Raw genomic sequence first — 56,551 nt, forward strand, 5'->3', positions numbered from 1 at the left:
GCTAGAGCCCGCAACAGCAAAAGCGCCGCAGCCGGCCCAGCCCAGTCAGCCGTTAACGGCGGCTGAACACTCAGAAACAAGCGCAGCGGCGAGCGCTGTCGATTCAGCCAAGAGTTCAGGGGCAAATACAGCGGCAGAATTTGACGATAGTCGGCAGGTTTCAACCTCTGCGGATGGCGGCGTCAGTATGATTGGCAAGGCCTATAGCGACGCGGCCCCAGCGCTTGAGCGGGTGACTGATACCCCGGAGCCCGAGTCTCCCAACCCGCCGACCACCGCGCCTGCATCAGAAGATGCCGAAGTGTTGGCACTTTATCAAAGGGCTGCAGAACCGCAGGGGACCAGTAGCCAAAAAGATAGCGCCGGGCAAAGTAATAAGACGACTCAAACAAGCGAGCCACCCAGCCCCTACGCCGAGCTCGGTGGGGTCAGGTCACTGCCTTTAGCTGCGCAAAATGCCGTACCCACCTTAATGTACGCCACGCACAGCTACGACCCGGCAGGGGATAGTTCGGTGGTGATTAATGGCCGAATCCGGCGCGCGGGCGATACTCTGACTGCGGGCATAGAGTTGGAGAGTATTGAGGCCGAGGGCATTATTGTGCGCATGGGCGAGCACCGCTTTACCCTGAAAGCGCTGTCGAGCTGGGTCAATATGTAGCGACCGACCTTGGAGGTTATGCTTCGCGTTGGTCAATGGGGCGGGCGGGGTTACCGGCCACAATGGTATAAGGTGCCACGTCGCGCGTGACGACACAGCTCATGCCGGCCACCGCGCCTTCATGCAGGGTGACACCATCGGTGACCCCGCAGTGGCTGCCCAGCCAGACATCCCGCTCTAACCGAATACCCTGCGAGGTGACCGGCTGTTCGCAAATAGGACGCCCCGCTGCCAGTCCGTGATTAAAAGCGTACAGATGGCTGTAGGCGGCCAGGCGGCAGTGGTCGGCAATATCGATCCCCGCGCTGCCGCCATCTAAGGTGGCGTGATGATTGATTGAGACATGGCTGCCAATGCGAATGGGCCCGTGCAGGGTCGCATCGCCGGCAATATAGCTGTTGTCGCCAATAATAATATCGCGGCCGGGCTCGGCAAATATTTGTGCGCTCGGGGCGATAAACACATTTTTGCCGATGGTCACTGTCTCGAGCGCCATCAGTGTTTGCTGAATGTCCTCTTGCCAGGGACGCGCCCAAGTTAAGTGTTTGGGTTTTAAGCGGTAGTAGAGCCAGGGCATAGCGCTCAGGCGTTTTTTATGCTGTTCGGTATAATCCATAAAACATCGGTGCGGTAGAGGCAAACGCGTATTGTACGCCACTGTTAATCGGGCGTGTGATCGGGCGTGTTGAACTGACTGAGTGCGGCGGCGCGGCTCGCAATGAGACAATCATTATTGATGCAGGAAAATGAAAGGTGCCCGCCGCCGAGCGCAGTTTGATTGAGCAGATTCACCGTGTCACGCGGAACAAGGGCGTGTGTTGAAGCTTTCGGTGGAGCATCGAGTGGACGCTCTCAGGTTGCTTGTAGGCAAGGCCGGCGCGATCCCTGTGCGCTTCTCCTAGCCTGTTGCGTTTCCCGTTGTAGTGTTCCGGTATTGTGTACACTCTCGTGCACATCTGCATTGGTGATTGCAAGCAACCCCTGGCCGGGATGATGCAAATCACCGAGGGCGCTAGCGGCGTGCGGACACCCAACTAAAGTGTAACACTTGCCTCGATTGTCACCAGTGGCTACTTAGTTTTTCTCGTACTTAACGAATATTTTGATACCAGTTAGAGTAATAAGATGTTTGACGTCATTTGGCAAAACGCAGACGCGCTGGTCGTGCATAAACACGCCGGGGTGGATTTTCATACCGATGCAGGCGCCCCCGGCTTATTTCAGCAGGTTAAGCGTCAGCTCAACCTTACCGAGCTCTACCCGGTACACCGCCTGGACAAAGTCACCTCGGGCTTGGTACTGATGGCAAAAACTCAAACAGCCAACCGCGAACTGTGCCAGCAGTTTGCCGCGGGCGAGGTGGAAAAGTTTTATTTGGCATTGAGTGCGAAAAAGCCCGCCAAAAAACAGGGGCGTGTTGTGGGCGACATGGCCCCGGCGCGGCGCAGCGCCTGGAAATTATTGCGCAGCCAAGAGAATCCCGCGCGCACAGCGTTTATTTCTCAGGCCGTATCGCCCGGGGTGCGCTTGCAACTGGTTAAGCCCAAAACCGGCAAAACTCACCAAATACGGGTGGCACTAAAAAGTGTCGGCGCGCCTATTCTGGGCGATACACTCTATGGCGGCGCCCCGGCCGATCGGGTCTACCTTCATGCCTATCAACTGGCAATAGTGCTTAAGGGGCAGCACTACCGCTGGCAATCATTGCCACAAACCGGAGAGCTTTTCCTGCAGGCGGAATTTTTGCAATGCATGCAAGCTTTGGGCTCGCTGGACGGTTTATCCTGGCCGGGTGTATGAGTTTTTGTCGCGCAGGCTGCATTCGCATTGTCGGTTTGATTGTGCTGTTAACCGGCATCGCGTGCAGCGATAACCGCACCGACGCCAATCCCCCGAATGCCGATAACTATCAACTGCACTGGCGCACTTGCGACAGCGCCCCCGAGTCTGTGCGCTGCGGCGAGCTGATACTGCCTGGCGCTTTAGATGTATTGTCGTTTCGTGTGCTGCGCTATCAAGGTGACAACAAGCAACCCGAGCCGCTTATGTATTTACAGGGTGGCCCCGGCTACCGTTTGGATTTTAGCGCGCGCGGTTTGCAAGCTTGGCTAAGTTTTGCCGAGCACGCCGGGCTTAAACGCGATTTAATTTTACTCAACCGGCGCGGCAGTAACGATCAGTGCCGCGAGTACCGGCAGGCCAGACGGCGGACGTTGTTATTAGCGCCCGAGCGTATCAACACCGGCCTCAGTGCCGATGAAGCGCTGATACAATGTTTAAATCGCAGCGATACTCTGGCTGTTACTGATTATGGTACCCGGCAAAACGCGGCGGATGTACGGGCTTTAATGCGGTTGTTGGCCGTGCCCGGTTGGCACGGCTTGGGGGTGTCTTACGGTACGCGTCTGGCTATTGAATTGGCAGGCACTGCCGGGCTGCAATCACTGGTGTTGGACTCGGTTTACCCGCCGGGGATGGGCGGTGTTTTGCAATCACCGCAGTTGCTCGGCCAAAGCCTCGACAATATGGCCGCCGCATGTCGTACCGATGCCCAGTGCCTACGTGCCTGGCAAACCCACTTTGCCGACATAAGCCTTTCCTCCGAGGCTTTTATGCACCAGCTGCGCATCAGCCTTGCGCGGCTGCAGGAAAACCCCGTAGATGTCACGGTCACGCTCGACGGCTGGTCCGAGACAGTATGGGTAACCGCGCCGCGCTTTCTTTCGGCCGCATTTAGCGCCGCTTATAACCGCCACCGCTGGCCCCGTCTGGTGGCCGCCATGGCTGCCACCGAGCACAGTGGGCGCAAAGCTCTAAGTCAGCTGATGCAATTGAATGTGGGGCCGGCAACGCCAGGCCAGAGCACGGCCGATACGGTCGCGCGCCTGGCTCATACCGCCGTGGACTGTCGCGACAATCGCCTAGGCAGTGAGCAAGAGTATCAACAGGGGCTGAGTAAAGTCGGCTGGCTTAAGCCCTATATGGCCGGCACCTGGCAGGGGCAAATTTGTCAGCACTGGCTCAATGCCATTGATCCGGTCATCTGGCCCGCGCCGAGTGCGCTTGCCAAGGTGCCTCAAGTGACACTACTTGCCGGCGAGTTTGACCCCATCACCCCGGTCAGCTGGGCCGAAATGGTCAGCCATGACTGGCCCCAGGTACAGCTGTCGGTATTCCCCGCCAGCGGCCATTCCGTGCTCAACAATAGGCCCTGCGCACTCGGGCAGTTGGAGCGGGTTTTAAATCGCGAACAAAAAACAATTGAGGTGTGCGAGTGAGGGCTTAACCTGCGTATTGCCTCAATGGCAATGTCGCAGGTTAAGGGGGTGAAGCGTTAAAGAGAGGTTAAAGTTTTTAATCGCTCACCTACGAGTCTCGTTTACTCGTAAAGGCATAAATAAGCGGTGTCTTGCGCAACTTTAACACCAAATTTTTGGTTGGCTTCTACCTCAAAGCTCTCGCCTGATGTGTAAGTAACCCACTCATCACTGCCTGGCAGTTTTACGGTCAGCGCGCCGCTGATAACACTCATATACTCTTTTTGGCTGGTGCCAAATTCGTAGTCGCCGGGGGCCATAACGCCGACGGTAGCGGGCAGTTTTTCGCCTTTAAAAGCGATGGAGGCAACGTTGCCTTCGAAGTAGTTGTTTACATCAAACATGGTTAATCCTCGCAAAATGGGACGGCAAGGCTAGCGGAATTTGACGGGTTTGGCTAGCCGGTGTCAAAAAAACGGACATATCGACCTATGCCACCGCTGCTGTCTGACTAAAATATATTCAACTCGGTGGCAGGTTTGTCAGCGCGGAATCTCTGGAGTCCTGTCGCGACGAATGCAGTACAATCTTTGCCATCAATGCGCGTTGTGGAGCGCGTTCACGCACAATTAAGGGTGTAGATTTGATGACTTTACTGATTCGTTGGTTAATCCGCTCGATAACGGGCCTAACGCTTATCGCTGTTTGTTTACCTGTATTCGCCGGCCAATCGCTTGTGTTGATGGATAAGGCCGCGCTGGATAAGGTCAAAGCTCGTGTCAATGCCGGCCAGTTAAACGACTCGCAAACTGCCGTGTACGATTATTTGTTGGCGCGGGCCGATCATATTCTGCAGCAACCAAACCCCACCGTGGTAAACAAAACTTTGCTGCCACCCACCCAAAATAAGCACGACTACTTAAGTATTTCTCGTTACTGGTGGCCGGACCCGGCCAAAGAAGACGGCTTGCCCTGGATTCGCAAGGACGGTATCACCAACCCCGACACGCAAACCGATGCCGTTGACCGGCCTCGTATCGGCCGTATGGCAACGGGGGTAAAAACACTGGCGCTGGGTTATTACCTGAGTGGCAAGGCTGAGTACGCTGATAAAGCGGCGGGTATGTTGCGCACTTGGTTTTTAGACGAAGCCACCAAAATGAATCCGCACCTAAAATTCGCGCAAAGCGTGCCGGGCAACCCTAATAGTCGCCGCTCAGGGATTTTGGATGGTCGACTTATACCTGAACAGGTGTTGGATTCTATTACGTTACTTTCAGATTCCGAGTATTGGAGCGAAAAAGACGATGCGGCCATGAATCAGTGGCTAAGAGAGTACCTGGATTGGCTGACGCAAAGTAAAGTGGGTAAGCAAGGTGCCCAGCAAACCAACAATCACGGTTCCTGGTATCGCTTTCAGGTTGCAGCTTTGGCGTATTATTTAGACGATAAAGCGCTACTGAGCGAGGCGGTAGAGGCGACTAAAGCCAGTTTAGCGAGCCAGCTGGATAAGAGCGGCGGGCAAAGTCATGAGCTAAGTCGTACGCGCAGCTTCTTTTACAGCTGTTTTAACCTAAAAGCGCTGACCTCCGTGGCCGTGGTGGCAGAGAGGGCGGGTACGCCATTTTGGGATTACACCACCTCAAACAACCGCAGCCTAGAGTTGGCACTGGATTATCTAATGCCCGCGCTGACCGACCCCGAGGCCTGGCCACACCCGACGGCCGGCATTAAACAGTCAGACATATTGGCCGCGCTCATTGAAGCGAAGCACAAATACCCCGACACTCAATATGCCACTACCTTTGATCAGGTATTACAATCGCTGACTATATCCGCTGAACACAGCAATATCCTGCAGCTGATCCTATCGCGCCACCCGGAATATTTACTGTTGGAGTGAGAAACGAGCAGTGCCCAAAGGCCACCAGGTGACTAGTGGCCTTTGTTGTTTAGCTCCGCTTGCTGGGCTCGAACTAGGTGGATTCAATTGAATCCACCAATGATTAACGGCGCGGAGCGCAATCATTGGGCATAAAAAAACCGCCCAAGATGGACGGTTTTTTTAGTGTTTGGCTCCGCTTGCTGGGCTCGAACCAGCGACCCAATGATTAACAGTCATTTGCTCTACCAACTGAGCTAAAGCGGATTGGGTGACTTCCTCTGTGGAAGTGGTGCGCATATTATAGTTCGATCCTAAGTTGGTCAACCCCCAAGGGCGAAAAAACCTAAGTTTTTTAACGCTTTGTCCGAAATCCCCACAAATTGTATTAAGTGTAATCAATTCAAAGAGATAGCATAGTGGGTATGGGGTATTAGCAGACGAGTGCGGCGCCAATGTATACTGCAAGAATGGCAACTTTATTAACCCAAAACTGCGCTCATAGGCCCAATCCGCTGCTGGAAATGCTGCGACAGTTATTGTTTGAGAGTGGGCAGCAATACACCGAGCACGCGCTGTTAAAAATTGCCGTGGCTCGTGGTCTGGTGCCTGAAAACTATGGCACCTGCCCCAAACAGCTGTTTCAGGCACATTTTGCCCTGTTTAATGGCTTGTACCGATTGCAGGAGGAGCTGGCCGGGCAGCGCTTGTTTCTTGACATCGGCTTGATGCAGGTGGATGTTCGCCCCTGGCAGGGGCCATCGGATTCAACCCAGCTGGATGGCGGGCGTGAAGGCAAGCTGCGCGATTACTACTTTGATTGGCGTCATTTCGATGAGGCGACCGTAGCCAGTGTTAACGAGTTACTGGATGATTTTTGGCAAAATCTGGGGCGTCAGCCAGTGGCGACGGCCGAACGCAGCCGGGCGCTGCACATTATGGGGCTGGCGGAGCCGGTGAGCTGGAGTGCTATCAAGCAGCGCTATCGCCGCCTGGCGATGCAACACCACCCCGATCGCGGTGGCGATGCCGATCAGCTGCAGGAGGTTCACTGGGCCATGTCGGTGTTGGAGAGAGTGCACTTGTGCTGATTTATCAATCATTGGATGAGTTTGGTCAGCGCTGTGAGGTGCGCCGGGCGGGGCAGAGTTTGCGCCTGTACACCGATGGTACCTTTCACAGCCAGTTTAACCCGGCCAGGTTGATCGAAAATAACCTTTGGGATTTGCTCTGGCTGCCGGCCTTGTTGCCAGCAGTTCCCCCGCGCCGGGTCTTGGTGTTAGGGGTGGGCGGCGGTGCGGTAATGCGCAAATTACAAAAGATATTGCCCAATGCGCTGCTGGTCGGGGTGGACATCAGTGCCGAGCACTTGCGTATCGCACGCAAAGTGTTTGGTGTTAAGGGGCGCAATGTGTTGTTACTTGAAGCGGATGCCTTGGCCTTTGTAAGGCACTATCGTGGTCCCGCGTTTGATTTGATCATTGATGATTTGTTTGCCACCAACGGTGGCGAGCCACAGAGGGTGGTGGCCATGGATTCTTCCTGGTTGGGCGCGCTCAACCCACTTTTGAGTGCGCGCGGCCAGCTTACGGTTAACTTTGCCGCTTGTGCACAGTACCGCCAGGCGTTGCCAGTGGTGACCGGGCAGGGCAGCTTTAGCGCCCTTAATGCCTGGCAGCATCGGCGCTTTGAGAACACTATTGGCAGTTTTACGCGGCAGCTTCGCCCCGCCAGTACGCGCTTGCTACTCGACTCTTTGACCGAGCGCTTAAAGGCGCTGGCTGCCGGGCCTGTGCCCTGCGAAATAACGCTTAGCGCTGGCTCAGTTTAAGTACTTTAAATTGCTTGTTGTTGGCCAGTGTTTCTATCTTGCTAAACAGCGTCTTTGCTTTGCTTTCCAGGGGAATAAACGCATTGACCACAAAGTACGCGGCACCGCCGGGTGCCAGTTTATTTTGTGCACTCGCCAAAAAGCGATCGGTTAAATCGCCGCTTAACTGAAAGCCCTGATGAAAGGGCGGGTTGCAAACAATCATGTCGAAGCGCTGTTCGATACCCGCGCCTACATCGGCGGCGATTACCTGGCTCTGGGCCAGGTGTTGGCTGTTGCGCTCGGCCGAGCACAAGGCGGCGGCGTTGTTGTCGGTCAGTACAATGCGCTCGGGTGCCTTGGCCAGCACTTTGTTCACAGTCTCCAGCGCTAAGTAACCATAACCACAGCCCAAATCTAGCAAGCTGTTTGCGGCGGGTGCCGGGTTCTGTTGGGCTAGGGTTTGAATTAAAAATTCACTGCCGGCATCGACCTTTTGCCAGCCAAACTGGCCGGGCTTGGTAAAAAAACCGGCCAGCTTAGGATGAGCGTGCAATTGTGTGTAGTCGTCTTTTGCGGGCAGGCTGTGGCTCTGTTTGCTTAGTGTGGCTGCGTAGGCCAATCCCAGTTTACGGGTAGCCTTGCTTGTGCTCAGTGTTTTTGCCGCCTGTTCTAAAAAATTTTTAGCGCCTTCGTTTTTGAGTCCGGCTATTAGCAATTGGCCGCCGATTGTTAACTTGCTGGCGGCTTGCTGTATGCAGTGCTGCACTACGGGTTTTTCTTTGGATAATCGATAGATTATTGTATCCAGTGTTTGGTCGGCGATGTGGCTAAGATCAAAGTCGTTAAAACGACAGTCGAGTTTTTGCTCGGTAAATTGTGCGGCAATATCAAAGCGGTTGGTTAGGTAGTGGTGGTTTTCGGCGGTCGGAAGTCGAGCTGCTTCTTGGTAAAAGTGTTCGTCACACAACCACAGTGTCTGGCCATGGCTCGGGGTTTGCGTTAATAACCAATCGAGTGCTGGATCGTTTTTCATAGGCGGCACGTGTTTAATGTTTGCGACTTAAATACTGTTTATTTCACGCTCGGTTAACGCGCGATATTGACCCTCTGCCAAGTCGGTGTCGAGGGTAATATCTCCGATGCTTTGCCTGTGCAGTGCGACTACATGGTTGCCGACAGCGGCAAACATGCGTTTGACCTGATGGTACTTGCCCTCGCTAATAGTGAGCAAGGCGAGTGATGACTCTAGTCGTGTAATGTCGGCCGCACGGCAAACTTTACTCTCACCTTTTAGTTGTACCCCCGCTGCAAGTTCTGCCAATTGTGCGTCGCTGATTGGTTCGCTGGTGGTGACTCGGTAGGTTTTGTTTTTACCTACCTTGGGTGAGGTGGCGCGGTGGTTCCACTGGCCGTCATCGGTAATTAATACCAGTCCGGTGGTGTCGACATCCAGCCGTCCGGCAATTTGCAGCCCGTCTTGTTTTTCGTCGCTTAATAAGTCCAGTGCTGTGGGGTAGCTGCTGTCTTGATTAGCGCACACCACGCCTTGTGGCTTGTGCAGTATAAAGTAGCGCGGGCCGCTCAGCTGTAAGTGCTGACCGTCTAAGGTGATATGTTGCTGCTCGTTGACAAGAGTGCCGCCGTTTTTTACCGGCTGATTGTCAATGCAGATAATACCCTGGTGCAGGGCGCGTTTAACTTCTTTGCGTGACAGCCCAGAGCTGTGGGCGATAAATTTATCCAGTCGCATGATCGGGTAACCATTGTGGGGGTAGGGCGTTGCACCAGCCAAAACGCCTCACCAGTTCGGCAAAACAGTCAGTGAGCGGGGCGTCGACACACACGGTGTGCCCGCCATTGGGGTGCGCAAACTGTAATTGGGTGGCAGCTAATAAAAGGCGCGGGGCCTGTAAGTGCTCGGCAAAGTAGCGATTGTGTATGCCTTTACCGTGTTTGGCGTCGCCGATGATTGGGTGGCTAATGTGTTTTAAGTGGCGGCGAATTTGATGCTTGCGCCCGGTTTTTGGTTGGCACTGCACCAGTGAGTAGCGACTGGTGGGGTAGCGCTCCACAGCGGCACCCAATTCAAAGCAGGCCAAGCGCTTTACTTCGGTTTGAGCCGCTTGAACCGGGCAGCTGGACTTGTCGGCGTCGCCGTAGCGATCGGGTTCGTAGCGCAAGGGATGGTCGATTAAAACCTGCTCGGGGGCATAGCCACGTACCACGGCAACATAACATTTTTGCGCCCGATGCCAGTGCTGGCTGACTTGCCGTGCGGTATCCGAGTCGAGGGCAAACAGCAAAACCCCGGAAGTAGGTTTATCCAGCCTGTGCACTGGGTAAACCCGCTGGCCGATTTGATCGCGCAATTGTTGAATGGCAAAACGGGTTTCGTGTTTATCGATCGGGCTGCGGTGTACTAATAAACCGCTGGGCTTGTTAATGGCCACCAGAGTATCGTCGCGATAAAGAATGGGTAAAGGTGCGAGTTCTGTAGAGGGGGCAGGTGCAACTGATGCCATTAAAAGCGGCCAAATTCGGGCAGATTGTTGGGGCGGTTGTCACTGTGGCAGGTAAAACCCAAAGCCTCGTGTTCGCGGATGAGTTTTTGCGCTTTATTCTCGCAAAATCCTGTTTGGTTGTTGGCCCGCCAAAGTACCAGACCCGGTTCATCGTTTTTTTGGTAGCGCACTTCGCAGGGCACTGTTTGTTCGGGTACCAAATAGGCGACTTCGATAAGCCGAGTGGTCTCTCCCAGCTGGCAGGTGTAGTCGTAATTCGGTTGCGCTGTACTCACGCCGGGCAGTATTAAAAGAGCCCATAGCCAAAAGCGGGCTAAAGAAAGGTGGCAGGCGGGGGGCATAGGGTCTTCCTTTTAGGGAGTTGCAGAGGCCGAATCCGCGGCCTCTGCCCAATTTTTACTGACCGGAGATCGCTTTTTCGCCCGAGTCTACGGTTTGGTAAATAAGAGTGTTGATGGTCATGGGGCCAACACCGCCGGGCACAGGGGTGTAGGCCGCTACGCGATCGGTCAGTGGGGCCAGTTCAATATCGCCCACGCCGCCGGGGTGGTAGCCGGCATCGACGACGACCGCGCCATCTTTAATCCATTCGGCTTTAATAAACTCGGGCCGGCCAACTGCGCCCACAACAATATCGGCCTGCTTGATATGGTCGGCAAGATTTTGCGTGCGCGAGTGGCAGATGGTGACAGTCGCGTTGGCGCCGAGCATCATCATGGCCATGGGTTTACCCAAAATGGGGCTGCGACCGACCACCACAGCGTGTTTACCATTCAAATCGATTTCGTAGGCTTCCAGCAGGCGCATAATACCTTTTGGGGTAGCGCAGCCGTAGGCTTCTTCGCCCATACTCATGCGGCCAAAGCCTAAGCAGGTGACACCGTCGACGTCTTTTTCCAGAGCAATGGCATCAAAGCAGGCGCGCTCGTCAATTTGTTCGGGCACCGGGTGCTGCAGCAAAATGCCGTGGACATTGGAGTTGTTGTTGAGCTCATCAATTTTCGCCAGTAACTGCTCGGTGGTGGTGTCGCTCGACATTTCTACCTTGACCGACTCCATGCCAACGCGTGCACAGGCGTTGCCCTTCATTTTGACATAGGTGGCCGAGGCCGGATCGTCACCCACTAAAATGGTGGCAAGAATCGGGGTTTGACCGTTACTGCCAGCTTTAAGCGCCTCAACACGGGCTGAGAGTTCCTGTTCGGTTTTGGCGGCCAGAGCCTTACCATCAAGTACAAGTGCGGACATGTAGGGTAGTTACCTTTAAATGAGTGCAAATTTTAGTGGGCGCTATTTTCCCACAGCCACCGGTCAGTCGCCAAGTGATAAAGTCATAGGCTTTGCTTAATGCGTCTTGCGTTGAATGAAAATCACAAAAGTCGACGAGGTCAGCGGCAATCATAGCCTAATAAACACAAGTAATTGGTATGGTGATGTATAAGATGTTTGCTGGAGAGATATAGGGTGTATAAAAATGGGGTGGCTGACGGGGATCGAACCCGCGACCACTGGAATCACAATCCAGGGCTCTACCAACTGAGCTACAGCCACCATTGAGCGGTGTTGTCCCGGTCGGGACGTTTGCTCATGGGCGCTAGGGCTCATGGGCAATGGTTTAGGCGTTCGCTTGCAAGCCTAGCGACGTGCCTAAGCACCTAAGGGCTAAAATGGCACGCCCGGCAGGACTCGAACCTGCGGCCATCCGCTTAGAAGGCGGATGCTCTATCCAGCTGAGCTACGGGCGCATGGCTGGAACTAAAAATGGTCGGAGTGGAGGGATTCGAACCCCCGACATTCTGCTCCCAAAGCAGACGCGCTACCAGGCTGCGCTACACTCCGATATCATCTCGTGCCGTGGTGACCACGTTTCGAGAGGTGCGCATAATACCTACGACTACCCCGGTCGTCAACGAAAAATAGCCATAGAATTAAATAAATTATTGGCATTGATTGTCTGGTCGCCATTTTGTATTGACCGTGTGCAATTTGCCTGCAATACAGTCGTTTTGCCCGGTCGTGCTTGTTTCTATTGGGGCACAACGTCAAAATAGCGGCTTGTTCAATGGGAGTTATTATGCACAACACAGATATTGGCTTAGCCATGAAGCAGGGTATGCGCAGACTGGCCTCAGGGGTGAGTGTGTTATCCACCCGGGTAAATCACGATGAGCGCTTTGCGATGACGGTGTCTTCGGTTACCTCCGTGTCAGATAATCCACCGTCACTGCTGGTATGTATCAATAAGCAAGTGTCATTACAGGGACACATAGAGACGCTGGGGTGTACCTTTGCGGTCAATGTGTTGTCTCAGCAGCAGCAACAGATTTCAAATGTATGCGCAGGGTTTGAGCCGGTGCAGGATCGTTTTAGCGTCGGTAGTTGGCTGGAGGGGCCGGATTCAGTTCCCTATTTAACCGAGTCGGAGGTCGTGTTCTTTTGCCAGTCCGATAAAGTCGTGAGCTACGGCACGCATCATATCGTTATTGCTAAGATCGAAGATGTGTTGGTGAGTGAGCGCCATACCGACCCACTGGTCTACCATAATGGCGGTTACGCTAAACTAAGCCACGCTTAATCGGGCGGGCGTTAAAATGCGCCAGCTGAGGCTTTGTCAAAGCCGCTTGAGTTTTAAATCCGAAAGCTATGATGTCGGTTTGTGCGAGACCAGGCTGTTATTCCAAAGATGACATTTTTGTGTCATTCATATGCTTGATGTGTGAAAGTTTTGTGTCTACGGCGAGTTGGCGGTTAATGTTCACTAACTTTTTATGCACATCTGAGATTATTTTGTGGTGGAAATGCGACAAATCCTTAGAAAAACGTCATAAAACACTGGCAAGCTCTTGTAAGTAATTGAAAGTAAAGGTTTTATTTTATAAGGTTAAAAAATGTTCAATCTGTCGGCTGGCTAGGATTTACGGGGCTCAGATAGGGTTTCCCAAAATTAATCCACTAAGTTATCCACAGAAAGTGTGGAAAAAAAAAGCCTCTCGCTTTTGTGCAAAAAGGTTACAACTTGGTTAATTAAGTAACAGTGTCGTTTGCGAATTAACCTCATCTGATAATGGAAATAAAGGCTTCATACTGACATGCCATTATTTTATATAAATATGAGTGTTAGGGTGTAGAAACAACAATGATTAAGGTGGATAGTGAATGACCAAGCAGTTAAAGGTTGCAGTGCTGGGCGGTGGGAGTTTTGGTACGGCCATTGCCAATATCATCGCTCTTAATGGGCATGAAACCTATTTGTGGATGCGCGATGCGCAAAACGCTGAAGCTTGTCGACAGCAGCATGAAAACACCCGCTATTTACCGGGTTTTACCCTGACTGAGAGTTTACAGATAAGTTCGGATTTAGAGCATGTGATGGCTGCCACGGACTTGGTGTTTGTCTCTATTCCTAGTCATTCTTTTCGCCGTGTCTGTCAGTTAATTAAGCCGCTATTAAAACCCGATGCTGTGGTGATCAGTACCGCTAAAGGGATTGAACCGGGTACTTTTAATCTAATGAGTGATATTTTGCTGGAAGAATTGCCCGGACACGATATCGGGGTTATTTCCGGCCCCAACTTCGCCAAAGAGATTGTGGCGGGTCAGCACACGGCGACGGTGGTGGCCAGTGAGAGCAAGCGCGCCACCGAAACAGTTCAATCTACCTTGAGTTCGGCCACGTTCCGGGTCTATGCCAATGAGGACCGGGAGGGGGTAGAGCTCGCTGGGGCGCTGAAAAACATATACGCCATTATCTGCGGTATGGCCGCCGCCTTTGGGGCAGGGAAAAATACACAGGCCATGCTGCTGACCCGGTCTTTGGCTGAAATGGGGCGCTTTGCCGGGGTGATGGGGGGCAACCCAATGACCTTTCTCGGATTGGCTGGGGTGGGAGATTTGATATTAACTTGCACATCGGACTTGAGTAGGAACTATCGGGTCGGGTACTCTCTAGGCAAGGGACAACCTCTCGATGAAGTCGTGGCGGGGCTAGGCCAAGTGGCCGAAGGTGTGAATACTCTCCAGCAAGTCAAAGAAAGAGCCGATCAACTCGATGTTTATATGCCGTTAGCGTCGGGCCTCTATAGTGTATTGTTTGAGCGCCGGGCCATTGCAGATGTCGTGAATGAACTGATGTTGGGTGAACAAAGTAACGATGTGGAATTTATAGGAAATAATCATGGACAATGAAAAACTAAAATCTAATCTTTTGTCAGCTGATCATTGGATGCGTTTGGTCTTTATGATCCTTTTTTCGGTTATTTTGTATGTGGCCGGTATTGTGATGTCCATTTTGGTCATTGTGCAGTTTGTTTTTGCTCTGATTACCGGCAAAGACAATAGTAACCTCCGTCAGTTAGGGGACTCACTGTCACAATTTATTTATGCCGCTTTGCGTTTTTTGACTTACAACACCGAAGAAAAGCCATTTCCATTTGCCGATTGGCCCGAACCTGCGCCAGTGGTGGTGGAGGAAGAGGTTGGTGAGGTTAAGGTCGAGCCTGCACCTCAAGTGGAGTCAACCAGTCCTACCGAAGAGCCTGAAGACAAGACCGGCCAGTAGCTCTTATGCGTTTGTTTGTACTTCGACACGGGCAGGCAGAGCCCTACCGTGTCGATGATGCCAGCCGCACTCTAGTGCCCTCGGGCGCCGCCGATGTGCGCAGGGTAATAGAAAAACAACAACAGTGTTTAACGGATGTTCCTATCTGGTGTAGTCCTTACATCAGGGCCGGACAAACGGCTGCTATTGCGGCGAACTGTCTGGGACGCTCCTCAGAGCCCGATGCTATTGTGAATGATTTGGTGCCTGAAGCATCAGTGCCGCGCTTAATAGAGAGTCTTTACCAGTCACAATTGCCATCTCTTTTAATAGTCAGCCATCAGCCGCTGGTGGGGGATCTCCTGCAGAGGTTGTGTGCCCAGCTAGAGCCCACACCTATGCATACCGCCAGCTTGGCCTGCGTGAGTTTAGAGATTGTTGCCGCTGATTTTGGTAAGCTCAATTGGTTGGTGCACGCATAGCCTTGTTTGAACAGCTAGTGTTCGCCTTTCTCATCGCTCGTCTACACTCCTAGAAAGTTTAAAGAGGATGGTTCTATGTCGTCAGATGCTGATGCCCTTACCCTTGAGGTCGATGGCTTGCACGTGGCCGCCCAGTGTTGGGGCGAGCCCGATGCAGCGCCTGTTTTGGCGCTGCACGGTTGGCTGGATAATAGCGCCAGCTTTTGCCGTTTAGCGCCTAGGCTGCAAGGTGTTAGAGTGGTTGCCCTGGATATGGCCGGGCACGGCCAAACGGCTCATCGCCCCGGCAGTGCCCCTTATAATATCTGGGAAGATGTGGCCGAGGTGATGGCAGTGGTAGATCAGCTGGGATGGACGAGCTTCTCCTTGCTGGGCCACTCTCGCGGAGCCATTGTGTCCAGCTTAGTGGCGGCCGCATTTCCAGAGCGAATTGATAGGCTAGCGTTAATTGAAGGAATTTTCCCAGAGCCTGTGGCCTCGGTTGATGCGCCGCACCAACTGCGCAACTCCATTATCGAGTCGCGTAAGTTGGCGAATAAACCACTCAGACTTTTTTCCGACCTAGAGGCGGCGGTGAAAGCGCGCATCAATGGCATGTTTCCGCTAAGTGATCGAGCTGCCAGAGCATTAACCGAGCGAGGGGTACAGCCGGTTGATGGTGGTTATCGCTGGAGTACCGATCAGCGATTATTGGCTCCTTCATCGTTTAAATTCACCAGGGGGCAAATCGATGGGTTTATTCGTGCAATTGAGTCTCCCACCCGAGTGATTTTGGCCGAAGAAGGCATGCCCAAACTTTACCCGGGCTACAAAGAGGCAGTGCAGGGTTACTCTCATCTAGAGCTGTTTGAACTGCCGGGCGGGCATCATTTACATTTGGAAGATCAGGTGGACGACGTTGCAAAATTGGTTAATGAATTTTTCACATAAAGCGACTCGATACCGCTTAATAACCCTTGGCGGATTACTGTGTCTTTGTTTTGGTACCTATGTTCAAGCTAAAGAAATCTGGCCTGTGCCTCTGCAAGATTTCCCCGAGGCGCGGCAGGTGTTTGCATCTCATAAGCCCGCCAATGATTATGTGCTTGCGTTGGGGAATTACAAAAAAGTGGGCGGCCTGTGGCGGGTGGATGAACAGCGGTTAAGCGGTGATCTTTATCGCAAAACTTACCAGCTACCAGAAAATCACAGCGCGGAGAGCGGCTACCATTATGTGGTCGAACAATTGCAAAATCTCTCGGTACGCGAGCTGTACACCTGTCGGGCTCGCGAGTGCGGCGATTCCAACAGTTGGGCCATTAACCATTTTGAAGTCTTGCAACTGTATGGATTGGATCAGCACCAGTATTACGGCGCCTTCGAGTTAACCTCCAGCGAATTCGCCGGTATGTATGTCACGGTTTACAGTGTGCTGCGGGGCAATAAACGCGTGTATTTGCACGTTGAGTTGCTGGCGAGTGATCAGGCTAGCCGTTATCAGGCGGCGGCGAACCCTGCCACCATGGTGCGACAATTAACCCAAAAGGGCTTCACGGTTTTTGCCGGGTTGCGCACAGAGTCTGGGCAGAAGGATTACCAGCTGGCACCTAATCATGTGCAGGCTCTGGCCGAGGCACTTGGCAGCGAGCCTCACTTAGTGGTGGCCTTAGTGGGGCATAACCATGAGCGTCTGCCACTTGCCGAGCAACTGAATCGCTCGCAGCACGCGGCGCAGCTGCTGCAAACGGCGTTGCAGGCGCAGGGTGTAGCTAAAGATCGCCTGCTGGCGAAAGGCGTCGGTGGTTTGGCCCCGGCGGGCAAGGGGAGTGATCAGGTGCGACTCGAGGTGGTGTTGTTGCCTACCGAAAGTGCACCCTAAGGTGATCTAAGTCCACGCTATTAGCGCAGCAGCGATAAAAACTCGGTGCGGGTCGCTTGGTTGCTGCGAAAGCTGCCCAACATGGCCGAGGTTTTCATCGCTGAGTTTTGTTTTTCAACCCCGCGCATCATCATGCACATGTGTTTGGCTTCAATGATGACACCCACCCCTGAAGCGCCGGTAATCTCTTGGATTGATTCGGCAATTTGCAGGGTCAGTTGTTCTTGTATTTGCAGGCGCCGGGCAAACATATCCACAATGCGCGCTACCTTGGACAGGCCCAGCACATGGCCGGTCGGTATATAAGCGACATGCGCTTTACCAATAAAGGGCAGCATGTGGTGTTCGCACATAGAGTAAAGCTCTATGTCCTGCACCATAATCATTTCGTTGGAGTCCGACGGGAAAAGGGCGCCATTGACCACCTCTTCCAGCGACTGTTGATAGCCTTTGGTTAAAAACTGAAAGGCTTTGGCAGCCCGCTTGGGGGTATCGATCAGGCCGGGGCGGCTTAGATCTTCACCGATGCCTTCGATGATGTGGGCAAAGTGCTCTTGCATGAAATGAGTCCTGCTCGGGGCTGAGTCCTACCGGTTGGTCATAGTCGTTCAAAGGGTTGCCGAGTGCTAAGTATAAAAGCCCTGCAAGCATTTGTAACGGGGCGGCAACATTACGCCAACTCGACCACTAGGTAAAGCTTTTGCGCGCAATTGCCTGTTCTTGGTCTCGATAAGCGCTACAATGCGCCGATCGATAAGGAGCTTTCATGGAAAACCACACCAAATCCGATATTTTGACGGAGCTGGCCACTATTCGCGATTTTATTCGCTATGGCGCCAGCCGGTTTAATGCCGCTCAGCTGTATTTTGGCCACGGTACCGACAATGCCTGGGATGAAGCCGTGCAAATCGTTAGCTGGGCGGTACACCTGGCGGGCTTCGATAATCCGAATATTCTGGATTCTAGGCTAACCTACGCCGAAAAACGTCAGGTACTCGACGCCATAGAATTGCGTATTCAAGAGCGGATTCCCGCCGCGTATATCACCGGTAGAGCGCTGTTTTGCGGGCTGGATTTTTATGTCGACTCGCGTGTGTTGGTGCCGCGCTCACCGATCGCAGAGCTGATTGAACAATCCTTTGCGCCATGGCTAAGCCGCGAACCCGACTATATTTTGGATATGTGCACCGGCAGTGGCTGTATTGGTATTGCTTCTGCGTTGGCCTTTACCGATGCCCAGGTGGTATTAAGTGATATCAGCGAAGACGCTTTGGCTGTGGCTGAGCGCAATGTCGACCGCTACGATTTAGGCCACCGGGTGGCGCTCTACCAGTCGGATTTATTTGCCGATTTACATGAGCAGTGCTTCGACTTGATTGTCGCCAACCCTCCTTATGTTGACGCTGAAGACCTGGCCGGTATGCCGGCCGAGTATCACGCTGAGCCCGAGATTGGTCTCGGCTCGGGCGGCGATGGGCTCGATTTCACTCGTCGCCTGCTGCGCGAAGCCCCCGATTATTTAAACGACGGCGGCCTGCTGGTGGTTGAGGTGGGCAACAGCGCTGGGGCCTTGGTGGCGGCCTTCCCCGAGCTGCCCTTTACCTGGGTAGAGTTCGAGCGCGGCGGTCACGGTGTGTTTGTTTTGACCCGCGAGCAATTGACAGGGTGAGCATTTGCTCAAGAGTGCGTATAATCGCAGCCCTTTTAAAGATTCAGTATTAAGGCGTCATTTTTATGTCCGGCAACAGTTTTGGCAAGCTTTTCACGGTAACCTCTTTCGGCGAGAGCCACGGTTTGGCCCTCGGCTGCATAGTCGATGGTTGCCCACCGGGACTGGCGCTGACCGAAGCCGACTTACAAGAAGATTTGGATCGCCGCCGACCGGGCCAGTCGCGCTACACCACCCAGCGCCGCGAAGCCGATCAGGTGAAAATTTTATCCGGCGTTTTTGAAGGTAAAACCACCGGCACGCCCATTGGCTTGGTGATTGAAAACACCGATCAGCGCTCCAAAGATTACTCCAATATCAAAGATCAGTTTCGCCCGGCTCACGCCGATTACACCTATATGCATAAATACGGTGTGCGCGATTATCGCGGTGGCGGTCGCTCATCAGCCCGCGAGACAGCCATGCGCGTTGCCGCTGGCGCCATTGCGAAAAAATACCTGAAAGACTTCTTTGGCGTACAGGTGCGCGGTTACCTGTCGCAACTAGGCCCTATTAAGGCCGAGACGGTTGATTGGGATCAAGTTGCCGAAAACCCATTCTTTTGCCCCGACGCCAGCAAAGTGCCAGAAATGGAAGAGTATATGCAAGCGTTGAGCAAAGAGGGGGACTCGGTTGGCGCCAAGATTACCGTGGTGGCCGAAAACGTCGCCCCGGGCTTGGGTGAGCCTATTTTCGATCGCTTGGATGCCGAGATTGCCCACGCTCTTATGAGTATTAATGCGGTTAAAGGGGTAGAGATTGGTGCAGGCTTTGACAGCGTGGCGCAAAAGGGCACTGAGCATCGCGATGAAATTCTCCCCGAGGGCTTCGCCTCCAATAACGCCGGTGGTATTTTGGGTGGTATTTCCACCGGGCAGGATATTGTGGCTCACTTGGCCCTTAAGCCGACCTCGAGCTTGCGTACTCCGGGGCGCAGTGTCGATGTACACGGCAACGAGGTCGAGGTTGTTACCAAAGGTCGGCACGACCCTTGTGTGGGGATTCGCGCCACGCCCATCGCCGAGGCGATGCTGGCCATTACCTTGCTCGACCACACCCTGCGCCAGCGCGGGCAAAATGGCGGTGTTGAGCACTCAGTGCCGGTGATTCCCAAAGGTCACTAGGGGGAATATGCAGGATTTAACGGTCGCTTTACTGCAAAACACCCTTGCCGGTAATGAGCCGGCGCTGAATCGGCAGCGTTTTGCAGACCTTATGCCGTCCTCGGGGGCGGCAGACCTTATTGTATTGCCCGAGGTATTCACCACGGGCTTCCATCCCAAAGCGCGTTTGTCGGCCGATGTGCACGGCGCGGCAACCTGTCAGTGGTTTCTTGAGCAGGCCGCCCTGCGTCGCGCCGTCGTGACGGGCTCCATCGTGATGCAAACGCCAGAGCAAGCGTTTGTAAACCGTATGCTGTGGGCTTGCCCCGAGGGAAGCCTCAGTCACTACGATAAGCGCCATCTGTTTCGTATGGCCGATGAGCACAAACGCTATCAGGCCGGTACCGAACGAGTCATAGAGACCGTGGCCGGTTGGCGTATTCTGTTGCAGGTATGCTACGACCTGAGATTCCCTGTATTTAGCCGTTCGCGCAACGACTACGATGCCATTATCTATGTGGCTAACTGGCCCGAGGCCCGGCACGAGCACTGGCGGGCGTTGTTACAAGCCCGTGCGATTGAAAACTTATCTTATGTGATTGGGGTTAATCGGGTGGGGGTTGATGCCTATGATCAGCCCTACGCTGGGGGTAGTGTCGTGTTTGGCCCCGACGGTGAGTGCCTGCTGGATGCGGGCGATCAGATCGGTTGTCATACCTATACCTTGTCTGCCGAGGCACTGGCTGCCTACCGCCAACGCTTTCCCGCCGATCTGGATTCCGATGACTTTACTCTACACCTATAATCAATAAGCTAGTCGGTATACACGTCGATTTTGCATCCAGTGGCTAAAATCGCGGTTGTTTTCTTGTGCAGTTTTGCCTTGAAGTAACAAAGTGTTACAAATCTGGGGCGGGTAAAAGTGGATTTAGGGGCGGTGAAGTTTTTATAGTAGGGATACTGGCTAACAATAGGGCTTATTCAATCGTGCGCACTTGGTTTTCTTTTCTGCTTTTGGCTTTGCTGGCGCTTAGTGCCCAGGCTGATACTTCCACCGAGCCGTCATGCAACTCGGAACAGGCCGATTGCGTAGCAGTGGGTAGCTGGCAGGTGTCGGTCGGTGTTGGGTTAGGGGTACGTACCAACCCGCTGATCGGTGGGGACAACATCCCCCTTGTACTTCTGCCCAGTGTCAGTTACTACGGTGAGCGTTTCTTTTTCGATACCACCTCCATTGGTTTTACCCTGCACGAAGATACGCACTCTATGTTTAACCTTGTTGCGACAGTGGGGTTGGACAGTATGTATTTTAGCGATATTAGCTTGGGCAACTTTGTGATTGAAGGCACCGGTGGTGGTTTTAACCTAGGCGGTTTAGGACTCACCAGTGCTCTGGATGGCGACGCCGCCGAAGACTTAACTTTAGCGCCACCGGTGGATGAAACCCGAACGCCCAATACATACGATATCGATGGCCCCAATGAGTTTTTTCATAAACCCGAATTAACGAGCCCCCGAGGCGAACCGCAAACCATCTTTGTTGAACAGATCGCTGATCGCAAGATGGCGGGTTTGGCGGGGCTGGAATACAGCTACTCGCTCGGTGCGACTCAAATAAGCGTGCAGGCATTGCAAGACTTTACCCACGTTCACGATGGGCAAGAGCTGCGCTTCGGCCTTGATCGTCGTTGGCGCCTAGGGCGCAATCAAATAGCATTGGCCGGTGGTTTTGTCTGGCAGTCGGATCGGGTGGTGGATTATTACTACGGCTTAGGCGAACGCGATGTGGGCGATGCATCACAGCTGTATTATCGGGCCGGCGATGCAGTGACTCCCTACTTAAGAGCCGATTGGTTGAGACCCGTCACGCCGAACTGGACGCTGCAAATGACTTTGCATCAGAAATGGCTAGGGCGATCTATTCATCGAAGTCCCTTGGTGCAAGACAGCACCTCGACCACGGTATTTGTGGGAGGGGTCTACCATTTTTAAGCAGGGATTTGGCTTGAGTTTGGCGCTTGCCATCAGCGGCGTCTGCTCGGCACAGGATGGCCAGACCAATACGCAAGTGCAGTTAACAGTTAGGCCCAGTTTGTGTATTTTAGAGCGCGGCCAAACCCATTGTCGGAACAACGTTGAGGTGCACTGGCAGGCGGCTCGCCAATACTCGGTATGCTTGTTCGCCCAGGGGCAAGCCGAGCCGCTCGACTGTTGGGAAAAAAGCCGCCACGGGGCTTATTCCTCGCAATTGCATACCGAAGACGATATAAACTTTCAGTTAATTAAAGTGGCTGACCGCCAAGTGCTGGCCAGTCACGCCTTTGAAGTGGTGGCTGATGCCCAGCGCTATCGGCGCCGGCGCCGCAACCCCTGGAGCTTTTTCTAATGAGTGTTGTTTTACTGGCAGAAGATGACGAGCGACTGGCCTCGCTGGTGAAAGACTACCTAGAGGCCAATGGCTTAACCGTGGCGGTTGAAGCTTTTGGTTTACGCGTTCCGAGGCAGGTGCAGAGTATGCAGCCCGACATTCTGATACTCGACCTTAACTTGCCCGGAAAAGACGGTATTAGCATTTGTCGTGAGGTGCGCGGCGCGGGTTTTTCCGGGCCTATTTTGATGTTAACTGCCCGCGACACCGACGCCGATCAGGTGCTCGGCTTTGACGTTGGCGCCGACGATTATGTAATAAAGCCGGCCGAGCCCCGTGTGCTTTTGGCTCGTATTCATGCCCTGTTACGCCGCAGCCAACAGGTGCCGGCCGAGCAAGAAGACATTGTGATGGGCTGCTTGTCGATTCGCTCTCAAGCGCGCGAGGTTACCCTTGATAATACGCCGGTGGCGTTGTCCAGCCACGAGTTTGATTTACTACTGACACTGGCACGCCAGGCCGGCAAAGTACTTAGCCGCGAGTACTTGTTTACTACCATTTGCAATCGCGCCTATGACGGTTTGGATCGAACCGTGGATGTGCGCGTGTCTCACTTGCGGAAAAAACTTGGTGACAACAGCGAAAACCCAGCCCGAATTAAAACGGTGTGGGGGCGTGGCTATATGTTGGTGCCGGATGCCTGGTAGGCGGTGGGCACAGTGCTAAAGCGAGCATTCTTTACCCTTTATTTATTGGTTGTGGTGGCGATTTTGCTCGCCGGCTGGGGCTTGGATCGCCTGCAGCAAACCCTGACCAATGAGAGTGTTCTGGGCACCACCGACAACGCCTTTTTTCAACTGTTGGCCTCGCACGCGCAGTTATTGCCAGCGCATCAGCGCCAAGAGTATCTTGCCGATGAATTAAACAAACTGGGTATCTCCGGGCATGTTTATGGTTTGGCCGATTTGGCCAGCACCGGCTTGGCCGAAGAGCTCGCCACGGGCGAGCCATTGGCACTCAATACCGACGATGGTCGGGAGTTATACGTCAAGCTGGCTGACCTTCCCTTTATTGTGCGAATCAAACTGGCCGAAGAATCTCAAGCTTGGCAGCGTTTGCTATTAGTGGCCTTTTATCTCTTTCTCGCCGTGGTGATTTATTTATGGGTCTGGCCTTTAGTGCGCGATTTAAAATCACTGGAGGCACAGGCGCGCCGGTTTGGTCGCAACGACTCTCAGGGCATTTCCCTTAACCCCGGCTCGCCGGTGTATTTATTGGCCTGCGAGTTTAACCGAATGCAGCAGCGCATCGATGAGTTGTTGGCCAGCTACCGGGAAATGACCTACGCCGTATCGCACGAATTGCGCACGCCTTTGGCACGAATGAAGTTTGCTCTTGAGCTGGCCGAGTCTGCGCCTAATGACGAATCCTGTCAGCGGCAGTTGGCGAGTGTGCGCCAAGACGTGGCCGATATGGACGATCTTATTAACCAATTGTTGAGCTACGCTGGGTTCGAATCGCAAACCCAGTCATTGGTGCAGCGTCCAGGTGCGGCTGGCGCCATGGCGGCCCTGGTTGAGCAACAGGTGCGGCGTTTGCACGAACAAAATCCGCAGATTCACTTTCACGTTATCGATTCGCTGGGTGACAGTGAGCTGTACTGTGAATGGCATTTGTTTGAGCGAATTTTACAGAACTTATTGGGCAATGCTCGGCGCTACGCCCAGCAAAATGTTCGGGTGGAGCTGTATCGTGAAGGTGAAGAGTATGTTGTGGCGGTAGAAGATGACGGCAAGGGGGTAGATCCTGCCGACCGCGACAAAATATTTGATTCGTTTGTCCGGTTAAAGCAGCAGCCGGGTAAAGACTGTAAAGGGTTTGGTTTGGGCTTGGCGATAGTGCGGCGCATTATGGGCTGGCATAACGGCCAGGTACACATTGTTGATGCTCATCACTTGGCTGGTGCGCGATTTGAATGCCGTTGGCCCATAGCGCATCTCTCAGATTGAGGTGTGCGCTATGGGTGATCCCCGTTAAAAATGAAACGCGAATCCGGCAAAAGGTCCGGATAGATTTAGATCCACTCCGAAGCCTTTATCGAGCGTAAAGTTGAGCTGGCGATAGCCTGCCTCGAACCCTAAATCCACGACAGCATCAAACAGATATCGCACTTTGAAGGTATTATCGCTAATGGTGTAGTCGTTAAATTCCGTGTAGTTGATTTCCACTCCGGCCGACCAACCGGTGAATGGAAGCTCCGCCGCGGCCAATACATAACCCATAGGAAGCGCATCGTCGAGAGTCATCGAGTGATTGACCAGCTCCCCCCAACCACTGTCTAAGCCCAGCAGGTTACCCAGATTTCCTGCTGCGACCGATATTTCACCATCGTAGTGGCGCAGCGATAAACCGGCATCCAGATGCACCCAGTTGTCGAGCAATTCGTAATAGGCGGTGACGTCAACATGGGTTAAGTTGATAGTCGCCACTCCGGCTTCAGCGCCGGCCAGTTCCCAGCTTTTGCGGCTGCTAATGTCGGCGTAACTGACTCGGGCATTGGGAATCAGCGGCACGGGATGCTCGACGTATAGGCGAGCGTACTGACCGTCTTCTTGGTTAAAACCTAAATCGTCGGCGCTGGCACTGCCCATATCGCCACTGTAATCGGTGCGCCATACACCGGCTTCACCTTTGGCGCCGATAAAATCGGCCAGGGTGTAAGGTGAAAATACAAGGGCGGAGGCCACGGCGCCGATTTTTAACCACTGCATGGTGTTTACCTTTTCGTTGTGAGGCTGTCGCCACCTGTTTGAGTGATCAAGGTGGCGGTGTTATGGGCGGGAATCATAGCATTGCCGAGTGATCGTCAACACCGCCTGCCTGTAAACTTTCGATAAATTTCTGTGCGGGGTTACTCTGATGGCGATTGCGGTGATAAATAACACCGAGTCGTCGCGACAGCGCCGGACTGCCCAGTGTTAAAGAGCATAAGCTGGCATCCAGCATTGAGGTGGGCAACACTCCCCAGCCCAAGCCAATAGCGACCATCATTTTAATCGTGTCCAAATGATTGGTCACCATATCGACATTGAGGGTGAGCGACTGGTCGGCAAACATCGAGCCGACCAATGCCGTGGTGTAAGTATTGCTGTCGGGCAAAATGGCTTTGTGTTGGGCGAGGTCAGACAAATTAATATGGCGTCCAGCCAAAGGGTGAGAGGGGCTGGCGACAAAGTGCAGCTCGTCGTGCCACACCGGAATTTGCTCAATGCCGGCGGGGGCGGTATCGGGCAGGGTAATCACACCCAAATCAAACAAGCCTTGCTCGACCGCCTCCAGTGCTTTTTCCGAATCGAGAAAATGCAAATCCAGATTCACATCAGGGTATTGGCTCGAAAAACGTTGCAGCACCGGTGGCAAGTGGTGCAGGCCAATATGGTGGCTGGTAGCAATGCTGAGCTTACCGGCGATGCGGTTGTTTAACCGGTCAATGGCGTGCTCGGCTTCGCTTACCAGCTCAAGGATGTGTTCCGCTCGCGGTAGCAGCGTATTGCCGGCGTGGGTTAGCGACAACTGTTTGCCAATTCGGTCGAACAATTTAGCCCTCAGGCTTTGCTCTAGCAGGGCAATGCGTTTACTGACCGCAGGCTGAGTCAAATGCAGCCTTTCTGCCGCCAGAGAAAAAGAGCCCAGTTCGGCGACCGCCATAAAAGTAGTGATATGTTGAGTGTCCATACGGGCATTTTATCTATTCCTAAAAGGAATGCAAAACATAAAAAATATAAATTTGTTTTATTGTTGGGTGAGCTTTACCATAGCCTCAACACTGTAAAAGTGACGACAATGACAGGCGCTAAGCGCCGCTACCGTGAAAGTTGGAGATTGAGCAATGGCCGCAAGAACCCTTTACGACAAACTTTGGGATACCCATTTGGTGCAGCAGCGCGCCGATGGCTCCGCGTTGATTTATATCGACCGCCATATTGTGCACGAGGTGACTTCGCCGCAGGCATTTGAGGGTTTGCGCCTGGCTGGCCGCAAGCCCTGGCGGGTGGATTCGGTTCTGGCAACGCCAGATCACAACGTGCCCACCACCGCCAAAGAGCGCGCTTCAGGCGTTAGCGGTATTGAAGATCCAGTGTCGCAAATTCAGGTTAAAACCCTCGATGATAACTGCGATGAGTTCGGCATTGTCGAATACAAAATCAACGATCGTCGCCAGGGCATTGTGCACGTAGTAGGGCCTGAATCCGGCGCTTGCTTGCCCGGTATGACCATCGTTTGCGGCGACTCACACACCGCGACCAACGGTGCATTGGGTGCCTTGGCACACGGTATTGGCACCAGTGAAGTGGAGCACGTATTGGCCACTCAGTGTTTGGTGGCGAAAAAAATGCAAAACATGCTGGTGGAAGTCAACGGTGAGTTAGGCCCAGGCGTTACATCCAAAGACGTTGTTTTGGCCATTATCGGCAAAATCGGCACCGCCGGCGGCACAGGCTACGCCATTGAGTTTGCCGGTGATGTATTTCGTGCAATGAGTATGGAAGGCCGCATGACCGTCTGTAATATGGCCATTGAAGCGGGAGCCCGCGCCGGCATGGTCGCGGTGGATGACATCACTCTCGATTACGTGAAGGGGCGTATCTACGCGCCGACCGAAGCGCAGTGGGCTCAGGCCGAGGCGGCTTGGCGCGATTTAAAATCCGATGAAGGTGCGCACTTTGATGAAGTGGTCACGCTTAACGGCGCGGATATTTTACCGCAGGTTAGCTGGGGTACCTCGCCCGAAATGGTAGTGGGGGTGGATGATGTGGTGCCAACACCGGCCAACGAGGCCGACCCCGTTAAGCGCGAGGGTATGGAGCGCGCCTTGGAGTATATGGGGTTAACGGCCGGGCAGGCGATTAAAGATATTAAGCTCGATCAGGTGTTTATCGGCTCGTGCACGAATTCGCGCATAGAAGACATGCGGGCCGCCGCCGAGGTTGTTAAGGGGCGTCAAAAAGCCGCCAGCGTTAAACAGGCGATGGTGGTGCCAGGCTCCGGTTTGGTCAAGGCGCAAGCCGAAGCCGAAGGTCTGGATAAGATTTTTATTGCCGCGGGTTTTGAGTGGCGCGAGCCGGGTTGCTCCATGTGTTTGGCCATGAATGCCGATAAATTAGGCGCCGGTGAGCACTGTGCCTCAACCTCTAACCGCAACTTTGAGGGGCGCCAGGGTTATGGCGGGCGCACGCACTTGGTAAGCCCAGCGATGGCAGCCGCTGCAGGTATTGCCGGTCACTTTGTCGATGTACGCGAATTTGTCGCCCAGGCTTAAGGGGAAAGAAAATGAAAAGTTTTACCAAAATCACCGGTATTGCTGCGCCTATGGATCGCGCCAATGTCGATACCGATATGATTATTCCCAAGCAGTTTTTGAAGTCTATTAAGCGTACCGGCTTTGGCAAAAACCTGTTTGATGAGTTGCGTTATTTGGATGAAGGCAAGCCAGATCAAGAGTGCACTGGCCGCCCATTGAATACAGAGTTTCCGCTTAACCAAGAGCGCTATCAAGGTGCCAGTGTTCTGTTAACGCGCAAAAATTTCGGCTGTGGTTCGTCGCGCGAGCACGCGCCCTGGGCGCTGGACGATTACGGTTTTCGCTGTGTTATCGCCCCGAGCTTTGCCGATATTTTTTATAACAACTGTTTTAAAAACGGCCTTTTACCGCTAGTGTTGAGCGAAGAGGACGTGGAAACTTTATTCCAGCAAATGTACGCCACACCCGGCTACCAATTAACGGTGGACCTGGCTAACCAGCAAGTGGTTACCCCAGGGGGCGATGTGTTTACCTTTGAGGTTGATGAGTTTCGCAAGCACTGCCTGATTAATGGTTTGGATGATATTGGCTTAACCCTTGAGCAGGCCGATGCCATTAAGGCTTACGAGGCAGAGCGTCGTCAAACAGCGCCGTGGTTGTTTGATGCGGTGAAAAATTAGTACGAGTAAAAATCTATAAAACACAAAGGAGCGTGTTGTGGATCGTTTTCATATTGCTTTGGCGGTAAAGGATTTAACTGAATCTATTGTCGATTATTCCATGCGCTTAGGTGGTAAGCCTAATGTGGTGGTGGGCGGTAAGTACGCCATGTGGCGTACAGCGTCGTTAAACTTTTCAATCAATCAGCTCCCCGAGCAGGCCGGCCAGTTGCGTCACCTCGGATTTGAAAGTGATGCCGCTACAGGCTTTTCTTGTGAAACGGATGTCAATGGCATTGAGTGGGAATTGTTTTCGCCGGTGGCGCAAGACACTAAAATATTTGAAATTTATGGCGCGTCGGTGGAGTAGTCAATCCGCGATCTCGCCTTTAACCTAATTAGGAGTGAGTGTGTCTAAGAAAGTAATGATTTTACCGGGCGACGGTATTGGTCCGGAAATTGTCGAGCAAGCGTGTCGTGTACTTGAATCTGTTAATACGAAGTTCAATTTGGGTTTGGAGTTTGTCGAAGAGCTAATCGGTGGCGCTTCGATTGATGCCCACGGTGAGCCTTTAACCGATGCCGCTGTTGAGCGCGCACGCGGTTGCGATGCCATTTTGTTGGGTGCCGTCGGTGGCCCAAAGTGGGACACCATTGATCGCGCCATTCGCCCTGAGCGCGGCCTGCTAAAAATTCGTTCGCAGCTGGGCTTGTACGCCAACTTGCGCCCGGCACTGCTGTACCCGCAATTGGTGGAAGCGTCTAGCTTAAAGCCCGAGGTTGTTTCGGGTTTGGATATTTTGATTGTGCGCGAGCTGACCGGTGGTATTTACTTTGGCGAGCCGCGCGGCATTCGCACCCTAGAAAATGGCGAGCGCGAAGGCTTTAACACTTACAAATACTCCGAGAGTGAGATCGAGCGCATAGGTCGCACCGCCTTTGAAATGGCGCGCAAGCGCGATAAAAAAGTCTGCTCGGTGGATAAGGCCAATGTGCTGGAAGCCACCATCTTGTGGCGTGAAGTCATGGATCGCCTGGCGCCGGAGTACCCCGATGTCGAGCTGTCGCACATGTACGTCGATAACGCCGCCATGCAACTGGTGCGCGCGCCCAAACAGTTCGATGTATTGGTGACCGGCAATATGTTTGGTGACATTTTGTCCGATGCCGCTGCCATGCTCACAGGCTCCATTGGCATGTTGCCCTCAGCGTCTTTGAACGAGCAGGGCCAAGGTATGTATGAGCCTTGTCATGGCAGTGCGCCAGATATCGCCGGCCAGGGGATTGCCAATCCTCTGGCAACGATTTTGTCAGCCTCCATGATGTTGCGTTACTCGCTGGCGGAAACTGAGGCCGCCGATGCCATTGATGCGGCCGTTGGTAAGGTGTTGGATCAAGGCTTGCGCACTGCAGATATTGTCACCGACGGCACCGAAAAAGTCGGCACCCAAGCGATGGGGGATGCCGTACTAAAAGCCTTGCCATAAATAATTGGTCAGACCAATTGTTTGCAGTTAAGGGCTATTTACGGCAAAATTAAAGGCTGATCTCGCTTGCCCACAAGGCGCTGAGGTCGGCTTTAATTCATTTAAACCAGAGAGTTAAACATGAAAGTAGGTTTTGTAGGTTGGCGCGGCATGGTCGGCTCCGTACTCATGGAACGCATGGTTGCGGAAAACGATTTTGAGGGTTTAGAACCCGTATTTTTCACCACATCTAACGTGGGTGGTCCGGCACCAAAAGTGGCCGAAGGCTTACCGCCCCTCAAAGACGCCTACGCGATTGACGACTTAAACCAAATGGACGCCATTATCTCTTGTCAGGGTGGCGACTATACCAAAGCGGTATTCTCTGATTTACGCAATGGCGGCTGGCAAGGCTACTGGATTGACGCGGCCTCCAGCCTGCGCATGGCTGACGACGCCATCATTGTGCTGGACCCGGTAAACCTCAACGTTATTAAAGACGGTTTGTCACGCGGCGTAAAAAATTACGTCGGTGGTAACTGTACCGTTAGCTTGATGCTAATGGGGCTGGGTGGCTTATTCGCCAACGATCTGGTGGAGTGGGGAACCTCCATGACCTACCAGGCTGCCTCTGGCGCCGGTGCACGCAACATGCGTGAGCTGATCGAGCAAATGGGTACCATTCGCGATGCAGTGGCCCCCGAACTGGCCGACCCGGCCTCTGCTATTTTGGATATCGACCGCAAAGTGGCCGAGACTATGCGCTCTGGCGACTTCCCGGTAGACAATTTTGGCGCGCCCTTGGCCGGTAGCGTGCTGCCTTTTATCGACAGTCAGCTCGACAACGGCCAGAGTCGTGAAGAGTGGAAAGCTCAGGCCGAAACCAACAAGATTTTGGGCAACACAGGCAACCCAATTCCACTGGACGGTACCTGTGTGCGTATTGGCGCCATGCGCTGTCACGCTCAGGCATTGACCCTGAAACTGAAAAAAGACGTGCCATTGACTGATATCGAACAGATGTTGGCCGAGCACAACGAATGGGCCAAAGTGGTTCCTAACGATAAAGAGTCCACTTTGCGCGACCTGACGCCAACGGCCGTTACCGGCACTTTGACGGTACCGGTGGGGCGCTTGCGTAAATTGAGCATGGGGGGTGAATACCTCAACGCCTTTACCGTGGGTGATCAGCTCTTGTGGGGTGCGGCTGAGCCTCTGCGCCGTATGCTGAAAGTGTTGCGCGAATCGTAATTCTTTAAGCTCCCACCGAAACCCCGGCAAGCCCTGCTTGCTGGGGTTTTTTATGGGTGGGGTGTGACCGAGGGCGCAATTTTTACCATTTTTACCGCGTTTGGTTATTTTTTCATTGAAAAAGCCTGCCTAAAAAAGCCGTCTAAGCTGGGTAAGTGTTGATAAAAAGCTATTTATAATGAATACTTACAGCCGATACTGAAGAATTATTCGAGGTTTTGGGGCCTCTTACCGAATCAACATTGGCTGGCCGCGTAAAAATTAAGTGGCTGACAGGACGTCGTAGGGCTGGGTCGTCGGAAGGCTGGGGATAATATAAAAGGAAAGTGCTATGCAACTTCGTAAGCTGTTAATACTGCTTGGGGTCTTGTCGCTACTGGTGTCGCGTTCAGTGATGGCACTGGGTCTAGGCGATATCAAGCTCAATTCATCCCTGAATGAGCCGCTCGATGCCCACATCAATTTAATTGATATTGGTGAGCTGGACTCCGACCAAATTATTGCACGACTGGCGGATGAAAAAGATTTCCGACGCTTGGGTATTGAACGAGAGTTCTTCTATACCCAGCTTCGCTTCAATGTCATTACCGACCAATCCGGCGGGCCGTTTATTGCGGTGACCAGTAAAGACCCTGTGCGAGAGCCATTTATAAGCATTGTGGTGGAAGTGCGCTGGACCAGTGGTCGCCTGTTGCGCGAATACACCGTGTTACTGGATTTGCCCGTTTTTGCCGATGAGGCCGCACGCCCCGTTGAAGCAACAGCCACACCATTGCGCGACACCAGCACCCCTGTAAAGAGTGAGCCGGTACGGACTGCGACAGAGCCCGGCGCCGTATCGGCAAATCGCTCTAATGCAAGTGACGTGTACGGGCCCGTTAAAGCAAATGACACCCTGTGGGAGATTGCTCGCGATGTAAGACCTGGGCGCGAGTCTATCCAGCAAACTATGTTGGCGATTCAACGCGCCAACCCCGAGGCCTTTATTCGCGGCAACATTAACTTGTTGCGTAAAGGCCAAGTGCTGCGCATTCCATCCTCGCAAGAAATTAATCGGATGTCGAATCGCCAGGCTATCACTCAAGTGGCGCAACAAAACCGGGATTGGTCCGGTAACGCAATGGGTGCCCAGCTGGATGCATCCGGTCGCGGCTCCTCGATTGATCGATCTGACTCTTCTAGGCGCGGCCAAGTTAAGCTGGCTGCACCGGGTACAACCGGCGCGGGCGGCACCGCTCAAGGTGGTGGTTATGGTAATGGCGACGCGGGCGAAATTGCCGGCGAACTGGCCGCTACCGAAGAAGAATTAGAACGCAGCATGAGTGAAAACAATGAGTTGCGTTCACGGGTAACCGATCTGGAAGAGCAGATTGAAACCATGGAACGCCTGCTTGAGGTGAGTAACGAGCAGTTGAGTGCTTTACAAACTGGTAGCGCCGAGCAACAACAGGCGGCCAACGATGCCGAAGCCGCACAGACTGAAATCGACACTGAAACAACAGGTACTGTGGTAGCAGCCACCGAACAGGCCGCGTCATCCGTGACCAGTGAATCGGCCGTTGACGAACCCGAAGCAGAGACGGAAGTCACTGCGGTAGAGGAAAAAGCCAAGGCCAGTAAAGTGGTTCGTCGTCCGCCAGAGCCGAGCTTAATGGATAAGCTGATGGCTAATATCCTTTGGATTGGCCTCGCGATCATTGGTTTAATCGTTGCTGTCTTTGTTATTTTGCGCAAGCGCAGCGGTACAGCAGATTCCGAAGAAGAATTCACCTCCGAATTTGACGACTCAGTATTTAATACCGAAGACGACGAGCCGGAAGAAGATCAGCCGGTTGATGATGCAGATGAAAGCTTTGAAGAAGCTTTCGCTGAAGAAGTCGATACCACCCCAACAGAAGCGGAAACCGGCGATGTAGTGGGTGAAGCGGATATTTACATCGCTTACGCCAAGTACGATCAAGCCGAAGAAATGCTGTTAAATGGTTTGGAAAAAGAGCCTGGCTCACAAGCTATTCAGCTGAAACTGTTGGAAGTGTACGCTGAAAGCGACAATCGCTCCGCTTTTAACGAGCGTTACAGCGCACTGATACCGCAGGCCGATGCTGCGACCACAGAAAAAGCCAACGATTTGCGCGCACAATTTGGCCCAATGGATGACGCCGATGATATGGGCGCGGCAATGGAGTTGGACGACCTCGGTTTAGATCTGGAACAGAATGAAGAGACGAGCCCTGTAGCCGACACACAGCCCGAGGCAGACAATGCCCTAGAGTTGGATGCTGAATTGGACAGCGAGTTGGATCTCGATGGTGCATTTGAACTCGATGATCTTGAACAAAGTGCCGAAAATGACAGCAGCAGCGAAGAGCTGCTTGAGTTGGGTACCGAGGAAGACGAACTAAGCTTGGACGATTTCGACTTCGAATTGGATGACACCGAACAGAGCAGCCCTGAAAAAGCCGCTACCGATGAAGTGGATCTTGATGGTTCAGCTACAAGTTACGACTTGTCTTTCGACGCTGAAGAAACCGAACTAGATTCCGATGCCGAGTTGCTCGACTTTGAGCTTGAGGATGACGAGACCGACAGCGCAGCGCCTTTAACCGAAAGTGCGGAAGATAAGCCAACCGCTCTGGCAGACGAAGAGCCACTGTTGGATTTAGATACGCTCGACATCGAACAGGATGTTCCGGCTGATACTGATGACGCGTCCGATGATGTCTTCACGCTCGATCTCGATGACAGCGAAGAGTTAGCGACTTCGGATGATTCTACCGAACTCGACGACCTTAGCTTTGATTTGGAAGATGACACCACGGCCGCCGAGCCATCCGAGCTAGACAGCTTGGGTGATCTTGATCTGGGCGATCTGGAGCTGGAAGGTGACGATACCCCAGCGGCTGAATCAGAAGCACCGTTGCTGGATGAAGACTTTGATCTGAGTCTGGATGAGACGCCTGCCGCCGATGCAGTTAAGGCCGACGCTGACGAAGAAGCTGTGCCTACTTTGGATTTGGCCGATGATGATGCCGATGACTTTGATCTCGACCAGGCCATGGGTGATGTCGACCTAGAAGCATTGGATCGTGAAATGGCCGATCTCGATACTCCGACACAACCGGATGCGCCAGTGGCCGAACCCGCTGCCGATGAAACCTTTGCCGGTGTCGAAAGTGACGAGATGGATCTGTCTGTGGATGAAGACGATGCATTCGACGAAGCTTTAGGTGATCTGGATGTTGGGCTCGATGTTGATGATCTGCCCTCCCCAGAGTCAGTATCTGACACATCCGATGACGACGAAGATCTCGACTTTTTGGCCGATGCCGATGAAGCGGCTACCAAGCTAGATCTGGCGCGCGCCTATATTGATATGGGTGATATGGAAGGCGCCAAAGATATCTTGTCTGAGGTTGTTGAAGAAGGTACCGATGAGCAAAAGCAAGACGCTCAGTCGCTGCTGGAAAAAGTAGACAGCTAAGCGCTGACTAGAGTCAAAAGGCCTTGTACGTTCAAGCGTGCAGGGCCTTTTTTTTCATATGAGAAGCAACATGGGTGAGTACTCCCGCAACGGCGAAATTCTCGCCGAGACACATTGGCCCGACACTATGCACCGCATTGCTATGGCGGTGGAATATAAGGGCAGCAGCTTTCACGGCTTTCAGGTTCAGCCCGGCGGCTTAAGCACCGTGCAGGGGGCATTGCATAAGGCGCTGTCCATTATCGCAAACGAGCCTATTGCCCTAGTGTGCGCTGGACGCACCGACGCCGGGGTACACGCCAGCAACCAAATCGTGCACTTTGATACCCTAGCCCAGCGCCCAGAAAAAGCTTGGACTCGCGGGTTAAAAGCCTATTTGCCCGACGATATCTCGATTCACTGGGCCACCGAAGTCACCCCGCAATTTCACGCCCGCTTTAGTGCCCAAGCGCGCACCTATCGTTATCTGATTGCCGATGGTTGCGCTAAGCCCGCGCTGCTACACGACCAGCTTACCTGGAGTCGCGACCGGCTCGATATTGATCGTATGCGCGAGGCCGCCCAAGATTTAGTCGGCGAGCACGATTTCACCTCCTACCGCGCGGTGCAGTGCCAAGCGCACTCGCCAGTGCGCTGCATCGAACACTTAACATTGGTTCGCAAAGGCGAGTTAATCGTGTTGGAGGTTCGCGCCAACGCTTTCTTGCACCACATGGTGCGCAATATCGTGGGCGTGCTGATGGCAATAGGCACTGGCAGTAAGCCGGTGGAGTGGGCGCGCGAAGTGCTCGAAGCCAAAGATCGCCGTCTGGGGGGCGTAACGGCCCCACCTCATGGGTTATATCTGGTGCAGGTGGAATACGACCAGGGGTTCGCTCTGCCGCAACGCTTACCGGGGCCACTGTACTTTGATGAGCCGGTGGGTTATTGGCATTCTGACGGCGAGGCAAAATTCTGCTAAAATCCGCGCACTGAGTTTTTGCAAGGTCGAGTCATCTTTTTTATGAGTGTGCGCGTAAAAATCTGTGGGATTACCACTGAGCAACAAGCTCGGCAGGTTGTAGCGGCTGGCGCAGACGCCGTTGGCTTGGTGTTTTACCCGAAAAGCCCGCGTGCCGTGACCCCGGAGCAAGCGCGCGCCATCGCCTTGGCCTGTGGGCCCTTTGTGACCGTGACGGGTTTGTTCGTCAATGCGGGCAATGATTTTATAGCCTCAGTGTTGAGTCAGGTTCCACTGCAGTTATTGCAATTTCACGGTGATGAAACCGCAGCCGAGTGCGAGTCTTTTCAGCGCCCTTATATGAAAGCCCTGCGTATGCGCCCCGACCTCGATCTTGAGGCGAATATACAAGCCTATACAGGCGCCAGTGGTATTTTGCTCGACGCTTATCGCCCTGATGTTCCCGGTGGTACCGGAGAGACTTTTGACTGGCAGCGGGTGCCTAAGCGATCAGCGAGCCCTATTGTGTTGGCCGGTGGTTTAACGCCGGAGAATGTGGGCGCTGCCGTGGCCGCCACTGGCTGTTATGCCGTGGATGTGAGCGGTGGTGTCGAGGCCAGCGCCGGGGTTAAAGACCCCGAGCGCGTAAAGAATTTTATCGTCAATGCCAAAGCGGCAATCTATAAGTGAGTAAAATCGTGAATGATTCAACTAAGTCTGCAGTGGATTACAGCGCGTTTCCCGATGATCGTGGCCATTTTGGTCAGTTCGGTGGGCGCTTTGTGTCGGAAACCCTGATTTACGCGCTGGACGAATTACAAGAAATTTACAGTTCATTAAAAGACAACGACGAATTTCAGGCGGAATTTGATAAAGACCTGGCGCACTACGTGGGCCGTCCATCGCCGCTGTACCACGCCGAGCGCTGGAGCCGTGAATTGGGCGGTGCGCAAATTTACCTAAAGCGTGAAGACCTCAATCACACCGGTGCTCATAAGGTAAACAATACCATTGGCCAGGCGCTGTTAGCCAAAATGACCGGCAAGAGCCGTGTGATTGCCGAAACCGGTGCGGGCCAACACGGTGTTGCTACCGCCACGGTCGCTGCGCGTTTAGGGCTTAAGTGTCAGGTGTATATGGGCGCGGAAGACGTGCGTCGCCAAGCGCTTAATGTGTATCGAATGAAGCTTTTAGGCGCTGAGGTTATTCCTGTTACCTCGGGCTCAAAGACCCTAAAAGACGCCATGAACGAAGCGCTGCGCGACTGGTCTACCAACGTCGATGACACCTTTTATATTATTGGCACGGTGGCCGGTCCACACCCATACCCGAAATTAGTACGCGATTTCCAGGCTGTTATCGGCCGTGAGGCTCGCGCCCAGTGTCTGGATATGACCGGTAAACTGCCCGATGCTCTGGTCGCTTGTGTCGGCGGTGGTTCCAACGCGATTGGCTTGTTCCACCCATTCCTTAACGACGACACCGTTGCTATGTACGGGGTTGAAGCCGGTGGCGATGGGGTTGAAACCGGTCGTCACGCAGCGCCTTTGAACGATGGTGTGCCCGGCGTGTTGCACGGCAACCGCACCTATTTAATGGAGGACGAGAACGGTCAAATCATCGAGACTCACTCGGTATCCGCCGGGCTCGATTACCCAGGCGTTGGCCCCGAGCACGCTTGGTTAAAAGACCTGGGCCGGGTGAAATACGTGCCAATCAACGACCAAGAAGCCCTGGCAGCCTTTCGCAAAACCACACGTACCGAGGGTATTATGCCGGCGCTCGAGAGCAGCCACGCCTTGGCCTACGTTGAAAAACTGGCGCCAACCATGAGCCCTGAGCAAATCATCATTGTGAACCTGTCGGGACGCGGTGATAAAGACATTCTGACGGTCGCTGATATCGACGGTATCACGGTTTAAGAGAAGAGCTGGAATTACACATGAGTCGTATTAGTCAAACCTTCAGTGAACTGAAACAAAACGGCCGCAAAGCGTTAGTGGCCTACATCGTTAACGGTGACCCCACCCGCGAGGCCACACTGCCGGCCATGCATAAAATGGTGGAGCAGGGGGTCGATATTATCGAGCTGGGTGTGCCATTTTCTGACCCGATGGCCGAGGGGCCGGTGATACAAAAAGGCCACGAGCGCGCGCTGGAACATCACGTCAGCCTGACCGATACCATGGCTGTCGTAGCGGAGTTTCGCAAAACCAACCAGAGTACACCGGTACTGCTGATGGGCTACGCCAATCCGGTAGAGCGCATGGGCTACTCAGTGTTTGCCGACAAGGCAGAGGCGGCCGGTGTCGATGGCCTTTTGACCGTCGACTTACCTTTGGAAGAATTAACTGACCTTAAACGCGAGCTCGACAGCCGCGATATCGACAATATCTTTTTGCTGGCGCCCACCACCCGTGTTGAGCGCGCCCGCGATATTGCCGCCAACGCCAGTGGCTTTTTGTACTATGTGTCCCTTAAGGGGGTGACCGGTGCGGGCCACCTCGATGTGGACTCGGTAAAACAAAAACTGACAGAGTTTGGCGCGCTGACCGAACTGCCCATGTGTGTGGGTTTTGGTATTAAAGATGCCACCAGCGCTAAGTCGGTAGCTGTATTAGCTGATGGCGTAGTGATTGGCAGCGTGCTGGTCGATGCGATGGGTAAGGCCCAAGGCCAAACCCCAGACCAGATAGCTGAGGCCGTTGGTGCTATCATAAGTGATATCCGACAGGCTCTCGACAGCCTGTAATACCCGAATTCGAGACGAAACTGATCGAGAGAGAATACATACAATGAGTTGGCTAGAAAAATTGGTTCCCAGTGTGGTGCGTGCAGAAGGTCGCAAAGGCTCTACCAGTAAAGTGCCCGAAGGTCTTTGGAAGAAGTGCGTAAAATGTTCCGCGGTACTTTACCGACCGGAGCTGGAGCGCAACTTAGATGTCTGTCCTAAGTGCGACCACCATATGCGTATCGGCGCCCGCCGTCGCCTGGATATCTTTTTGGATGAAAGCTCGCGTCAAGAAATTGGGGCCGAGATTGAGCCGATTGATCGCCTTAAGTTTAAAGACGTTAAAAAATACAAAGATCGCCTTACCGCCGCGCAAAAATCTACCGGTGAAAAAGACGCGATTGTCGCTATGAAAGGTGAGTTAAAAGGCATGCCTGTGGTGGCTGTGGCCTTTGAATTTGCCTTTCACGGCGGTTCTATGGGTTATGTAGTGGGTGAGAAATTTACCCGCGCGGCCAACGTAGCCTTGGAGGAGAATATTCCGTTGGTGTGCTTTCCGGCCACCGGTGGGGCGCGTATGCAGGAGGCGTTAATATCGCTGATGCAGATGGCCAAAACCTCGGCAGTGATTGAAAGACTCAAGCAACAGGGCACGCCGTATTTCTCTATTATGACCGATCCGGTGTACGGTGGTGTATCCGCCTCGCTGGCTTTGCTGGGTGACATCAATGCTGCAGAGCCCAGTGCTCGTGCCGGTTTTGCCGGCCCCGCCATTATTGAGCAAACCATCCGCCAGAAGCTGCCCGCCGGTTTTCAGCGCGCTGAATTTTTGCTCGATCACGGCGCCATCGACATGATTATTCATCGCAACTCAATGCGCGATACGCTGGCCCGCTTAATCGCCAAGTTTACCCGCCGCGCCGAAGCGTCTTAATTTTTAGTGGAACACCACGGGCTCGATGCTTGGCTCGCTCGAATTGAGCGAGCTCACCCCAGCGAGATTGATTTGGGGTTGGATCGTATCGGCCAGGTGCTTAAGCGCCTGGCTTTGTCTCATACGCCGAAGGTAATCACGGTTGCCGGTACCAATGGCAAGGGCTCTTGCGTGACGGCTACCAGTGCTATTCTCAAGGCTATGGGCCACAGCGTTGGCAGCTACACCTCACCTCATTTGCATCATTATTGTGAACGCGTTGCCATTGACGGCACTCCCGTCAGTGAAGCGGCGATGTGTGAGGCCTTTGACTCGATAGAGCGCGCTCGCGGCAGTATCTCCCTAACGTATTTTGAATATGGAACTTTGGCCGCACTGTGGTTGTTTGATCGCAGTCGGGTCGATATCTGTGTGCTGGAAGTGGGGCTCGGTGGCCGGCTTGATGCGGTAAATGTCATCGATGCTGATGTCGCCGTTATTGCCTCGATCGATATTGACCATCAGGATTGGCTGGGCAATGACCGAGAGGTGATCGGCCGCGAAAAAGCGGGCATTATGCGCGCGGCTAAACCTGTGGTTTGTGCCGATGTTGCGCCACCCCAGTCAGTCGTTGACTGGGCGCAAGAAATCGGTGCGCAACCGCTCTATATCAATCGTGATTTTTCCATCGAGCCTCACGGGGCTGGAGCGCTGTATCAGTATGGCGATTTCTCAGTGTCCTTGGCCGAGGTGTATTTACCTCTGCCCAGTGTGGCGGCAGCGATTACGGCGGTGCAAATCTTAGTGGGGCGGGTGGAGCCCGACCTGTTGAGCCGGGCGCTTGCTGAGGTGAGTTTGGCCGGCCGCAATCAGCGACTGTGGGTTGGCAAGCGGCAAATTCTGCTCGATGTGGCCCATAACCCGGCCGCCACTCGTTTATTGGCCGAACAGATAACACAGTGTGCGCCGGCTCGAGTACACTTTGTGTTTGCCGCCATGGCGGATAAAGATATCGATGGCATTGTCGATAACTTGCCGGGCGCGGCGGGGGCTTGGTATCTTGCCTATCTGCCCGATGTGCCGCGTGCCGCCGAACCACAGGCACTCGCCACGCGAATTGCCACCAGAGGCTGGTCGGTAGTTTGCACCGCGGCGATGGCTGACTGCCTGGAGCGCGCTATAAACAACGCTACAGAAGACGATTTGGTGGTTGTTTTTGGTTCTTTTTTTACAGTATCGGCAGCGCTTTCGGCTTTGCCGAACATTAAAGCGGCTGATTAAAGTGAGGCTAGGGTGAACGACGGACTTAAACAAAGACTGATAGGTGCGCTGGTGTTGGTCGGTATCGCTGTCATTTTTCTGCCCGGCTTTTTTAAAGAGCAGCAATTGCACCAAGTCGATACCAGAACGCAAATACCCGCCAGGCCCGATACGGTGGAGGTGGTCATTGAGGCGCCCAAGCCCATTCTCGACGAGTCACTGCCAGACCCAGACCGGCTTTATCTGCCTAGGTCTAACCAGCCTGTAGCTGAGCAATGGATTGATCCTGAGTCAGAGGGCAAAGCAAGCGCGAGCTCGTTAGGTATAGCCAGCGCTGCCTCGTCAAGTGTTCAAGCGTCGACCCCACAGGTGGCATCAACCTCACAACCCCAGAGAGATCGGCCGCCAAAACGCAAAGATCAATCCGCCTCAAGTACCCCAAAGCTCGATGCCTGGGTGGTGCAGGTTGCCAGTTTGCGATCCTCAGAATCGGCGCAAGCACTGCGAAAACGCCTGCAAGAGAAAGGTTATAAAGCTTATGTACGCTTGGCGCAGACGGGGCAGGGTGAGGTTAGCCGAGTGTTTATTGGTCCCAAGCTGGACCGGGCCTTAGCGGAGGCGGTAAAACAAGAGGTTGACCCGGTATTTAAGGTCAATTCTATGGTGTTACGCTTTAAGCCATAAAAGCGATTGGATTATGGGTATGATGCGGCCCCTCGCTCTGTTAAAATTTGCGCCTTTCTTGATTTCGGAGACACCGCCTGCATGAATTGGGCAGACTGGACAATCATTGGCATATTGTCTGTATCTTGTTTGATTAGCCTCAAGCGCGGTTTTGTCAAAGAAGCCTTATCTCTTGCTGTGTGGGTCGCGGCCTTTATCATTGCTATGCTCTTTAGCGACCGCTTGGCAGCACTGATGACAAATTTAATCGAAACCCCTTCACTGCGGGCAATAGCGGCTTTTGCGGCTCTTTTTGCAGCGACCTTGGTGGTCGGCGCCATGGTGAATTACCTGATTGGTGAGCTGGTTCGATTGACCGGCCTATCAGGCACCGACCGCTTGTTCGGAATGGTTTTTGGTTTGGTTCGCGGCGCTGTAGTGGTGATGGCAGCGGTGATTTTGCTGCCCGCGATGGTGCCCGTCAATGAAGATGCCTGGTGGCAACAGTCGGTTCTGATTCCCCATTTCTTGGTATTTGAAGATTGGGCTCGTGACACCACGCAATTAGTAAAAGACTGGGTCATGGCTCTGTTCGATGACGAAGCTCTTTAATCTTTTAGCTCCATACATTTGCTTTATACAAAGGTAAGACAACTATGTGCGGTATTGTTGGCATTGTCGGAAAACGCGACGTCAATACTCAGCTCTATGATGCGCTGACTATTCTTCAACATCGCGGTCAGGATGCCGCAGGTATTGTTACCTGTCAGGAGAACGGGAAAGTAGCTCAGCAAAAAGCTAATGGCTTGGTGCGCGACGTGTTTCGCACCCGCCATATGCAGAGGTTGGTGGGCAATATTGGTATTGGCCACGTGCGCTACCCCACCGCGGGCAGCTCTGGGCCCGCTTTGGCGCAGCCGTTTTACGTCAACTCGCCCTACGGTATTGCTCTGGCTCACAATGGCAATTTAGTCAATGCCGATAAGCTCAGCGAAGAGTTATTTAAAACCGACTTGCGCCATGTCAATACTGACTCTGACTCCGAGGTGTTGCTCAACGTGTTTGCACATGAGCTACAGCAGCAGGGTAAGCTGGTGCCAGCCGAGGCCGATATTTTTGCCGCAGTTGAAGGCGTACATAAGCGCGTCAGCGGTGGTTATGCGGTGGTCGCACTGATTGCCCGCTACGGTGTTGTTGCCTTTCGCGACCCTAACGGTATTCGCCCGCTGGTTTACGGCAAACGCATGACTGATAAGGGCGAGGAGTATATGGTTGCCTCAGAAAGTGTGGCGCTGGACGTGCTGGGCTTTGAATTGATAGGCGATGTGGCTCCGGGTGAGGCGGTTTACATCACCTTTGATGGTCAGCTACACCGCAAACAATGCGCCGCAAAAACCGCACTGACTCCCTGTATTTTCGAGCATGTGTATTTTGCTCGTCCAGATTCTATTATGGATGGCGTCTCGGTGTATAAAGCGCGCTTGCGCCAGGGTGAGAAGCTGGCCGAACAGATTTTGGCCGAGCGCCCTGAACACGATATTGATGTGGTGGTTCCAATACCGGACAGCTCGCGAGTGGCCGGTCAGGCGCTGGCCTACAAGCTGGGGGTCAAGTTTCGCGAAGGTCTGATTAAAAATCGCTACATTGGCCGTACCTTTATTATGCCCGGCCAGCAATTGCGTAAAAAGTCGGTCAGGCAAAAACTCAATCCTATTGAGCTGGAATTCCGCGGTAAAAATGTTCTGCTGGTAGACGACTCCATTGTGCGCGGAACAACGTGCCAACAAATCATCCAAATGGCTCGCGAAGCGGGCGCGGCGAAGGTGTATTTTGCCTCGGCAGCACCGGCGGTGATTTACCCCAATGTCTACGGTATTGATATGCCCACGACAAAAGAGCTGATCGCTCACGGGCGCAGTCAAGATGAAGTGTGTGAAGACATTGGTGCCGATTGGCTGGTCTATCAAAAACTCGACGACCTCAAAGCGGCTTCGGCTGATGGTGGCAGTGGTGTCACCGAATTTGACTGCGCCGTGTTTGATGGCCAGTACTTAACCGGTGATGTCGATCAAGCTTACCTGGATGCACTTGAGGCCAGCCGCATGGAAGGTAAGGCGAAAAAGAAGAAAGAGTTACGTGCAAAAGAAGAGGAAAGCCCCATCGGTTTGCACAACGACGGCGAAGATTTGCACATCCATTGATGGACCATAACTATGAGTGACGCAAGTGATTTAAACGAGGCGCTGCAAGGGGCGGGTATTGATACACTCGCTGTCCGGGCCGGCCAAGTGCGCAGTGACGAAGGCGAGCACAGTGAAGCGCTGTACCTCACCTCAAGCTATGTGTTTGCCGATGCGCAAGAGGCTGCCGACCGCTTTTCGGGTGATCAACCCGGCAATGTTTATTCGCGCTACACCAATCCGACTGTACGCACCTTAGAGGCGCGTATTGCGGCCCTGGAGGGCGCCGAGAGTGCCGTGGCAACGGCATCGGGTATGGCGGCTATTCTGGCCACTTGCATGGCTTTTTTACAGGCCGGTGATCAAGTGGTGTGTTCTCGCAGTGTGTTTGGCACGACCACGGTATTGTTTACCAAATATATGTCGCGCTTTGGGGTTGAGACGGTCTTTGTTGACCCGACCGATTTTGACCAATGGCAAGCGGGGATAAGTACGAATACCAAACTGGTCTTTGTCGAAACGCCCTCTAATCCTCTGTGCGATATTGTCGATATTGCCCGGCTGGCGGATGTGAGCCATCAAGCCGGTGCACTGCTTGTGGTTGACAATTGTTTTTGTACCCCAGCTCTGCAAAAGCCCTTAGAGTTTGGGGCGGATATCGTCGTGCATTCAGCCACTAAGTATATCGATGGCCAAGGCCGCTGCCTGGGCGGCCTCGTGGTGGGCGCTCAAGTTCATATTGAAGAGGTGCTTGGCTTTATTCGCAGTGCCGGTCCGACCATGAGCCCCTTTAATGCGTGGGTATTTTTAAAAGGTTTAGAGACTCTGCGCTTGCGTATGGATGCACACAGCGCCAATGCCATGGCATTAGCTCGGTGGCTGGAAGCACAGCCCGCGGTGGAAAAAGTATTCTATGCCGGTTTAGCGCATCACCCAGGACACGCGCTTGCAGCTAAACAGCAGCGTGGTTTCGGGGGTGTTTTATCTTTCCGGGTTAAAGGTGGGCGAGAGCAGGCGTGGCAAGTCATCGATGCCACGAAAATACTGTCACTTACAGCGAACTTAGGTGATGCTAAAACAACCATCGTGCATCCGGCGACTACCACTCACGGCCGGCTGAGCGATGCGCAAAGAGCTGAAACCGGTATCACGGAAAACCTGATACGTATTGCGGTAGGCTTAGAAGACGTGCAGGATATACAAGCAGACCTAGAGCGCGGTCTAACATTGATTTAAAACGAGGTAAGTCGTGCGAGACAATGTATCGCAAGTAGTGGCTGAGGTTGGTAAAGTTCTGTTGGGCAAAGAGCGGGAGGTTCAACTGGCATTGACTTGCTTACTTGCCAACGGGCATTTGTTAATAGAAGATTTGCCCGGCATGGGGAAAACCACCTTGGCACACGCTTTGGCCAAAGTGGTTGGACTGAATTACCAGCGAGTGCAGTTCACCAGTGATATGTTGCCAGCCGATATTCTCGGTGTTTCTATCTTTGATCAAGCTGCCAGCGAGTTCTCTTTTCACCCCGGACCTATTTTTAGCCAGCTATTATTGGCCGATGAAATCAACCGCACTACACCGAAAACCCAAAGCGCTTTGCTCGAAGCAATGGAGGAGCGGCAAGTTACGATAGATGGCGATACCCGCCCATTGCCGCAACCCTTTTTTGTGATTGCCACGCAAAACCCCCAGTCACAAATGGGCACCTTTCCTCTGCCCGAATCGCAGCTCGATCGCTTTTTGATGTGCATTAGCTTGGGCTACCCAGACCCTGAGGCCGAGATGGCGTTGTTCAAAGGCGGAGACTCGCGCCGACTGATCGATCAGCTGCCCACCTTAATGACCCCGGCCACACTGTTATCGATTCGCCAGGATATCGAGAAAATCAGCGCCTCAGACAGTGTGTTGTCTTATTTACAAAGATTGGTGCATCTAACTCGGCACGACTCGCAATACACCCACGGTCTCTCTCCGCGCGGTGCACTGGGTCTGCTGCATTGCGCTAAGGCATGGGCATATATGCAAAATCGCGATTACCTTATACCTGAGGATATTCAAGCGGTGGTGCCCTCTGTGGTGACTCACAGAGTTATGGCCGATAGCTTTAGTGAGCAGGCCCCCATGGAAAAATTACTGCAAAGCGTCGATATATTGCCTTAAGTTTCCCGCTTTACCGAGCGACATTCTGACTTTCACTGTGATTTGTCATTCGACAAACACGTTATTTCGAACTATAAATAATTAACTAGGCGCGTAAAGTTGCATTTGATGCGCCTTAGGTGAGTTTTTTCAGAGTGTCTAAAGCGGGGCCATACTATGGCAGCGACTTTTTTTGGCCAATACTTACAAATCAAAGGCATTATCAGTCAGTCGCAACTTTCCGATGCGCTGTCACTACAACATGCTAACAACAAGACCTTGGGGCAACTTGCCGCCGATATGGGGTATTTAAGCTCCGATCAGAGCTCGCAAATTCTTCTCCGGCAACGCCACAGCGATCACTTGTTTGGCGAACTCGCCCAATCCTTAGGTTGGTTGAATGATCAGCATATACAGCAGTTGCTCGCCCGCCAGCAGGCAGAACATCTCACACTAGGGGCAGCACTGATTGAGTTGCAGTGTCTCACCGAGTCCCAACTACAACACTTATTAGCCGACTATCACTATTGGAATTTACGCAACCAGCGTGAGTGTAATAAGCGAGTGGCGCAAAGCCATTTAGCCCCACAGGTGGAAGGGTTTTCCTTTTTATTGGAACGCCAGCTGCAACGCGAATTTGGTTTAATAGCGCAAACCAACTATGTTTTCCCCAAACACCCCAGCGCCTGGCCCGAGTGGAGTTGGGTAATGAAGGGGGGCGTGGCCGACTCTTTGGTGGGAATTGCCCCTGCGCCTGCTTTTGTGCAAACACTGCAAGAGCGCCGACTGTCTTGGCAGGGCTCAAGACTTGCGTCCATAGATAATACAAACAGGCTTCAATCGAACGAGAGTACATCCAGTATTGTGGGTGCTGCAGTCGCCGCTGAAGATTTCTTTGATCGTTTACTGCAGCAGTTAACGGAGGATATCGAACAATCGTCACTGGAAGTGCTCAACGCTCATAAAGACACACCGCCCGCCAGTGTCGACAGCTTGTGCGTAGGCTACTCGGTTGAGGGGAAACCATTGCAAGTTTATTTTAGTGCTGCGTAATATGGTAGGCTGAACGTATTTAAGGCAGCTTTACTTGTGCAGACGAGTCACCGATTAGAAACCCTCTTTTGGCGCTGGACCGAACGGCGCTCACCTCGCGCTCGTCAGGTAACCCTGAGGCACCGCTCGATTTATGTTGTGCCCAGCCTCTCATCGCTCGGATTTTTGTTGGCGACTGTTTTACTGTGGTTGCTGGGCACCAATTATCAAAATAATTTAATTTTGGCCACAAGCTTCTTTTTGATCGCTCTTTTTTTTATTACGATTTTGCACGCGTTTCAAAATCTATCCGGTATTAAGCTATCAGGGCTCAATACCCAACCGGGGTTTTGTGGCGAGATTTTTCATATTGCCATTGAGGTGGCAGCTTCGGCTCAGGGTAGAGATCATTATTTAACCTTAACTGAATCTGCGCAATCGGAGGTTTCAGTGGTTGTGCCCGCCAGGGGGGTGGTCAAGGTCAATTTACCGGTTCAAACGCAAACTCGCGGTTGGCTTTCATTGGGTCGGTTAATGGTTAAAAGCCATTACCCGCTGGGGCTAACCCGGGTGTGGTCGTGGGTGTATTTGGATGCACAGGCATTGGTTTACCCCCAGCCCAAGCCTGCTCAATTAGCTCAGCATTTTGGCGCCGATGGTGACAGTGAAGACGGCGCGCGGCTGTTGGCTGACGATGATTTTATCGGCTTTGCCGATTACCAACCCGGCGCTCCTCTCACGCATGTGGCCTGGAAACAGTATGCCCGAGGCGGAGAGCTGCAATTGAAGCAATATGGTGGTGCCGAGCAAGATAGCTTGTGGTTGGATTATCAACGCTTAATGGGTGATGTAGAGACTCGCCTGTCGGGGCTATGTTATTTGGCGTTGCAGTGGCAAAAGTCAGGTCGTGATTACGGTTTATTATTGCCGGGGCTGCGCATTGAGCCTGCCTGCGGGGAGTCGCACTTACACAAAGTATTAAAAGCCTTGGCGCTGTTTGATCTGAGGGACGTTTCGTGAGTGCTCGCCACCTTTCCTTACCTGTACCGACACTCGGTTGGCTGTTGATCACGCAGGCGCTTATTCTGCTACCGCTCACGGTTCAGTTACCCATTTGGCTAACAGGGTTAGCGTTGGTGGTGATGGTCTGGCGCTTGCAATCGAGTCGTGGTCGTTGGCCGCATTTTGGGCGCTGGTATAAAGTACTGGTCGCCCTTGCGGTGATGGCGGGGTTGGCCGCAACCTTTCGCAACCTGGCCATGAATGCCATGGTGTCACTGTTGGTGGCAGGCTTTGTTTTAAAACTATTAGAGCTACACAAGCCTGGCGATGTGCGCGCGCTCAGTTATTTAGGCTATTTCGTTATCGGCACCCAGCTTTTGTATACCTCAGGGTTTGTCGGTTCTGTTTACGCTTTATTGTGCGTGTTAGTCATGACCGTTACGCTGATGGTTAATCATGTTGGAGCTGTACCCGCCGGGCAGTTCAAGCCGATCCGAAAGGTCTTTATGATGTCGGCGCAGGCCCTGCCGATTATGTTGGCTTTGTTTTTTTTAGTGCCGCGCATCGGTTCGCTCTGGACGGTACCGCTTAATAGCGCTACGGGTACAACCGGGGTGAGCAGCAGTATGTCACCGGGAGATATTGCCTCGTTAATGCAATCGGATGAAGTCGCTCTGCGGGCCACCTTTGAGGGAGATATACCCGAGTCTCGCCAGTTGTACTGGCGCGCTTTAGTGCTCGATCATTTCGATGGGCGCACCTGGAGCCAAAGCTCTATTCAAGATGTAAAAGCACGTAGCTATACTCGCTGGCGTGAGAGCGATCGAGAGCTACAAGTCAGCGGAAAGCGATATGATTACGAGGTGATGCTTGAGCCAACTGATGAAAATTGGCTGTACACCCTAGCGGCTCCGGCCAGTTACTCCGAGGGTATTTGGCTCAGTCGGGGTATGACGCTCTATCAGCGTGATGCCGTGTCTCAACGCCAGCAATACTCGGTGACCACTCACGTTAATTACACCAACCAGGCCGAGGGGCTGAGTGAGTTATTGCGGCGAGTATCGTTGCGGATTCCCCGTGACAGCAACCCCGCAACGCGAACTCTTGCTGAGCAATGGCGACGACAAGCACCGAATGATCAAGTATTAATTCAGCGCTTTTTGGACCATATTCAAGCGGACTTTTCTTATACTTTACAGCCACCCACTCTGGGAGAGCACAGTGTAGATGAGTTTTTGACTCAAACTAAAGCGGGGTTTTGCGAACACTTTTCCAGTAGTTTTGTGTTTTTTATGCGCGCCGCAGGTATCCCGGCCCGTGTGGTTGTGGGTTATCAGGGGGGTAGAATAAACCCAGTGGAAGGCTACTTAACCGTACGCCAGCTCGACGCCCACGCTTGGGCGGAAGTTTGGCTGGAGGGGCAAGGCTGGGTTAGGGTGGACCCGACCTCTGCAGTGTCGCCCGAGCGAATCGATCGCGGCGTGCAATACTCTTTAGATTCGGCAGATTCTGAACTCTTAGGCGATGCTTGGAGCCGACGCTTTTTTATGCTGAGCAACCTGCAATTGCGACTGGATGCTTTTAATTATCGCTGGCATCGCTGGGTTATGAATTACGATAAAGCCAAACAAAAAGCGTTTATGCAAAAATTGTTTGGCAGCAGTGCCCCTTGGTTGATGGTGCTTTATGTAATGGCGGCAGCAGGCATTATGGTTGTGCTGATTTTATTGCCAAATTTTGTGGGTAAGAGGGCACAAAGACGGCCATTTGTTGAGCGGTGGTACGAAAAATTGTGTCGGCAGCTGGCCGTTCAGGGGTACCCGCGCAGATCAGGCGAGGGGGCGCGTGATTATGCGCAAAGAGTTGGTCAAGAAGCCCCGGAACTGGCTCAACTTTTGGCGGAATCGACCGCGCTGTTTGAGCAGGCGGTCTATCAAAATGAGCAGGTATCTCACTCTCGTTTACGTCTTCTATTGCATCTCATTAAGTCTAAAAAATACCGCTAACTCAATGCGCTGTCTTGTGGTGCGCGATTTACGCAGTTCGCACCATTATATTGCCTCTGCTAATGCCTGGGCACTATTGTAGTGCCTTAAATTGGTTCCAGCAATTAAAAATACTCTCTAACTTATTGAATTTATTGCTTAAATTCAATGGGCATATATTGTGCATATATTGGTCCGCGCTCATTAAGGGTGCGCCCTAGGATCGGGGTAAGCCATGCCCTAACTTTTATGGTTTAACGCTGGTGCACATCACGTGGCTTTGTAACCGAAAGTTGATGGTTTAACCAATAATAAAATCGAATTAAGACGACGAAAGAGTATTTGATCTTTATGAATATTAAGCATCTTTGTAATCTTCTAATGGTTGGCCTATTGGCGCTGGCCCTTCCCGCTTCTGCAGACACTCTAAACGGTGCTAACACTGCCTGGATTTTAACGGCAACGGCTTTGGTGTTGTTTATGACCTTGCCAGGTCTGTCGCTGTTTTACGGTGGTTTGGTTCGGGCTAAAAATATCCTGTCTGTGCTTATGCAATGCTTTGCCATTGCTTGTATAGCTTCTTTATTATGGTTAATTGTGGGCTACACCCTAAGCTTTGGTGAGGGCAACGCCTTTATCGGTGACTTTAGTCATGTGTTGTTTGCGGGCCTGGGTAAAGAGAGCTTGTCGGGAGATATTCCCGAGCCATTATTTGGCTTGTTTCAGATGACCTTCGCGGTGATTACCCCCGCGCTCATTGTCGGCGCATTTGCCGAGCGCATGAAGTTCTCATCGATGCTGATCTTCTCATCCTTTTGGTTGCTAGCGGTGTATGTACCGGTATGCCACTGGGTGTGGGGTGGCGGTTTCCTTAGCCAGTGGGGACTGCTGGATTTTGCCGGTGGTACCGTGGTGCACATTACCGCTGGGGTTGCGGCCTTGGTGGCCGCCTTGGTGATCGGCCGGCGCGACGGCTTTGCTACCACCGCGATGCCACCGCACAATATGACCATGACCGTAACCGGGGCGGGTATGCTCTGGGTGGGTTGGTTTGGTTTTAATGGTGGCAGTGCTCTGGCTGCCAATGGCGACGCCGCCATGGCCATGTTAGTGACACATATTTCTGCCGCCGCTGGCTCTTTGGCCTGGATGACCGTCGAGTGGATTAAGTTTCGCAAACCCAGCGTATTGGGCATTGTGACCGGCATGGTGGCAGGCCTTGGTACGATTACCCCAGCCAGTGGGTATGTGGGGCCGGGTGGAGCTCTGGTTATCGGTTTGTTGGCCGGTGTTATCTGCTTCTTTATGACACAAACCGTTAAACGAGTGTGGAAAATTGATGATTCGCTCGATGTGTTTCCGGTGCACGGTGTTGGCGGTATTCTAGGCACTCTATTGGCCGGCGTATTTGCCTCACCGCATTTGGGTGTATTTAGTGGCTACGGTTTTTCCGACGCTGTGGATGGCATGAGCGGTCAGGTTTGGGTGCAATTTTTAGGGGTGATTATCACCTTTGTCTATACCGCTATTGTCACCTGGGTATTATTGAAAATAACCGGGGTAATGACCTCAGGCTTGCGTGTAACCCGTGAAGAAGAGCTTATAGGCCTGGATATAACCATGCACGAAGAAGAGGGCTACAAACTGTAATTTTAGTATCTCTCTTAGCGTAAAAAGCCCGCTTCAAAGCGGGCTTTTTTGTTTAAGCTGTTAAGATTAAATATGTGAAATTACTGAAAGGCTATCAGAGCGGCGGTGACGGCAACGTTTAAAGATTCGACCCCATTGTTCATTGGGATTTTAACCCAGTGCGAACATAGCGCTTGAGTGGCTTGACTCACTCCGTGGGTTTCATTGCCTAAAATATAGACATTGTGACCGATTGGGCTCTGCGCCAAGGTATTGGATGCGTGGGATGAAAGTCCGATCAGGTTACACTCTCCTGTGCTAAGGGTTTTGAGGGCCTCGGCTAAGGTGCCTTGTATTTGCACAATTGGTGCGCGAAATACCGTGCCGACACTGGCCTTAATCACCAGTGGGTCAATTTGAGCGCAGCCTTTGCTAGGCAATAAAATAGCATCAATGTTGCCCGCACAAGCAGAGCGAATAATCATTCCCAGGTTCTGCGGGTTGGTAATGCCATCGAGCGCGAGCACGCGCATGGTTCTGGTGGCGGGCGCTTTAAGCTTTTCAGACAGCTGTTCTAGGGTTTGAAATCCGGGGCAGAGTAAGTCGGCGGCCACGCCCTGATCTTGCTTGGCATTTTTTGATATGCGCGATAGCGCTGATTTATCGTGGTAGAGCACCTCGGCGCCTTTGCTGCTGGCCAGCTCGATAATTTGCCGCACCATATCGCCCGGCTTGTTGCTGCTGGCTAAATGTAAGCGATGCACTTGAATGGCATTGTTTTGCAGCGCTTCTAAAACCGGTTTGCGGCCGTAAATGGTGAGCATTCGGTTATAAAAGCGCTTTTTGGCGAGGTAGTGATCGGTATCACTTTGGCTCATAGGTAGTACCCCAGATTGTCTCAGGGGCGAGCATACTTATTTAGCGCGCAGATAACAATCTTCATCGTTATCGAGCAGAGCCGAGAGTACATCGCGACGACTCATAACGCCGATTAATTTGTCTTCGCTGATCACCGGATAAATTTTGGGTTTTTGTTTGATAATGAATTCGGCCACCTCGACAATCGATTGGTCTGGCTTAACGCTCAGTACCTCGGTTGACATAACGCTTGCCACACTGGGTGGATCCTCGCAATAAAAAGCACCCTGTAATATTTCCTTAATGCAGTCTTGCTCTGAGACAAAACCAACTACTTTACGCTGCTCATCGACAACCGGCGCGCCGGTTGCTTTGGCAGCCAGTAGTTTGTGAACGGCTTGCAGTAAATTGGTATTGCGGTCAAAAACTAAAGGGTCCGTTTGCATGTAATCTCTGACGAGAATTGAATGCATAGTGCCTCCTACTTTTGGGTTGCTTATGCACGAGGGGCAATGCCTCGTGTTGCGGTGGGCATTGCGTCTTGTGACAAGCTTAAAACAACACCTTCCTATACACAGTGTAGCTTAGAGAGTGCTTTACTGCTCGCAGATAGCCCGGTAGGCCTCGACCGCTGACGCCATTCCCATACGCAGGGCATCGACGGTTAACGCGTGTCCGATTGATACCTCAGCAATATTGCCAATGCGCAAAAAATCGGGCAGGTTGTCTAGGTTAAGGTCGTGTCCGGCGTTAACTTGTAAGCCAAGCTTTACCGCATGTTCCGTGGCCAGGCGGTAATGTTGCAGCATTTTATCTCCGGCGGGAGTGCCGTAATGCTCAGCATAGGGGCCGGTGTAAAGTTCAATACGCTCGACGCCGTATTTGTGTGCCAGCACAATTTGTTCGGGATCTGGGTCCATAAATAAACTGACCCGTACCCCTTGCGCATGCAGTTGTTGAATGATGGGCTTGAGCGTTTCACCGCTTTTGTATAAATCAAAGCCGTGATCGGAGGTGAGCTGGTCATTGCTGTCCGGCACCAACGTGCACTGATCGGGATTGGTTTCTGCCACCAGTGCTAATAATCCCGGGTAATTGCCACTAGCCGCGGCAAAGGGGTTGCCTTCAATATTAAACTCTACCTGGGTCGAGGCGTGACATAGCGCGGCCAGTTCGCGAACATCACTGGGCCTTATGTGTCGCTGGTCTGGGCGAGGGTGGACGGTCAGACCAGCAGCGCCAGAATCTAAGCAGATGCGCCCAAACTCTGTGACATCGGGGAAGTTACCGGTGCGTGAATTGCGAATCAATGCGACTTTATTTAAATTGACACTTAGCGCGGTAGTCACTGGGCAATCATGTCCTTAAGCTTGGAGGTGGGCTGCATTTGCTCAAAATGGTCGCCGCGACGGGTTTCTAAAATGCGTACCGCTGCATTGGGTGCATCGGGGAATGCCCGAAAAATACCGCGCGGCTCATCGACTATTTTTTGCACAACCGCTTCACCTTTGATCACTTTAGCAAAAACCGCGTAACCGGCTTTTCTTTCCGTGGCATCTAAGTTTTCGTTATGTTTTAAGTTGATAAAGAACTGACTGGTAGCACTGTCGACCCGTCGGGTGCGCGCCATGGATAGGGTTAAATAGGAATTCTTTAATCCGTTGTCGGACTCGTTCTTAATTGGCTCTAGGGTATCTTTGAGTTTAAAGTCAAAGGTGAAGCCCCCGCCTTGCACTACGAATCCTGGTAACACGCGATGAAAAATAGTGCCTTCGTAAAAGCCACTGTCAACATAGGCCAGAAAGTTGGCGACACTAAGGGGGGCTTTTTCAGGGTAGAGCTCAATCAGCATCGTCCCTAAGTCTGTTTTCATGGTGACATAATGCTCTGTTGGCGCGGGTGTATCGGAGCGGTCAGTTTGCTCAGCGCTGGTCGGTACCGCCAAGCACACAAACATAATCAAAGCAGAAATACATTTAACAATCGATGGCATCAGGGTGATTCCTTAGTGTTAGCCCCATTCAGAACGACGCTTGCGCCGGCCTAAAGCTTGTAAAAGAAGTGACACGATAATTCCGGCAATTAAAATGCCGGCACCAAAAATCCACTGTTGATAAGTGTGGCTGCTCATCAATCGCTCGTTTTCGGTTTTTAAAACTTCGTTATCCGTTTGCAGTAGTTGGTGACTTTCGCTTAATTTTTTGTTTTGTTCGTTGAGAGCAACCGCACTGGAGGACAGTTTTTCTAATTGAGCAAATTCACTTTGCACGTTTTGGTGTTGCTCAGACAGTTGCGCCAGTTGAGTTTTAAGCGTTTGATTCTCTTGTTCCAGCGCCTCGTTGTTGTCCAAAAGCTGGGTTTGGTCACCGTCAAGTTGGGCCATTTTAGCCTCGAGTCGAGCAAGCTTGATGGCGGCGGTGGGTTCGTCGAGCAGATACTGAGAACGAATCCAGCCCTCGAGCCCGTTTGGGGTTCGCACCATTGACCACTCGTTTTCACTGTCGTCCGTGTCTGATTTAATCAATTCAAGTTGAGTGCCACTGACCAGCCCACGATGCACAATTCGGTACTGATTACCCATACCGCTGCGCAGTGGAACCCGCAGTTCATCCCCGACAAAACGCGTAGCCGCATAGACGCTTGGTGTCAGTGTAAGTAGCACCATACATAAGGTGGCGGTAATAATGGCGGAAAATTTGGCCTTGATCACTGGAATACCCTTAAATGTGGCTGTGTTTGGCGAATGCATTGTAACTTATCGTGACGTGAAGTCTTGTCAACCCTATCACGCCCAGCGCGTTGTCTGGGTTAAGGTGAAGCCTTTTTATAAGGCTTCACACTGATCTTTTGATAAACCCCAGATGTATAAAAAGGATCACTGTCAGCCCAGTCTTGCGCTTCACTCAGAGAGTCGAATTCGGCGACAATAAGAGACCCGGTGACACCGGCCGCTCCGGGTTCATTGGCATCGACGGCGGGAAAAGCACCGGCCAAGATGAGCCGACCCAAATCTCGCAGCTCATGCAATCTAGCCATGTGGGCAGCGCGAGATTTGGCACGCAGTGGTTTACTGTCTTTAACATCTTCGCAAATGATGGCGTAAAGCATGGCAACCTCTCTATTTAATGGGCGTTGATAACGTCTTCGAATTCGAGCTCGGTCAATTGGCGAATACGACGGAATAAATAGAGCAGAGCAATCATCATAATGACGGTGGCTGGTAGGGCAATCACAGGAAAACTCATGGCGGTCATTTTGCCCAACTCAGCGTTAAACTCGGCTGTGCCTGGTGGGCTTTGCAGCAGCCATTTCGCCAGCACATAGTTGAGAAAAGACGATAGAAAGAAGGAGCCCGCCACCAGATAGGTTGCATTGCTAAGCGCTCGATCAAATTGGGCGTGTTTATCGTGTTGAGTTAATCGCTCGCTGATCAGATCGGTTTTTAAGACTTTGTCGTTGTACAAAAAGGTCCGCACCAGAGGAAATCGCGTTTTCATTGAGATAAGTGTGGCCAAACCAATCAGGCCGGGAATGGCTGCCTCTTTGATGGCGATGTATTTGGGGTCTAACTCCATTAAGCTAATGCCGCCGGTTAGGAGTATGCTGATGGTGCCCAGAATTGAAAAGGCGTTGTATTGGCGCCGTACAACAAAATCTTTGATGCCATAAAACAGAGGAAACGCTAGGGCGACCACTAGAGCATTGCGTGTTCCCAAGTATTCATCACCACTTAATTTGGTGAGAATCAGCGTGGGAATGACAATATTCAGTAGAATGTTGAAAAATAAGCTCTCTTTTTTGGGGTTTTCTTTGGCGGTGTTGGAAGTTTGCGCGTCTGCGGAAGTCGAAGGCGCTTCTTTTACAGCTTTATCAGTGGCAGAATCGGTCATGTTATTTCACTTTACCCGGGTGAGCGTAAACGCTTGGGCATGATAGCGTTTTAAAAGCCGACATTATACGTCAGAAACGAGGAAAATGGGTTGACCATCGATCTACATATGCACAGCCAGTGTTCAGATGGGGCGCTTTCCCCCAGCGAACTTATGCAGCGAGCACACGAGCAGGGGGTGACGGTAGCGGCGCTGACCGATCACGACACCTTGGCGGGCTTAGCCGCTGCGCGAGTTGCGGCTGAATCTCTGCAGATGGGCTTTATCGACGGCATTGAGTTTTCCAGTCGCTGGGGAAAGATTGGCGTCCATATTGTGGGGCTGGCACTGGACGTAAGCAGTGTACCGTTACAACACAAAGTGGCGGAGCAAGGGCTGGCCAGACGCGAGCGCAATGAAACAATCGGCCACAAACTGGCGAAAATCGGAGTTGCGGATGCCTATCGGCGCGCCTGCGATCTCGCTCAGGGCGAGCCGGGCCGCCCCCATTTTGCCCAACTTTTGGTTAATGATGGACTGGTGCCCGATTCCGCACGGGCGTTTAAAAAGTATTTAGGTTCGGGCAAGGTGGGGGATATACGGCTGCAGTGGCCAGCCATGAATGAGGTCGTCGACACTATTAAAGCCGCCGGTGGCGTGGCAGTGCTGGCTCACCCGGCTAAATATGGTCTGACGCGAACAAAATTGCGCGCCATGGTGGCCGATTTTGCTGAGTATGGTGGTGATGCAATAGAGATTATCAGTGGTCAGCAGCCCGCCGGGGTGGCGCAAGATCTCGCTAATATCGCCCAGGAGTTTGGTTTAAAGGGGTCGCAGGGGAGCGATTTTCACCAACCTGGCCTGCCTTGGCAAGAGTTGGGTGCCATTGGCGTTTTACCTGAAACCGTGGTGCCTATTTGGCAGCATTGGTAATACAGGTGGTTTTGCGAGTGATATTAAGAGCGAATATTAGAGTAATAGCACCGTTTCAAGAACAATAAG

58 protein-coding genes and 4 tRNA genes are annotated in these 56,551 nt (G+C 52.7%); 41 read left to right on the top strand and 21 right to left on the bottom strand.

The window, feature by feature from the left end:
* Positions 1 to 661, top strand: a 661-nt coding sequence (locus Q4526_RS03240) for a general secretion pathway protein GspB (RefSeq protein WP_215975462.1), incomplete at its 5' end; no start/stop codon positions are given.
* Between the two features lie 16 nt (positions 662 to 677).
* Here Q4526_RS03240 and Q4526_RS03245 read toward each other — a convergent pair.
* Positions 678 to 1,277 carry a DapH/DapD/GlmU-related protein gene (locus tag Q4526_RS03245; RefSeq protein ID WP_215975463.1) on the bottom strand — a complete coding sequence of 200 codons (600 nt, stop codon included), beginning with the start codon at positions 1,275 to 1,277 and terminating at the stop codon, positions 678 to 680.
* 509 nt (positions 1,278 to 1,786) lie between these two features.
* On the opposite strand from Q4526_RS03245, the gene Q4526_RS03250 reads away from it, so the two are divergent.
* Positions 1,787 to 2,461: a TIGR01621 family pseudouridine synthase gene (locus Q4526_RS03250; RefSeq protein ID WP_215975464.1), complete on the top strand. Its 675-nt coding sequence runs from the start codon at positions 1,787 to 1,789 to the stop codon at positions 2,459 to 2,461.
* The gene (locus tag Q4526_RS03255) at positions 2,458 to 3,939 is read left to right on the top strand and encodes an alpha/beta fold hydrolase (RefSeq protein WP_215975465.1); all 1,482 of its coding nucleotides are present in this window, start codon (positions 2,458 to 2,460) and stop codon (positions 3,937 to 3,939) included. The genes Q4526_RS03250 and Q4526_RS03255 overlap by 4 nt, the downstream gene beginning before the upstream one ends.
* A 101-nt stretch (positions 3,940 to 4,040) precedes the next feature.
* Here Q4526_RS03255 and Q4526_RS03260 read toward each other — a convergent pair whose 3' ends face one another.
* Positions 4,041 to 4,322: a pyrimidine/purine nucleoside phosphorylase gene (locus tag Q4526_RS03260; protein WP_215975466.1), complete on the bottom strand. Its 282-nt coding sequence runs from the start codon at positions 4,320 to 4,322 to the stop codon at positions 4,041 to 4,043.
* Positions 4,323 to 4,564: 242 nt separating this feature from the next.
* On the opposite strand from Q4526_RS03260, the gene Q4526_RS03265 reads away from it, so the two are divergent.
* Positions 4,565 to 5,821 carry an alginate lyase family protein gene (locus Q4526_RS03265; protein ID WP_215975467.1) on the top strand — a complete coding sequence of 419 codons (1,257 nt, stop codon included), beginning with the start codon at positions 4,565 to 4,567 and terminating at the stop codon, positions 5,819 to 5,821.
* Positions 5,822 to 5,991: 170 nt separating this feature from the next.
* Here the strand turns inward: Q4526_RS03265 and Q4526_RS03270 are convergent.
* A tRNA-Asn gene (locus tag Q4526_RS03270) sits at positions 5,992 to 6,067 on the bottom strand.
* A 203-nt stretch (positions 6,068 to 6,270) separates the two neighbouring features.
* Here Q4526_RS03270 and Q4526_RS03275 point away from each other — a divergent pair.
* Positions 6,271 to 6,891, top strand: coding sequence for a DNA-J related domain-containing protein (locus Q4526_RS03275; RefSeq protein ID WP_215975468.1), 621 nt, complete (start codon positions 6,271 to 6,273; stop codon positions 6,889 to 6,891).
* On the top strand, positions 6,885 to 7,631 hold the full coding sequence (locus tag Q4526_RS03280; protein WP_215975469.1) for a methyltransferase domain-containing protein: 747 nt from the start codon (positions 6,885 to 6,887) through the stop codon (positions 7,629 to 7,631). Before Q4526_RS03275 ends, Q4526_RS03280 begins: the two co-directional genes overlap by 7 nt.
* On the opposite strand, the gene Q4526_RS03285 is transcribed toward Q4526_RS03280, so the two are convergent.
* From Q4526_RS03285 to Q4526_RS03320, 8 genes are all read right to left on the bottom strand, one after another.
* A complete protein-coding gene (locus Q4526_RS03285) occupies positions 7,612 to 8,646 on the bottom strand; it encodes a class I SAM-dependent methyltransferase (protein WP_215975470.1) in 1,035 nt (344 codons plus the stop codon). The two genes, Q4526_RS03280 and Q4526_RS03285, sit on opposite strands and share 20 nt — an antisense overlap.
* A 27-nt stretch (positions 8,647 to 8,673) precedes the next feature.
* Positions 8,674 to 9,363, bottom strand: a complete 690-nt coding sequence (locus Q4526_RS03290; RefSeq protein WP_215975471.1) for a pseudouridine synthase — start codon at positions 9,361 to 9,363, stop codon at positions 8,674 to 8,676.
* On the bottom strand, positions 9,350 to 10,135 hold the full coding sequence (locus Q4526_RS03295) for a pseudouridine synthase (RefSeq protein WP_215975472.1): 786 nt from the start codon (positions 10,133 to 10,135) through the stop codon (positions 9,350 to 9,352). Before Q4526_RS03295 ends, Q4526_RS03290 begins: the two co-directional genes overlap by 14 nt.
* Positions 10,135 to 10,476, bottom strand: a complete 342-nt coding sequence (locus tag Q4526_RS03300) for a hypothetical protein (RefSeq protein WP_215975473.1) — start codon at positions 10,474 to 10,476, stop codon at positions 10,135 to 10,137. The genes Q4526_RS03295 and Q4526_RS03300 overlap by 1 nt, the downstream gene beginning before the upstream one ends.
* Positions 10,477 to 10,531: 55 nt before the next feature.
* Positions 10,532 to 11,383: a bifunctional methylenetetrahydrofolate dehydrogenase/methenyltetrahydrofolate cyclohydrolase FolD gene (gene folD / locus Q4526_RS03305; RefSeq protein WP_215975474.1), complete on the bottom strand. Its 852-nt coding sequence runs from the start codon at positions 11,381 to 11,383 to the stop codon at positions 10,532 to 10,534.
* A 227-nt stretch (positions 11,384 to 11,610) separates the two neighbouring features.
* A tRNA-His gene (locus Q4526_RS03310) sits at positions 11,611 to 11,686 on the bottom strand.
* Between the two features lie 117 nt (positions 11,687 to 11,803).
* Positions 11,804 to 11,880: transfer RNA gene (locus tag Q4526_RS03315), tRNA-Arg, on the bottom strand.
* 17 nt (positions 11,881 to 11,897) lie between these two features.
* Positions 11,898 to 11,974, bottom strand: a tRNA-Pro gene (locus tag Q4526_RS03320).
* A 235-nt stretch (positions 11,975 to 12,209) separates the two neighbouring features.
* Here Q4526_RS03320 and Q4526_RS03325 point away from each other — a divergent pair.
* The 6 genes from Q4526_RS03325 (at position 12,210) to Q4526_RS03350 (ending at position 17,012) form a co-directional block, all read left to right on the top strand.
* Positions 12,210 to 12,710 carry a flavin reductase family protein gene (locus Q4526_RS03325; RefSeq protein WP_215975475.1) on the top strand — a complete coding sequence of 167 codons (501 nt, stop codon included), beginning with the start codon at positions 12,210 to 12,212 and terminating at the stop codon, positions 12,708 to 12,710.
* Positions 12,711 to 13,291: 581 nt separating this feature from the next.
* Positions 13,292 to 14,320, top strand: coding sequence for an NAD(P)H-dependent glycerol-3-phosphate dehydrogenase (locus Q4526_RS03330; RefSeq protein WP_215975476.1), 1,029 nt, complete (start codon positions 13,292 to 13,294; stop codon positions 14,318 to 14,320).
* Positions 14,310 to 14,693, top strand: coding sequence for a DUF4389 domain-containing protein (locus tag Q4526_RS03335; protein WP_215975477.1), 384 nt, complete (start codon positions 14,310 to 14,312; stop codon positions 14,691 to 14,693). Before Q4526_RS03330 ends, Q4526_RS03335 begins: the two co-directional genes overlap by 11 nt.
* A 5-nt stretch (positions 14,694 to 14,698) precedes the next feature.
* Positions 14,699 to 15,154 carry a phosphohistidine phosphatase SixA gene (sixA, locus tag Q4526_RS03340; RefSeq protein ID WP_215975478.1) on the top strand — a complete coding sequence of 152 codons (456 nt, stop codon included), beginning with the start codon at positions 14,699 to 14,701 and terminating at the stop codon, positions 15,152 to 15,154.
* A 75-nt stretch (positions 15,155 to 15,229) separates the two neighbouring features.
* Positions 15,230 to 16,084 carry an alpha/beta fold hydrolase gene (locus tag Q4526_RS03345; RefSeq protein WP_215975479.1) on the top strand — a complete coding sequence of 285 codons (855 nt, stop codon included), beginning with the start codon at positions 15,230 to 15,232 and terminating at the stop codon, positions 16,082 to 16,084.
* Positions 16,068 to 17,012, top strand: coding sequence for a DUF4892 domain-containing protein (locus tag Q4526_RS03350; RefSeq protein ID WP_215975480.1), 945 nt, complete (start codon positions 16,068 to 16,070; stop codon positions 17,010 to 17,012). The genes Q4526_RS03345 and Q4526_RS03350 overlap by 17 nt, the downstream gene beginning before the upstream one ends.
* Before the next feature lie 20 nt (positions 17,013 to 17,032).
* Here the strand turns inward: Q4526_RS03350 and folE are convergent, their stop codons facing one another.
* Positions 17,033 to 17,572 carry a GTP cyclohydrolase I FolE gene (folE, locus tag Q4526_RS03355; protein ID WP_215975481.1) on the bottom strand — a complete coding sequence of 180 codons (540 nt, stop codon included), beginning with the start codon at positions 17,570 to 17,572 and terminating at the stop codon, positions 17,033 to 17,035.
* A gap of 206 nt (positions 17,573 to 17,778) precedes the next feature.
* Between folE and prmB the strand changes: the two genes are divergently transcribed.
* The 7 genes from prmB to Q4526_RS03390 all read left to right on the top strand — a co-directional run bounded on the left by prmB (position 17,779) and on the right by Q4526_RS03390 (position 24,200).
* Entirely contained in the window at positions 17,779 to 18,681 is a 903-nt protein-coding gene (prmB, locus tag Q4526_RS03360; protein ID WP_215975482.1) for a 50S ribosomal protein L3 N(5)-glutamine methyltransferase, read from the top strand.
* 65 nt (positions 18,682 to 18,746) lie between these two features.
* Complete coding sequence (gene aroC, locus Q4526_RS03365; RefSeq protein WP_215975483.1) at positions 18,747 to 19,844, top strand: chorismate synthase; 1,098 nt, start codon at positions 18,747 to 18,749, stop codon at positions 19,842 to 19,844.
* Positions 19,845 to 19,851: 7 nt separating this feature from the next.
* A complete protein-coding gene (locus Q4526_RS03370; RefSeq protein WP_215975484.1) occupies positions 19,852 to 20,628 on the top strand; it encodes an amidohydrolase in 777 nt (258 codons plus the stop codon).
* Positions 20,629 to 20,810: 182 nt separating this feature from the next.
* On the top strand, positions 20,811 to 21,815 hold the full coding sequence (locus Q4526_RS03375) for a MipA/OmpV family protein (protein WP_215975485.1): 1,005 nt from the start codon (positions 20,811 to 20,813) through the stop codon (positions 21,813 to 21,815).
* 13 nt (positions 21,816 to 21,828) lie between these two features.
* Complete coding sequence (locus Q4526_RS03380) at positions 21,829 to 22,209, top strand: DUF3019 domain-containing protein (RefSeq protein WP_215975486.1); 381 nt, start codon at positions 21,829 to 21,831, stop codon at positions 22,207 to 22,209.
* Entirely contained in the window at positions 22,209 to 22,898 is a 690-nt protein-coding gene (locus Q4526_RS03385; protein WP_215975487.1) for a response regulator transcription factor, read from the top strand. Before Q4526_RS03380 ends, Q4526_RS03385 begins: the two co-directional genes overlap by 1 nt.
* Before the next feature lie 12 nt (positions 22,899 to 22,910).
* Positions 22,911 to 24,200: an ATP-binding protein gene (locus tag Q4526_RS03390; RefSeq protein ID WP_215975488.1), complete on the top strand. Its 1,290-nt coding sequence runs from the start codon at positions 22,911 to 22,913 to the stop codon at positions 24,198 to 24,200.
* Between the two features lie 24 nt (positions 24,201 to 24,224).
* Here the strand turns inward: Q4526_RS03390 and Q4526_RS03395 are convergent, their stop codons facing one another.
* On the bottom strand, positions 24,225 to 24,962 hold the full coding sequence (locus Q4526_RS03395) for a TIGR04219 family outer membrane beta-barrel protein (protein ID WP_215975489.1): 738 nt from the start codon (positions 24,960 to 24,962) through the stop codon (positions 24,225 to 24,227).
* Positions 24,963 to 25,035: 73 nt separating this feature from the next.
* Positions 25,036 to 25,926 (bottom strand): LysR family transcriptional regulator, encoded by an 891-nt coding sequence (locus Q4526_RS03400; protein ID WP_215975490.1) that lies wholly within the window; start codon positions 25,924 to 25,926, stop codon positions 25,036 to 25,038.
* A gap of 154 nt (positions 25,927 to 26,080) precedes the next feature.
* On the opposite strand from Q4526_RS03400, the gene leuC reads away from it, so the two are divergent.
* From leuC to Q4526_RS03505, 21 genes are all read left to right on the top strand, one after another.
* Positions 26,081 to 27,511 carry a 3-isopropylmalate dehydratase large subunit gene (gene leuC, locus Q4526_RS03405; RefSeq protein ID WP_215975491.1) on the top strand — a complete coding sequence of 477 codons (1,431 nt, stop codon included), beginning with the start codon at positions 26,081 to 26,083 and terminating at the stop codon, positions 27,509 to 27,511.
* 11 nt (positions 27,512 to 27,522) lie between these two features.
* Positions 27,523 to 28,173: a 3-isopropylmalate dehydratase small subunit gene (leuD, locus tag Q4526_RS03410; RefSeq protein ID WP_215975492.1), complete on the top strand. Its 651-nt coding sequence runs from the start codon at positions 27,523 to 27,525 to the stop codon at positions 28,171 to 28,173.
* 37 nt (positions 28,174 to 28,210) lie between these two features.
* Positions 28,211 to 28,522 (top strand): hypothetical protein, encoded by a 312-nt coding sequence (locus Q4526_RS03415; protein WP_215975493.1) that lies wholly within the window; start codon positions 28,211 to 28,213, stop codon positions 28,520 to 28,522.
* 40 nt (positions 28,523 to 28,562) lie between these two features.
* Complete coding sequence (gene leuB, locus Q4526_RS03420) at positions 28,563 to 29,639, top strand: 3-isopropylmalate dehydrogenase (protein WP_215975494.1); 1,077 nt, start codon at positions 28,563 to 28,565, stop codon at positions 29,637 to 29,639.
* 120 nt (positions 29,640 to 29,759) lie between these two features.
* Positions 29,760 to 30,869 carry an aspartate-semialdehyde dehydrogenase gene (gene asd, locus Q4526_RS03425; protein ID WP_215975495.1) on the top strand — a complete coding sequence of 370 codons (1,110 nt, stop codon included), beginning with the start codon at positions 29,760 to 29,762 and terminating at the stop codon, positions 30,867 to 30,869.
* A gap of 331 nt (positions 30,870 to 31,200) precedes the next feature.
* Entirely contained in the window at positions 31,201 to 34,350 is a 3,150-nt protein-coding gene (locus Q4526_RS03430; protein WP_215975496.1) for a FimV/HubP family polar landmark protein, read from the top strand.
* 70 nt (positions 34,351 to 34,420) lie between these two features.
* Entirely contained in the window at positions 34,421 to 35,311 is an 891-nt protein-coding gene (gene truA / locus Q4526_RS03435) for a tRNA pseudouridine(38-40) synthase TruA (protein WP_303609523.1), read from the top strand.
* A gap of 48 nt (positions 35,312 to 35,359) precedes the next feature.
* Positions 35,360 to 35,980 carry a phosphoribosylanthranilate isomerase gene (locus Q4526_RS03440; protein ID WP_215975575.1) on the top strand — a complete coding sequence of 207 codons (621 nt, stop codon included), beginning with the start codon at positions 35,360 to 35,362 and terminating at the stop codon, positions 35,978 to 35,980.
* 8 nt (positions 35,981 to 35,988) lie between these two features.
* Complete coding sequence (gene trpB, locus Q4526_RS03445; protein ID WP_215975497.1) at positions 35,989 to 37,212, top strand: tryptophan synthase subunit beta; 1,224 nt, start codon at positions 35,989 to 35,991, stop codon at positions 37,210 to 37,212.
* A gap of 20 nt (positions 37,213 to 37,232) precedes the next feature.
* A complete protein-coding gene (trpA, locus tag Q4526_RS03450) occupies positions 37,233 to 38,042 on the top strand; it encodes a tryptophan synthase subunit alpha (RefSeq protein WP_215975498.1) in 810 nt (269 codons plus the stop codon).
* Positions 38,043 to 38,085: 43 nt separating this feature from the next.
* Positions 38,086 to 38,955 (top strand): acetyl-CoA carboxylase, carboxyltransferase subunit beta, encoded by an 870-nt coding sequence (gene accD / locus Q4526_RS03455; RefSeq protein WP_215975499.1) that lies wholly within the window; start codon positions 38,086 to 38,088, stop codon positions 38,953 to 38,955.
* 6 nt (positions 38,956 to 38,961) lie between these two features.
* Positions 38,962 to 40,215 (top strand): bifunctional tetrahydrofolate synthase/dihydrofolate synthase, encoded by a 1,254-nt coding sequence (gene folC / locus Q4526_RS03460; protein WP_215975500.1) that lies wholly within the window; start codon positions 38,962 to 38,964, stop codon positions 40,213 to 40,215.
* 12 nt (positions 40,216 to 40,227) lie between these two features.
* The gene (locus Q4526_RS03465; protein WP_215975501.1) at positions 40,228 to 40,878 is read left to right on the top strand and encodes an SPOR domain-containing protein; all 651 of its coding nucleotides are present in this window, start codon (positions 40,228 to 40,230) and stop codon (positions 40,876 to 40,878) included.
* Positions 40,879 to 40,959: 81 nt separating this feature from the next.
* Entirely contained in the window at positions 40,960 to 41,469 is a 510-nt protein-coding gene (locus Q4526_RS03470; RefSeq protein WP_215975502.1) for a CvpA family protein, read from the top strand.
* 44 nt (positions 41,470 to 41,513) lie between these two features.
* A complete protein-coding gene (purF, locus tag Q4526_RS03475) occupies positions 41,514 to 43,058 on the top strand; it encodes an amidophosphoribosyltransferase (RefSeq protein ID WP_215975503.1) in 1,545 nt (514 codons plus the stop codon).
* Positions 43,059 to 43,070: 12 nt separating this feature from the next.
* Complete coding sequence (locus Q4526_RS03480; protein ID WP_215975504.1) at positions 43,071 to 44,273, top strand: O-succinylhomoserine sulfhydrylase; 1,203 nt, start codon at positions 43,071 to 43,073, stop codon at positions 44,271 to 44,273.
* A gap of 13 nt (positions 44,274 to 44,286) precedes the next feature.
* Positions 44,287 to 45,195: a MoxR family ATPase gene (locus Q4526_RS03485; RefSeq protein ID WP_215975505.1), complete on the top strand. Its 909-nt coding sequence runs from the start codon at positions 44,287 to 44,289 to the stop codon at positions 45,193 to 45,195.
* Between the two features lie 156 nt (positions 45,196 to 45,351).
* Positions 45,352 to 46,227, top strand: a complete 876-nt coding sequence (locus Q4526_RS03490; RefSeq protein WP_215975506.1) for a hypothetical protein — start codon at positions 45,352 to 45,354, stop codon at positions 46,225 to 46,227.
* Positions 46,228 to 46,263: 36 nt separating this feature from the next.
* The gene (locus Q4526_RS03495; protein ID WP_215975507.1) at positions 46,264 to 47,226 is read left to right on the top strand and encodes a DUF58 domain-containing protein; all 963 of its coding nucleotides are present in this window, start codon (positions 46,264 to 46,266) and stop codon (positions 47,224 to 47,226) included.
* On the top strand, positions 47,223 to 49,214 hold the full coding sequence (locus Q4526_RS03500; protein WP_215975508.1) for a DUF3488 and transglutaminase-like domain-containing protein: 1,992 nt from the start codon (positions 47,223 to 47,225) through the stop codon (positions 49,212 to 49,214). Before Q4526_RS03495 ends, Q4526_RS03500 begins: the two co-directional genes overlap by 4 nt.
* A gap of 360 nt (positions 49,215 to 49,574) precedes the next feature.
* Positions 49,575 to 50,843: an ammonium transporter gene (locus Q4526_RS03505; RefSeq protein WP_215975576.1), complete on the top strand. Its 1,269-nt coding sequence runs from the start codon at positions 49,575 to 49,577 to the stop codon at positions 50,841 to 50,843.
* A gap of 80 nt (positions 50,844 to 50,923) precedes the next feature.
* Here the strand turns inward: Q4526_RS03505 and Q4526_RS03510 are convergent, their stop codons facing one another.
* The 7 genes from Q4526_RS03510 to Q4526_RS03540 all read right to left on the bottom strand — a co-directional run bounded on the left by Q4526_RS03510 (position 50,924) and on the right by Q4526_RS03540 (position 55,570).
* Positions 50,924 to 51,700, bottom strand: coding sequence for an RNA methyltransferase (locus Q4526_RS03510; protein ID WP_215975509.1), 777 nt, complete (start codon positions 51,698 to 51,700; stop codon positions 50,924 to 50,926).
* A gap of 36 nt (positions 51,701 to 51,736) precedes the next feature.
* Complete coding sequence (locus Q4526_RS03515) at positions 51,737 to 52,153, bottom strand: CBS domain-containing protein (RefSeq protein ID WP_215975510.1); 417 nt, start codon at positions 52,151 to 52,153, stop codon at positions 51,737 to 51,739.
* Between the two features lie 123 nt (positions 52,154 to 52,276).
* Entirely contained in the window at positions 52,277 to 53,029 is a 753-nt protein-coding gene (locus tag Q4526_RS03520; protein WP_215975511.1) for a pyridoxine 5'-phosphate synthase, read from the bottom strand.
* Positions 53,026 to 53,637 carry a peptidylprolyl isomerase gene (locus tag Q4526_RS03525; protein WP_303604279.1) on the bottom strand — a complete coding sequence of 204 codons (612 nt, stop codon included), beginning with the start codon at positions 53,635 to 53,637 and terminating at the stop codon, positions 53,026 to 53,028. Before Q4526_RS03525 ends, Q4526_RS03520 begins: the two co-directional genes overlap by 4 nt.
* Before the next feature lie 54 nt (positions 53,638 to 53,691).
* Positions 53,692 to 54,390, bottom strand: coding sequence for a TIGR04211 family SH3 domain-containing protein (locus Q4526_RS03530; RefSeq protein ID WP_215975513.1), 699 nt, complete (start codon positions 54,388 to 54,390; stop codon positions 53,692 to 53,694).
* A gap of 98 nt (positions 54,391 to 54,488) precedes the next feature.
* A complete protein-coding gene (locus Q4526_RS03535) occupies positions 54,489 to 54,788 on the bottom strand; it encodes a YciI family protein (protein ID WP_215975514.1) in 300 nt (99 codons plus the stop codon).
* Between the two features lie 14 nt (positions 54,789 to 54,802).
* Complete coding sequence (locus Q4526_RS03540; protein WP_303604254.1) at positions 54,803 to 55,570, bottom strand: VC0807 family protein; 768 nt, start codon at positions 55,568 to 55,570, stop codon at positions 54,803 to 54,805.
* 90 nt (positions 55,571 to 55,660) lie between these two features.
* Here Q4526_RS03540 and Q4526_RS03545 point away from each other — a divergent pair, with 90 nt between their 5' ends.
* Positions 55,661 to 56,482 (top strand): PHP domain-containing protein, encoded by an 822-nt coding sequence (locus tag Q4526_RS03545; RefSeq protein WP_303609524.1) that lies wholly within the window; start codon positions 55,661 to 55,663, stop codon positions 56,480 to 56,482.
* Positions 56,483 to 56,551: the final 69 nt, after the last annotated feature.

The organism is Gilvimarinus sp. 2_MG-2023 (assembly GCF_030547685.1).
Taxonomy (GTDB): Bacteria; Pseudomonadota; Gammaproteobacteria; order Pseudomonadales; family Cellvibrionaceae; genus Gilvimarinus.

Excerpts from the sequence above, each read along its gene's own strand:
- folE (WP_215975481.1), bottom strand. The coding sequence starts at position 17,572 with ATGCAAGAGCACTTTGCCCACATCATCGAAGGCATCGGTGAAGATCTA.
- Q4526_RS03535 (WP_215975514.1), bottom strand. The coding sequence starts at position 54,788 with ATGCTTTACGCCATCATTTGCGAAGATGTTAAAGACAGTAAACCACTG.
- Q4526_RS03325 (WP_215975475.1), top strand. The coding sequence starts at position 12,210 with ATGCACAACACAGATATTGGCTTAGCCATGAAGCAGGGTATGCGCAGA.
- Q4526_RS03330 (WP_215975476.1), top strand. The coding sequence starts at position 13,292 with ATGACCAAGCAGTTAAAGGTTGCAGTGCTGGGCGGTGGGAGTTTTGGT.
- prmB (WP_215975482.1), top strand. The coding sequence starts at position 17,779 with ATGGAAAACCACACCAAATCCGATATTTTGACGGAGCTGGCCACTATT.
- Q4526_RS03395 (WP_215975489.1), bottom strand. The coding sequence starts at position 24,962 with ATGCAGTGGTTAAAAATCGGCGCCGTGGCCTCCGCCCTTGTATTTTCA.
- Q4526_RS03335 (WP_215975477.1), top strand. The coding sequence starts at position 14,310 with ATGGACAATGAAAAACTAAAATCTAATCTTTTGTCAGCTGATCATTGG.
- Q4526_RS03350 (WP_215975480.1), top strand. The coding sequence starts at position 16,068 with ATGAATTTTTCACATAAAGCGACTCGATACCGCTTAATAACCCTTGGC.
- Q4526_RS03470 (WP_215975502.1), top strand. The coding sequence starts at position 40,960 with ATGAATTGGGCAGACTGGACAATCATTGGCATATTGTCTGTATCTTGT.
- Q4526_RS03430 (WP_215975496.1), top strand. The coding sequence starts at position 31,201 with ATGCAACTTCGTAAGCTGTTAATACTGCTTGGGGTCTTGTCGCTACTG.
- Q4526_RS03515 (WP_215975510.1), bottom strand. The coding sequence starts at position 52,153 with ATGCATTCAATTCTCGTCAGAGATTACATGCAAACGGACCCTTTAGTT.
- Q4526_RS03295 (WP_215975472.1), bottom strand. The coding sequence starts at position 10,135 with ATGGCATCAGTTGCACCTGCCCCCTCTACAGAACTCGCACCTTTACCC.
- Q4526_RS03370 (WP_215975484.1), top strand. The coding sequence starts at position 19,852 with ATGCAGGATTTAACGGTCGCTTTACTGCAAAACACCCTTGCCGGTAAT.
- Q4526_RS03490 (WP_215975506.1), top strand. The coding sequence starts at position 45,352 with ATGGCAGCGACTTTTTTTGGCCAATACTTACAAATCAAAGGCATTATC.
- leuC (WP_215975491.1), top strand. The coding sequence starts at position 26,081 with ATGGCCGCAAGAACCCTTTACGACAAACTTTGGGATACCCATTTGGTG.
- purF (WP_215975503.1), top strand. The coding sequence starts at position 41,514 with ATGTGCGGTATTGTTGGCATTGTCGGAAAACGCGACGTCAATACTCAG.
- leuD (WP_215975492.1), top strand. The coding sequence starts at position 27,523 with ATGAAAAGTTTTACCAAAATCACCGGTATTGCTGCGCCTATGGATCGC.
- truA (WP_303609523.1), top strand. The coding sequence starts at position 34,421 with ATGGGTGAGTACTCCCGCAACGGCGAAATTCTCGCCGAGACACATTGG.
- accD (WP_215975499.1), top strand. The coding sequence starts at position 38,086 with ATGAGTTGGCTAGAAAAATTGGTTCCCAGTGTGGTGCGTGCAGAAGGT.
- sixA (WP_215975478.1), top strand. The coding sequence starts at position 14,699 with ATGCGTTTGTTTGTACTTCGACACGGGCAGGCAGAGCCCTACCGTGTC.
- Q4526_RS03250 (WP_215975464.1), top strand. The coding sequence starts at position 1,787 with ATGTTTGACGTCATTTGGCAAAACGCAGACGCGCTGGTCGTGCATAAA.
- Q4526_RS03275 (WP_215975468.1), top strand. The coding sequence starts at position 6,271 with ATGGCAACTTTATTAACCCAAAACTGCGCTCATAGGCCCAATCCGCTG.
- folD (WP_215975474.1), bottom strand. The coding sequence starts at position 11,383 with ATGTCCGCACTTGTACTTGATGGTAAGGCTCTGGCCGCCAAAACCGAA.
- Q4526_RS03505 (WP_215975576.1), top strand. The coding sequence starts at position 49,575 with ATGGTTGGCCTATTGGCGCTGGCCCTTCCCGCTTCTGCAGACACTCTA.
- Q4526_RS03290 (WP_215975471.1), bottom strand. The coding sequence starts at position 9,363 with ATGCGACTGGATAAATTTATCGCCCACAGCTCTGGGCTGTCACGCAAA.
- Q4526_RS03480 (WP_215975504.1), top strand. The coding sequence starts at position 43,071 with ATGAGTGACGCAAGTGATTTAAACGAGGCGCTGCAAGGGGCGGGTATT.
- Q4526_RS03255 (WP_215975465.1), top strand. The coding sequence starts at position 2,458 with ATGAGTTTTTGTCGCGCAGGCTGCATTCGCATTGTCGGTTTGATTGTG.
- Q4526_RS03260 (WP_215975466.1), bottom strand. The coding sequence starts at position 4,322 with ATGTTTGATGTAAACAACTACTTCGAAGGCAACGTTGCCTCCATCGCT.
- Q4526_RS03540 (WP_303604254.1), bottom strand. The coding sequence starts at position 55,570 with ATGACCGATTCTGCCACTGATAAAGCTGTAAAAGAAGCGCCTTCGACT.
- Q4526_RS03510 (WP_215975509.1), bottom strand. The coding sequence starts at position 51,700 with ATGAGCCAAAGTGATACCGATCACTACCTCGCCAAAAAGCGCTTTTAT.
- Q4526_RS03285 (WP_215975470.1), bottom strand. The coding sequence starts at position 8,646 with ATGAAAAACGATCCAGCACTCGATTGGTTATTAACGCAAACCCCGAGC.
- Q4526_RS03300 (WP_215975473.1), bottom strand. The coding sequence starts at position 10,476 with ATGCCCCCCGCCTGCCACCTTTCTTTAGCCCGCTTTTGGCTATGGGCT.
- aroC (WP_215975483.1), top strand. The coding sequence starts at position 18,747 with ATGTCCGGCAACAGTTTTGGCAAGCTTTTCACGGTAACCTCTTTCGGC.
- trpA (WP_215975498.1), top strand. The coding sequence starts at position 37,233 with ATGAGTCGTATTAGTCAAACCTTCAGTGAACTGAAACAAAACGGCCGC.
- Q4526_RS03245 (WP_215975463.1), bottom strand. The coding sequence starts at position 1,277 with ATGGATTATACCGAACAGCATAAAAAACGCCTGAGCGCTATGCCCTGG.
- asd (WP_215975495.1), top strand. The coding sequence starts at position 29,760 with ATGAAAGTAGGTTTTGTAGGTTGGCGCGGCATGGTCGGCTCCGTACTC.
- Q4526_RS03525 (WP_303604279.1), bottom strand. The coding sequence starts at position 53,637 with ATGTTTGTGTGCTTGGCGGTACCGACCAGCGCTGAGCAAACTGACCGC.
- Q4526_RS03400 (WP_215975490.1), bottom strand. The coding sequence starts at position 25,926 with ATGGACACTCAACATATCACTACTTTTATGGCGGTCGCCGAACTGGGC.
- Q4526_RS03265 (WP_215975467.1), top strand. The coding sequence starts at position 4,565 with ATGACTTTACTGATTCGTTGGTTAATCCGCTCGATAACGGGCCTAACG.
- Q4526_RS03385 (WP_215975487.1), top strand. The coding sequence starts at position 22,209 with ATGAGTGTTGTTTTACTGGCAGAAGATGACGAGCGACTGGCCTCGCTG.
- Q4526_RS03345 (WP_215975479.1), top strand. The coding sequence starts at position 15,230 with ATGTCGTCAGATGCTGATGCCCTTACCCTTGAGGTCGATGGCTTGCAC.